37 protein-coding genes, 4 pseudogenes and 1 riboswitch are annotated in these 40,497 nt (G+C 38.4%); of the genes and pseudogenes, 10 read left to right on the top strand and 31 right to left on the bottom strand.

The window, feature by feature from the left end; translation table 11 throughout:
• From WYK_RS20670 to WYK_RS20660, 3 genes are all read right to left on the bottom strand, one after another.
• A partial coding sequence (locus WYK_RS20670) for an AI-2E family transporter (RefSeq protein WP_040376325.1) occupies positions 1-921 on the bottom strand: 921 nt, incomplete at its 3' end.
• Positions 922-1,037: 116 nt separating this feature from the next.
• Positions 1,038-1,643 carry an exonuclease domain-containing protein gene (locus WYK_RS20665; RefSeq protein ID WP_040376324.1) on the bottom strand — a complete coding sequence of 202 codons (606 nt, stop codon included), beginning with the start codon at positions 1,641-1,643 and terminating at the stop codon, positions 1,038-1,040.
• A 25-nt stretch (positions 1,644-1,668) separates the two neighbouring features.
• Positions 1,669-1,899, bottom strand: coding sequence for an excisionase family DNA-binding protein (locus WYK_RS20660; RefSeq protein ID WP_040376323.1), 231 nt, complete (start codon positions 1,897-1,899; stop codon positions 1,669-1,671).
• 348 nt (positions 1,900-2,247) lie between these two features.
• Here WYK_RS20660 and WYK_RS25875 point away from each other — a divergent pair.
• A pseudogene (locus WYK_RS25875) lies at positions 2,248-2,361 on the top strand (ATP-binding cassette domain-containing protein); the annotation flags it as partial.
• Positions 2,362-2,417: 56 nt separating this feature from the next.
• On the opposite strand, the gene WYK_RS20655 reads toward WYK_RS25875, so the two are convergent.
• The 6 genes and pseudogenes from WYK_RS20655 to nagE all read right to left on the bottom strand — a co-directional run bounded on the left by WYK_RS20655 (position 2,418) and on the right by nagE (position 8,083).
• Positions 2,418-2,678: a response regulator gene (locus tag WYK_RS20655; RefSeq protein ID WP_051387804.1), complete on the bottom strand. Its 261-nt coding sequence runs from the start codon at positions 2,676-2,678 to the stop codon at positions 2,418-2,420.
• Between the two features lie 152 nt (positions 2,679-2,830).
• Positions 2,831-3,598, bottom strand: a complete 768-nt coding sequence (locus WYK_RS20650; RefSeq protein WP_051387802.1) for a toxic anion resistance protein — start codon at positions 3,596-3,598, stop codon at positions 2,831-2,833.
• 108 nt (positions 3,599-3,706) lie between these two features.
• Positions 3,707-4,759, bottom strand: a complete 1,053-nt coding sequence (locus WYK_RS20645; protein WP_040376322.1) for a C45 family autoproteolytic acyltransferase/hydolase — start codon at positions 4,757-4,759, stop codon at positions 3,707-3,709.
• Positions 4,760-5,145: 386 nt separating this feature from the next.
• A pseudogene (locus tag WYK_RS20640) lies at positions 5,146-5,367 on the bottom strand (sulfurtransferase TusA family protein); the annotation flags it as partial.
• Positions 5,368-5,379: 12 nt separating this feature from the next.
• Positions 5,380-6,450: a YeeE/YedE family protein gene (locus tag WYK_RS20635; protein ID WP_174391534.1), complete on the bottom strand. Its 1,071-nt coding sequence runs from the start codon at positions 6,448-6,450 to the stop codon at positions 5,380-5,382.
• Between the two features lie 181 nt (positions 6,451-6,631).
• Positions 6,632-8,083, bottom strand: coding sequence for an N-acetylglucosamine-specific PTS transporter subunit IIBC (gene nagE / locus WYK_RS20630; RefSeq protein ID WP_040376321.1), 1,452 nt, complete (start codon positions 8,081-8,083; stop codon positions 6,632-6,634).
• Positions 8,084-8,457: 374 nt separating this feature from the next.
• Between nagE and WYK_RS20625 the strand changes: the two genes are divergently transcribed.
• Complete coding sequence (locus WYK_RS20625) at positions 8,458-8,658, top strand: cold-shock protein (RefSeq protein WP_029714163.1); 201 nt, start codon at positions 8,458-8,460, stop codon at positions 8,656-8,658.
• Between the two features lie 213 nt (positions 8,659-8,871).
• Here WYK_RS20625 and WYK_RS20620 read toward each other — a convergent pair whose 3' ends face one another.
• From WYK_RS20620 to WYK_RS25040, 15 genes are all read right to left on the bottom strand, one after another.
• Positions 8,872-10,215 (bottom strand): GH1 family beta-glucosidase, encoded by a 1,344-nt coding sequence (locus WYK_RS20620; RefSeq protein ID WP_040376320.1) that lies wholly within the window; start codon positions 10,213-10,215, stop codon positions 8,872-8,874.
• A 21-nt stretch (positions 10,216-10,236) separates the two neighbouring features.
• Positions 10,237-11,253, bottom strand: coding sequence for a LacI family DNA-binding transcriptional regulator (locus WYK_RS20615; protein WP_040376319.1), 1,017 nt, complete (start codon positions 11,251-11,253; stop codon positions 10,237-10,239).
• A gap of 57 nt (positions 11,254-11,310) precedes the next feature.
• Positions 11,311-12,153 carry a carbohydrate ABC transporter permease gene (locus WYK_RS20610; protein ID WP_040376318.1) on the bottom strand — a complete coding sequence of 281 codons (843 nt, stop codon included), beginning with the start codon at positions 12,151-12,153 and terminating at the stop codon, positions 11,311-11,313.
• A complete protein-coding gene (locus WYK_RS20605) occupies positions 12,150-13,097 on the bottom strand; it encodes a carbohydrate ABC transporter permease (protein ID WP_040376317.1) in 948 nt (315 codons plus the stop codon). Before WYK_RS20605 ends, WYK_RS20610 begins: the two co-directional genes overlap by 4 nt.
• A gap of 77 nt (positions 13,098-13,174) precedes the next feature.
• Complete coding sequence (locus tag WYK_RS20600; protein ID WP_040376316.1) at positions 13,175-14,458, bottom strand: ABC transporter substrate-binding protein; 1,284 nt, start codon at positions 14,456-14,458, stop codon at positions 13,175-13,177.
• A gap of 269 nt (positions 14,459-14,727) precedes the next feature.
• Positions 14,728-15,096: a PqqD family protein gene (locus WYK_RS20595; protein ID WP_040376315.1), complete on the bottom strand. Its 369-nt coding sequence runs from the start codon at positions 15,094-15,096 to the stop codon at positions 14,728-14,730.
• Positions 15,089-16,978 carry an OPT family oligopeptide transporter gene (locus tag WYK_RS20590; protein WP_040376314.1) on the bottom strand — a complete coding sequence of 630 codons (1,890 nt, stop codon included), beginning with the start codon at positions 16,976-16,978 and terminating at the stop codon, positions 15,089-15,091. Before WYK_RS20590 ends, WYK_RS20595 begins: the two co-directional genes overlap by 8 nt.
• Positions 16,979-17,287: 309 nt before the next feature.
• On the bottom strand, positions 17,288-18,457 hold the full coding sequence (locus WYK_RS20585) for a tetracycline resistance MFS efflux pump (RefSeq protein ID WP_040376313.1): 1,170 nt from the start codon (positions 18,455-18,457) through the stop codon (positions 17,288-17,290).
• A gap of 32 nt (positions 18,458-18,489) precedes the next feature.
• Positions 18,490-18,675, bottom strand: a complete 186-nt coding sequence (locus WYK_RS20580) for a hypothetical protein (protein ID WP_040376312.1) — start codon at positions 18,673-18,675, stop codon at positions 18,490-18,492.
• A 117-nt stretch (positions 18,676-18,792) separates the two neighbouring features.
• A complete protein-coding gene (locus WYK_RS20575) occupies positions 18,793-19,404 on the bottom strand; it encodes a methyltransferase (RefSeq protein WP_040376311.1) in 612 nt (203 codons plus the stop codon).
• 144 nt (positions 19,405-19,548) lie between these two features.
• A complete protein-coding gene (locus WYK_RS20570) occupies positions 19,549-20,043 on the bottom strand; it encodes a hypothetical protein (protein WP_040376310.1) in 495 nt (164 codons plus the stop codon).
• Between the two features lie 157 nt (positions 20,044-20,200).
• Positions 20,201-21,226, bottom strand: a complete 1,026-nt coding sequence (gene adhP / locus WYK_RS20565; RefSeq protein ID WP_040376309.1) for an alcohol dehydrogenase AdhP — start codon at positions 21,224-21,226, stop codon at positions 20,201-20,203.
• Positions 21,227-21,534: 308 nt separating this feature from the next.
• Complete coding sequence (locus WYK_RS20560; RefSeq protein ID WP_040376308.1) at positions 21,535-22,308, bottom strand: hypothetical protein; 774 nt, start codon at positions 22,306-22,308, stop codon at positions 21,535-21,537.
• 17 nt (positions 22,309-22,325) lie between these two features.
• Positions 22,326-22,526 carry a hypothetical protein gene (locus tag WYK_RS20555; protein WP_040376307.1) on the bottom strand — a complete coding sequence of 67 codons (201 nt, stop codon included), beginning with the start codon at positions 22,524-22,526 and terminating at the stop codon, positions 22,326-22,328.
• Positions 22,527-22,651: 125 nt separating this feature from the next.
• A complete protein-coding gene (locus WYK_RS25040; RefSeq protein ID WP_161629162.1) occupies positions 22,652-22,804 on the bottom strand; it encodes a hypothetical protein in 153 nt (50 codons plus the stop codon).
• Positions 22,805-22,927: 123 nt separating this feature from the next.
• On the opposite strand from WYK_RS25040, the gene WYK_RS20550 reads away from it, so the two are divergent.
• The 5 genes and pseudogenes from WYK_RS20550 (at position 22,928) to WYK_RS20535 (ending at position 27,219) form a co-directional block, all read left to right on the top strand.
• Positions 22,928-23,305 (top strand): SLAP domain-containing protein, encoded by a 378-nt coding sequence (locus tag WYK_RS20550; RefSeq protein ID WP_040376306.1) that lies wholly within the window; start codon positions 22,928-22,930, stop codon positions 23,303-23,305.
• 143 nt (positions 23,306-23,448) lie between these two features.
• Positions 23,449-23,527: riboswitch (glycine riboswitch) on the top strand.
• Positions 23,528-23,633: 106 nt separating this feature from the next.
• A complete protein-coding gene (locus WYK_RS20545; RefSeq protein ID WP_040376305.1) occupies positions 23,634-24,974 on the top strand; it encodes an amino acid permease in 1,341 nt (446 codons plus the stop codon).
• A 225-nt stretch (positions 24,975-25,199) separates the two neighbouring features.
• A pseudogene (locus tag WYK_RS25870) lies at positions 25,200-25,354 on the top strand (IS5/IS1182 family transposase); the annotation flags it as partial.
• A 225-nt stretch (positions 25,355-25,579) separates the two neighbouring features.
• Positions 25,580-25,780, top strand: coding sequence for a DUF3311 domain-containing protein (locus tag WYK_RS20540; RefSeq protein ID WP_040376304.1), 201 nt, complete (start codon positions 25,580-25,582; stop codon positions 25,778-25,780).
• The gene (locus tag WYK_RS20535) at positions 25,777-27,219 is read left to right on the top strand and encodes a sodium:solute symporter family protein (RefSeq protein WP_040376303.1); all 1,443 of its coding nucleotides are present in this window, start codon (positions 25,777-25,779) and stop codon (positions 27,217-27,219) included. Before WYK_RS20540 ends, WYK_RS20535 begins: the two co-directional genes overlap by 4 nt.
• Positions 27,220-27,269: 50 nt before the next feature.
• On the opposite strand, the gene WYK_RS20530 is transcribed toward WYK_RS20535, so the two are convergent.
• Positions 27,270-28,643 (bottom strand): amino acid permease, encoded by a 1,374-nt coding sequence (locus WYK_RS20530; protein ID WP_040376302.1) that lies wholly within the window; start codon positions 28,641-28,643, stop codon positions 27,270-27,272.
• A gap of 348 nt (positions 28,644-28,991) precedes the next feature.
• Complete coding sequence (locus WYK_RS20525) at positions 28,992-29,972, bottom strand: NAD-dependent epimerase/dehydratase family protein (protein WP_040376301.1); 981 nt, start codon at positions 29,970-29,972, stop codon at positions 28,992-28,994.
• 325 nt (positions 29,973-30,297) lie between these two features.
• Here WYK_RS20525 and exaC point away from each other — a divergent pair.
• Positions 30,298-31,814: pseudogene (exaC, locus tag WYK_RS20520) on the top strand (acetaldehyde dehydrogenase ExaC).
• Between the two features lie 21 nt (positions 31,815-31,835).
• Positions 31,836-32,198 carry a DUF779 domain-containing protein gene (locus tag WYK_RS20515; RefSeq protein WP_040376300.1) on the top strand — a complete coding sequence of 121 codons (363 nt, stop codon included), beginning with the start codon at positions 31,836-31,838 and terminating at the stop codon, positions 32,196-32,198.
• 71 nt (positions 32,199-32,269) lie between these two features.
• On the opposite strand, the gene WYK_RS20510 is transcribed toward WYK_RS20515, so the two are convergent.
• Entirely contained in the window at positions 32,270-32,590 is a 321-nt protein-coding gene (locus tag WYK_RS20510; protein WP_051387799.1) for a rhodanese-like domain-containing protein, read from the bottom strand.
• Between the two features lie 124 nt (positions 32,591-32,714).
• A complete protein-coding gene (locus tag WYK_RS20505) occupies positions 32,715-34,178 on the bottom strand; it encodes a protein adenylyltransferase SelO (RefSeq protein ID WP_040376298.1) in 1,464 nt (487 codons plus the stop codon).
• Between the two features lie 263 nt (positions 34,179-34,441).
• Here WYK_RS20505 and WYK_RS20500 point away from each other — a divergent pair, with 263 nt between their 5' ends.
• Complete coding sequence (locus WYK_RS20500; RefSeq protein ID WP_040376297.1) at positions 34,442-35,863, top strand: LysM peptidoglycan-binding domain-containing protein; 1,422 nt, start codon at positions 34,442-34,444, stop codon at positions 35,861-35,863.
• Positions 35,864-35,978: 115 nt separating this feature from the next.
• Here the strand turns inward: WYK_RS20500 and WYK_RS20495 are convergent, their stop codons facing one another.
• From WYK_RS20495 to WYK_RS20485, 3 genes are all read right to left on the bottom strand, one after another.
• Entirely contained in the window at positions 35,979-37,628 is a 1,650-nt protein-coding gene (locus tag WYK_RS20495) for a catalase (RefSeq protein ID WP_040376296.1), read from the bottom strand.
• 270 nt (positions 37,629-37,898) lie between these two features.
• The gene (locus WYK_RS20490; protein ID WP_040376295.1) at positions 37,899-39,131 is read right to left on the bottom strand and encodes a cytochrome P450; all 1,233 of its coding nucleotides are present in this window, start codon (positions 39,129-39,131) and stop codon (positions 37,899-37,901) included.
• A gap of 358 nt (positions 39,132-39,489) precedes the next feature.
• The gene (locus WYK_RS20485; RefSeq protein WP_040376294.1) at positions 39,490-40,275 is read right to left on the bottom strand and encodes an SDR family oxidoreductase; all 786 of its coding nucleotides are present in this window, start codon (positions 40,273-40,275) and stop codon (positions 39,490-39,492) included.
• Between the last annotated feature and the right edge of the window lie 222 nt (positions 40,276-40,497).

Here is a 40,497-nt window from a genome sequence, read left to right as displayed (position 1 = left end):
GAGAACAACAGAACATAAAGTAAAGAATGTTGGTAAATTTGTTTTAGCTGACATGAACTTAGGATTCAAGATATAACTTTCAAGGGCATGAATGACTACAATCATGATAAAAACAGCAAGGACCTTCGTAATTCCGCCAATGCTGAAGGCTATCATTGACAACGGTATTAATGAAATAATCACACCAGCAACCGGTATTAAACCTAGGAAAAAAATCATAATTCCTAGTCCAATTAATTGTGGGAATCCCATTAACGCTAAGAAAATTATGGATAGTATCGCATTTGTCAAAGCAATTAAAAATTGAACTTCAATAACCTTACCGAATGAGTTAATGAATTTACTGCCAAAATGCTCGATGTTAATAAAGAAATCACTAAATTTCCCATATTTAAATTTAGCAGTAAAACGAGCAATCTTATCCTTCTCCAGTAAGAAGAATAAACTAAGCAAAAGAGATAAGAATATTTGTAGTCCCAGTTTACCGATGTCAGTTAAGTAATTATATATATTCCCAAACTGTTTTGGTATATCTAACGGAGAATTCAGTTTATTAAGCGTATCAATAATAAAGTGAATTACCGGTATATCTGGGGGATTCATATAGAAATGAGCTATTTGGGTAACTAACTCGGTAAGTTGAAGTGTAATAACCGGCAAGTATTTATATAAAACAATCCCAAGAGCTGAAACAAGGATTATATATATGATACTAATTACTACCTTTTGATTGACTTTAATATATTTATTTAACTGAAGGTAAATAAATTTTTGGAGCCTTCCCATTAGGAAGGTAAAAATAAAGGTAAACAAAAGCAAATGAATCATATTGCCAATACTATATAAAAATACAATTAAAATCAGCAGCGTAATTAGTCTTGAAAAACCTTTACTATGTAAGTAATTCCAGATTTCAGTCATATCCCTTCTTTATCTCCTATCCCAAATCTTACATCATCATTATTTCCTATATGATCTATCTTACACACTTTGTAAGAAACGAACTAGAAATTAATTTCCTTGCACTTTCACATTCCTTAAATGAACGACTTATTTTTTTCTTTTAAGACTGGTTGATACTTCCTCATTGGTCCCTTTGTCAAAACCTGCTGTAAATATGTTTTTCCATTAGGCGCATGCTGTTTCATTAACTCTAGCAAGTTGGTGATATCATCCATTGCTCGATGCGACTGATAGTCCGTAATATAGTGAGCTTGTAATAAGGTTAATAGTTTACTATTGCTGAAACCATATTCCTTCCATGGCACGCCTCTCATTGTACAGTGCCATGATAGATCATTCACCTCAGGATACATCTGATAAATAAAACTGCGGTCAAAAGATGCGTTATGAGCAAATATGACATCCGCCCGATGAAAGTAAGTTTTTAGCTTAACATCATAAAAACTTTTCCCTTCTACTTCTTCAAATGGTATTCCATGAACACGGTATGCCTGTTCATAGTTTCTTCGTGCTGAAGCAGAGAGCGGCTCTCTTAGATAAGCATCCTCATCTATGATATCCAACACTTGGCCATCTTGGTCAAAGGTAAATAATTTTACCGCAATTTCAACCATTTCATCAGTTTTTGGACTTAGACCTGTGGTTTCTACATCAACAACCAAACCAACCTTTTTTATCATTCTAAAATACTCACCCTTTACTTTGTTAATCCTCGTCCTTAATATCCAGATCCTCTGGAATTGGCTCATTCGCCCATTCTTCAGCCAAAATCTTATACTTTTCAAGCTGTTCTAAATGTGTTTTAAATTGATCTTTATAAATCAACAACTGTTCTCCATCATGAACAGTACGTATTTTCTTTTGCATAATAAGACTTTCAATATACTCTTTTGGGAGTGATAAATAGTCTGCAGTTTCTTGAATTGTGAGATACATTTTCTTCACTCCTTTAATTCCTTTTACTACTATTTACTATACAGTAATTACACGTGAATCTCTATTGGAGTTCACTAAAAATTTGACAAATCTTTTCTTCTTAAAACGGCCAGACTATCCACACACAAGGATCCTTTAAAACTACTATTCTTTGAACCATCTGATTATGACAAAAATGTAAGATTCACTCAGAAAATGCAAGGAAAACTTATGATAGATTTAACCATAATTACTTATTGTTAAAAGAAAATCAAAGTTGTCTCGTGCAGCCGTTAAAGGAGTATGGAAACCGGGGATTGTTTACAGAAGGGGTTAGAAAGATATATGGGACAAAAATAATTAATTGGAGGTAATTTTAATGGAATAATGGGGCCATCGGGATCGGGGAAGTCTACATTGTTATATCTATTATCAACGATTGATATAGGCGGTAAAGGTATTTTAACGATTATGGAAAAGAACTGATCGTTTTTAATGGATCGGTTGCTGCGCCGCAAAACAGCCAGAATCTTTGCAACTCAAAATTCAAGGGAAAAGGGCTCTTGAATTAAATCATCCCTCGGACATCCATCACGAGATGATATAAAGATGATTAGGACATCGGAAAACTTTCTTATTCTTTCACACCAATAAAAACTATCGAAACTCGGTAAGTTACTATCCACTAACTTGTCTACCTGATCGAATGCTTCACCAATCATTAATTCAAAGTTCCACTTCTTTAAAACACGCCTATAATCGTTCGTAACATTATCTTCAACAATCATCACTTTATACATACGTCACATCTCATTTTCTTCTAGCATGAACGATGATAGCTCTTTTTCAGCTTGAGTGCGTTTTGTATGACTATCTTGTTGAATATCTATCACTTCTCGCATCCCTTTAAGCAACTGTTTCTGCGTTTCTAGTACCTTTTTATTTTGCTGTTCTATATTATTTTTTCAGCAGCGCTGATAATTTCCTGATTTTGAAGATTAGCCATGGTTAGGGCTACTTGATTCCGCCATAGCGGTATGGATGTTAAGATGGAGGATTGGATTTTCTCGATAAGCCGTTCATTTGTACCTTGAATCAGCTTAATTAAAACTGAATTCTGTTTTGTAATTTCAATGCTGACTCTAAGGTCATATAAACGCTTATCAAGAACTTCAACTATATGATGCCGCTGTTCTGCTTCTTGACGTTTTACAAATTCGTCCTCGATATGTTCTTGTTCGGGCAGAGGACGAATTAACTCCTGCCGTTTAAGCTCTCCTGCTGTCAAATAAACATTCAGTTCATGGTACAACTCATTATTCTGAGTAAAAAGTCGGTTTAATAGTAGTGTATCTGCCAATAGAAAGTTTTTATTCCGATCCAACTTTACTCGGGCTTGTTCAACAGCTGCACTCGCTTTTTGATAAGAAACCAACTGTCGGGTCAGAGAATCATTCTTTTTAAACACTCTTCTGAGAAAAGATTGATTTTTCATCCCCTCATCTTGTCCCAGCTCACTAATCAGCCGCATCAAACCCTTAATGACTTCACCCGTTTGATTGACCTTCTTAGACTGAATTTGTTCAAGCATCTGACGTGTAAACGGCAGCATTTTCGCCTGAATGTTCACTCCATATGACAAGACAATTCTTGGTTTAGTCAAATCAAGTTGACCAGCAAGCAGCTCGACCTGTCTGTAGTATTCATCCTCGTTTTTCATTTCTATCACAACCTTTACCCGCGAAGGGCGGCATTATATCTATATAGGTATTCTCTGTTTAGCTTATATTCCCTTCTTAAATATCTAGTTACTCCCAGCGCGCTCTTCTCATTGAAACCAATCTGCTTTTTCCATATGTAAAAATGGCTGGTCTGTATCGACTTCACCGGTCACTTTTTCCCTTTTTAAATCGTTGCCTTTAAGCCAATGTGCAAAATCAAATTCCACGGGGTGCTGATCACCACCTAAGGCAAACCAGGCCTTCCTTTCCTTAGGAAGATAGCCCGAAGTATGTATCGTTCCTGCCCAACTGCTGTATAAATCAGAAAAAATCCCTTTGTCCGTATCATTTAATAGCCGAAAGGCCACATGGGCTTCAGTAATAGTTTCTTGCTGTAAAATTTCAAGTCTTCGTTTTGAATCAATAAGGTGCCGGCGGTTTTCATGTTCCATGATTTCAAAATGATTCGTACATGCTTGTGATTGACGGACCTCCACCCCACGTGGTGATGTTTCGATTACATGACTTGTTCCAATTTGATCGTGAACTACATAGCTGAAAGAGTGTCGATGCGGGATTTCCTTTAGCATGGCGACCGCTTCATGAGCACTTGCACACGATTCTAAAATCAATCTGCCAATCATACAGCAAATAAAGCCATCTCCAGGATTTTTTCGATTCATAAAATTGTAGCCCATCGCAAGTCCCTTTTCGTTCATCCCATCCATTCGTCCCGTTACCCTCTGGCTTGGACCAATCATGGCATATCCCCCATCGCTTGGTTGAAATAAAGTATAACGGCCTTCATACGTTTTCGGATGATAATCATAATTACGAATTAAATAATCAGATCCCGTTAAAATCGAACAGCCAGAATGAACATAGTTCAGTCGATACCCGCCAAATTCCTGTAAAACTCTATCAATAGGCCACTCAAGAGCCTCCTGCAAACCGAGCAGTTCCTCCCAAACTCCAGGTGCAAAAGCGATAAGTGCTTGTTTAACTTCGTCTGGTTTTATCGTAAATCTTGGTAACCGCACCTTCCATTGATTTTCACGATTTTTCACTGAAAATGAATTCTTCAGCCTTTTCCCCTGCCTATATCCAAAGTCATAATGTGTACCCCTGAATTGAAAGATTTCACTATATATGGATTTCATCGTTATTTGTCCCCTTTTTAATATTATCAGTAATTTAGTTTTACCAGGGGGCATCCGGACAAAAAGTCGACTCTTGAACGGCTTATTCCCGTCTGATGTCCTCCACGAGACGAAAATCCCCCAACGGGTATACAATTCTTAGATTGTTTGTTTAAAATGACACTCTTTTCTTTTTGGCGTGGACCCAGGAAGGGTATTTTGTTGATTTTTTTCGATCACAACTAGCTATTCCCGTCTGCGATGGGCTTATTCCCGTCTGGAGGTCTCTTATTCCTGTCTGAAGCCTATTTTCAGGCTTATAATACCCCCTATGGTACATATACCACCATTTTACAATTAAAAAAATGGCTCCAGTAAGAAGACTGGAGCCAACGTGTTAAAATTATTTTTTTTGTTACAGTGATCGTCCAAGACGCTTCATCTAGTTGTTCATAATTAGTTACTGTATGTCCTGCTTCCGCAGCCCAGCGCGGCAGAGTTTCTGTCGCTTGCGTACAGTCAAAATTAATGACTAATTCATCACCTGAACTAAGAAATTCCATTTCATTTTTTGCTTCTACTAAAGGAAACGGACAAACCATTCCCATTACTTCTAGTGTTTTTTGCATATTTTCTTCCTCCTAAGCTGTAGTAACAGCTGATTGTGCAGCTGCCGTTTTCCTTTTCACATTTGGTCGTATAAAGACAAAATACGATGCAGTCCATGTTCCTAAAATCATGAAGACTAGGGATACCCATCCCTGCCAAGTCATCATCGCTGTCATAACTAAACCATTACCAATTGAACAACCGCCTGCTAGGCTAGCGCCGAAGCCCATTAGGATTCCGCCGATAAAGCTCGTAATTCCAGTTTTAGCATCAGGCATTCTAAAGCGGAACTCTCGGCTTCCTTTTGCTGCAATGAATGAACCAAGGAAAATCCCTAGAACAAGGAACACTCCCCAGTTAATAATAGATACATCACCCGTTACTAAGTATTGAAGTATATTGGCAGAAGGCGTAGTAATCCCTAATCCTGACATTCTGCCTGTAGCTTCACTAAGCGGCCAAGCTAGGATCGCAATTAATCCCACCAACATAGCCGTGAAGAATGGATGCCAGCGTTTTTCGAATAACAAATGCGCTATCCCGGTCCGCTTCGGCTTCATTGAAGGGATTACAATCTTCGGCTTTCTTAATTCTCTACTAATAATCCAGACAACAATAGCTGTAAAAATAGCGATGAAGACCCAGACAGAAATTCCTGTTGTATCAGCAATTGAATTCTTTGGAAGAACAACTGATGAAATCGATTCGTTTACAGGTGTTAATGGTCCTGATTTCATAATCGTACTCATCAGCATATACCCAGCAAGCGCCATCCAGCTGCCCAGCAGACCTTCACCAGCACGGTACCATGTCCCAGTGGCACAGCCGCCGGCAAGGATGATGCCAATACCGAATACAAAAGAACCAATAATTACTGCAACCCAAGGAAAGGCACCTGTAGAAAATTGAATAACATCCATTTGGATTAAGGTATAAACACCAATACTTTGAACTGCTATCGCAATTAACAATGCATAAAACATGCGATTATCTTTCGCTATATACATATCCCGGAATCCACCTGTGAGACAGAAACGGCCTCGTTGCATAACGAAACCAAGTAAAGCTCCACAAAGTAAACCAGTAAGGATCATTTGTATCATTTAGTTTTCTCTCCTTCTTTAAAACCAAGTAAGTCTATGTGTTATGTAAATATAATATGGATAATAGAAGTTTAAGTCAAGAGTTTAAGTTGTAATCTAGTAATATCAAAATAGACATGAATGATTTATAACAAAGAAAAAGTCGTCCCTGTATAAGGAACGACTTTTTTTGATTCTTTCTCTATTTATGAAGCTTTTCCATCTCATCTGCTACAAATTGAACTTGCGTACCAACGATTACTTGTATACTTTGAGGACCGACAATATTAATACCTGGTACACCAGTTGCTTTGATTTTTCTTTGGTCAACTACATCCATGTCCTTCACTTCAATTCTCAAACGAGTAACACAATTATCTATGGCAGTAATATTATCGCGACCCCCTAAGCCTACATAGATTTCAGCTGCCATATCAGCATATTTATTACTTGAAGAAACAGCATTGTTAGTTAGAACAACCTCTTCTTCATCCATATCATCTGATCTTCCTGGTGTCATTAAATTGAACTTCACGATTAAGAAGCGGAATAAGAAATAATAGATTACTGCGAACACTAAACCTTGAACAAGGAGCATATACGGCTGATTGGCAAGTGGCAGATTAAAGCTTAAGAAATAATCAATAAAACCAGCACTAAAAGCAAAGCCTGCTGTCCAATGGAAGAAAGCTGCAATCATTAAGGACAAGCCTGTCAAAATTGCATGAACTAAATAGAGCAGTGGAGCTAGGAACATGAAGGCAAATTCAAGCGGCTCCGTTACACCTGTAAAGAATGAAGCAAAGCCTGCTGCAAGCATTAAGGAAGCAGTTTGCTTTTTCTTTGCTGTTTTTGCTGTATGATACATAGCTAATCCGGCAGCCGGAAGGCCAAACATCATTATAGGGAAGAAACCTGCTTGATACATACCTGTAACACCTTTTGTGCCTTCTCCCTTCCAGAAGTTCCCGATATCATTAATCCCAATTAAATCAAACCAGAACACAGCATTCAACGCATGATGCAAACCTGTTGGAATTAACAGCCTGTTAAAGAATCCGTACAGACCCGCTCCTAGTACACCCAATTTACTAATTAATTCTCCAAAATTAACAAGTCCTGTATAAACTACCGGCCATATGAAGAATAACAATAAGGCGACAACAAGCATCGATAATGCGGTCATGATTGGGACAAGTCGTTTTCCGCTAAAAAAGGCGAGTGCATCTGGCAATTTCACGTGACTAAAGCGATTAAACATGAAGGCTGCAACCAACCCTGAAATAATTCCTACAAACGCATTGTCAATTTTCCCAAACGCGGCATTTACATTTTCTACTTCAATTCCCTTTAACATAGCTACCGAATCCGGTGCCAAAAGTGTTGTTGCAACTAAAAAGGCAACAAGTCCGCTTAAGGCTGCAGAGCCATCTTTTGTCTTAGACATACCAAGTGCGACACCGACGGCAAAAAGGATAGGGATATGGTCTAAAATAGAAGATCCTGCTTTAATAAGGAAAGCCGCCAATGCATTCCCTGACCCCCAGCCATTCGGATCAATCCAATAACCAATACCCATCAAAATCGCAGCAACCGGCAGAACAGCAACCGGCAACATTAAAGAACGGCCGATTTTTTGTAGAAATTTCATCATGGTCATTTCCCCCTAATATTTAGTCATCTCTTTCTACTCGTAAATATAAAAGAACGAATGATATCAATTAACCGTACCTTTTCCATTCACCTCCTAGATTGCTGCCTGCTCTACGAAGAATGATAATCTTTCTAATTGACTTCCATGTTAAGCCATATAAATCCTCTATTTTCGACAGAAATAACTTAAGCCTGTATACCTATCTATCTTATTAATAATTGATTGATTTGCTTTTTAGAACAATCCATGTTATTCTTAAGAAGAATTATTTTTGTCCGGTAGAAATGAAAACAAAAAGTTTAACTTTTCGTCTCGTTGTTCACTGAGAGCAAGGATAGTAATACAATGTGTGAAAGCACTAGGAGGCAACAAAAATGGAACAAGGTAAAGTAAAATGGTTTAACGCAGAAAAAGGATTCGGCTTCATCGAACGCGAAAACGGAGACGATGTATTCGTACATTTCTCAGCTATCCAAAGTGAAGGCTTCAAGTCTTTAGATGAAGGCCAAGAAGTTACTTTTGAAGTAGAACAAGGTCAACGTGGACCCCAAGCTACTAACGTTCAAAAAGCATAATCTTAGCTGATTATATAGACAGATCCTGCTTGCAGGGTCTGTCTTTTTGTGTGCATAAAAATAAACAATAAAAAAACTTTGCTCACGAATGAGCAAAGTGATTGGTCCAAGTAAAGTAAAACACAGTAAAAGGGTTTGTCTAATTATAACATACATTTACGATGAAAAGTAAATTTATTCAAATTACTTTTCACCGTTTATATGTAATCTCACTTATACTTCAAACCGCCCTTTTTCAATGGTATCTTTAAGCCAGTAATAACTGTCCTTTTTGGTTCTCTCTAATGTTTCATAATCGACGTGAACGATCCCGAATCTCATACTGTAGCCATATGCCCATTCAAAATTATCAAGCAGGGACCATGTCAAGTATCCTTTAATATTCACACCTGATTCAATGGATCTATGTAGCGCTGTTAAGTGAAGCTTTAAATAGTCTATTCTTTTCTTATCCTGAACCTGCCCATTTACTGGTTCTTCATTATAACAAGAACCATTTTCAGTAATATAAATGGGAACGTCACCATATAATTCTTTAATTTTGACTAGTACATGATAAAATCCATCTGGATAGATAAACCAGCCTATGTCCGTTTGATCGTATCCCATATCAATATTCTCGCAGTTAAATAATCCCTCGTTTTCTTTATACCTAGCGACATTTCCCGTGTAATAATTAATCCCCAGGAAATCAATTTTTTCAGAAATAGCTTCCATATCTCCAGTATTAACATGCGGTACTGCACCTTTTTCTGCAAACCATTCTAGCAGAAATATTGGATAAGCCCCATTGAAAACAGGGTCAAAAAACCACTCTAAATTCCAGCCATTTGCCCGATTGCACGCCTCTATGTCTTCTTGTTTGCTGCTGTAAGGCTCATACCAAGTAACATTTGGAGCGTAACCTATTTCTCCCTCTGTCCCGGATTTTCGAAAGCTTTGGACAGCTTTCCCATGAGCAACCATTAAATGATGAGCTATATCTGTCGCAAGCTGAAGATCCTGATTACCTGGTGCATGAACACCTATGTAATTCGATAAAAAAGAAGCACACCATGGCTCATTCAAGGTTATCCATTTCTTAATTTTCCCATTAAATTCATTGAACATAAATTCAGCATAAGCAGTGAATGCCGAAATAGTCTCACGGTTTTCCCAGCCTCCCTTGTCCTGAAGGGCTTGAGGCAAATCCCAATGGTAGAGCGTACACATAGGTTCAATTCCTTTTTCGATCAGTGAATCAACTAATCTATGATAATACTCGACTCCTTTTTGATTCACCTCTCCCGTTCCATTTGGAAAAATCCGCGGCCACGATACGGAAAAACGATATATATCTGCTCCTAATTCATCGAGAAGTTGAATATCTTCTTCATATCGATGATAACTATCACAGGCACGATCACCGTTTTCTTCGTTATATACCTTCCCTGGTGTTTTAGAGAAAGTATCCCATATTGACAGTCCTCTGCCATCTTCATTTGCTGCACCTTCAATTTGATACGCTGCCGTAGCACTTCCCCATTTAAACTGTTTTGGAAATTGAATAGTGGACATATATACCCTCCTATTTCATAATCACATACTGTTCATAGATGAATGTCGAATCACAAGTTCCGGTTTAACAATTGATGGCTCACTACACTCTTCTTTGGTAATTAGATCATTTAATTTTTTAGCTGCTATCCTTCCTAACTCTTGTTTATCTTGTTTGACTGTACTTAATGTAGGCTCACTATACCGGCATGCCTCAACATCATCACAGCCAACTACTTTAATATCCTTTGGAATTCTTCTGCCAGTTTCTTTAATCGCTCTCATTGCACCAAGTGCCATCATATCTGACGCCGCAATGACTGCTTTAGGAACCTCCCGATTTTGAAGAATGTGCTTCATACTTTCATAGCCGCTGTTTTCAAAAAAGTCTCCATGTGCAATCCATTCTGGTCGAATGGGTTGTTTATATTGCTTCATCGCACTAAGAAAACCTTCTAAACGAAGATTCGATATTTCCGACGTTTTCTTTCCTGCTATAAAAGCGATTTCTCCGCTTGCCACTTCATATACATGCTCAACTGCTAATTGCGAGACCATTAAATTATCTGTCATCACAAAAGCGGAGTTCTTTCCAGAGAGTTTGATATCTATTCCCACACAAGGAATTTCACTTTGATCTAGTTCCATAACCGCCTGCTCGATCTCTTCACCAGCAACAATAAGACAACCATCTAGACGAAAATGTCTGCATCGTGCTAGATAATCTACATCTTTCCGAATAGATGGTTCATTTGAAAAGATAATAATATCATAACCCAGTCCAACGATGTTTTTTTGGAAAGTGGAAATAACTTCACTAAAAAAAGGATGATTAAACTTTACATTGGTCTCCCCAGCATAAATCAAGCCAATTAGACCAGATTTATTCGTTGCCAGCGATTTGGCTGAAAACGTAGGTTGATAGCCAGTCTTTTCAATTATACGCATTACCTTACGCTTCGTTTGCTCGTTGACTCCCTCATAATGATTAATCACCTTTGATACTGTTGCTTTTGAAACCCCCGCCATTTCTGCAATATCACGGATTGTTAACGTCATCTCGATTCCCTCAAATCTAGCTGCTTATCTATAGGCTTCTTCTGATTTATCTGCATCCTACTTAACTGAACCTTCAGCAATACTCGAGATAAACAATTTGTTAAATATTAAAAAGACGATTAGTAGCGGAACAGTCGCCCAGAACACCCCTGACAGGAGCATACCAAAATCAACTTTATTCGTATTATTTAATGAGGCAAGTGCCACCTGAATTGTATAGGATTCCGGATCACGAAGGACCGTAAACTGCCATAAGAACTCTCCCCATACTGACGTAAAAACAATAATTCCAAGTGTTGCAAAAGCCGGAAGAATAATTGGCAAGACCACACTTCGATAAATCCTAAAGTTAGAGCACCCATCGAGCTTCGCGGCTTCAATTAATTCATCAGGTACAGATTGATTTACATATTGCCTCATCAAAAAGATTCCTAATGGGTTTAAAAAGAACAAAATCATGGCTGCAAATAAGTGATCAAGTAATCCGGCCTTGGCCACTAATAAATATTGAGGGATGAGCCCCAGCTGAGGAGGGATTACGATCGTAAATAAAATGGAAAAAAACAAAATGTTCTTACCCGGAAACTTGAATTTCGCAAATGCAAATCCTGCCAACGAGCTAATAAACAGCACAACAATTGTCACGGTTAGACAGACAATCAACGTATTAACCATCGATTGAAAAAACGGAATCATTTCTAAGACCTTTTTAAAGTTTGCTACTAACTGATCTCCTGGAATAATCGTAGGCGGAATCGAATTATAAGCCGAACTTGGGCTTGTAGCCATGACAAACATCCAATAAAAAGGGAATATTGAAAAGAAGGAGATAACAGTTAAGAATAAATAGATGGCCAGACGTCCGATTCCCCACTTTTTAGTTCCGACCTCTCGACTCATCCTTTTCTCCCCCTTTTTCTACCGTATCCTTGAGTAATCATCATATTTAATGCTGAAACTCCTACGATAAAGATTAACAGTATAATGGCCGACGCCGACGCCGTACCAAAAGATGAAATTCTAAATGCATCACGGTATAAGTACATCACCACTGTTAGTGCCTCATCCCGTGAAAACGCCGCGTTACCAAGGAATACAGCCGGCTCCGTAAATAGCTGCATCGCACCCACCGTCGAAAAAAAGACAGTCAATAAGATAAACGGCTTTAACATTGGAATCGTTATATACCTTAACTGTTGTAGTTTATTTGCTCCATCAATCTTAGCCGCTTCATACAAATCATTGGAGATACTTTGCATGCCAGCAAAGAAAATAATCGTATTATACCCAAGCCATCTCCAAAACACCATCGTTGATATCGCAATTTTAGCTCCCCACTCTGATGTTTTCCAATTGACTGGATCCATCCCGATTAAGCCAATTAAGTAATTGACTAAGGCTGTATCATTGTTACTGAAAAAAACACTGAATACTAAAGCAACCGCAACCATGGAAGTGATATACGGCATAAAGATCGTAATACGAAAAAAGTTCTTGAATCTTAGGTACGTTAAATTTAAAAAGAAAGCAAGTACTAATCCTACTACCAACTGAGGTGCAGTTCCCATAATTCCAAGCACAATCGTATTATAGACAGACTTCCAGAATAAAGGGTCTGTTAAAATAACTTTGAAGTTAGCAAGCCCCACAAACTCCATTTCGCCCATCCCATTCCATTTTTGAAACGCCAGGAAAAGACTAAATAGCGCTGGATACAGTCCGATAATGGCAAAGATAACAAAAAATGGCGAAACATATAAATAGCCTGATATCATATCTTTCGTTTTTTCAGATAATGAACGTTTCCTATACACCGTATCCTTTTTAACTTCTAAAGGAATCATTTCACTTCCTCCTCAGAGACTATAAAAATACAAATCTGACGGCATAGTAACCGCCAGATTTTATTCAATCTGCCCTATCAGCGATCTAGTGCTTTTTTAATACGTTTGATAGCAGCTGTCCATTCCTTCTCAGGATCTTTTCCACTTTGTACGTTAGTCAATGCGGCATTGATTTCATCATTAACCGTGATATAATTTTTACCTTTATAGACGTAGCCGATCTTTTGTGCCGATTCAGCAAATACATTTTGAGTCGATTGACCGCTGAAATACTCATCCGTAGAAGCTTTAAAGTCATCCATCTCATACACTACTGGCGAAGATGGGAACAGCCCGTTAGATTTAAACGATTTTAATTGATTATCTGGTGAAACCAACCATTTTACAAAATCGTAAGCTTCCTGAGGATGTTTCGTTTCTTTAGGAATGGTAATATATGAGCCGCCCCAGTTACCACTGTATTCTGTTGGCAATGTGGCTACTTTATACTTACCAGCAGCATCAGGTGCATTTCCTTCCATCCAGCCCTTAAACCAAGCAGCTCCTAATTCAACAGCAAAATCGCCTTTTTGAACCCCAGTTGCCCATTCTGGCGACCACATTGCTAGGTTGCCTACTAACCCTAACTTATTCATCTCGATTGCTTGATCATAAGCACCTTTTACACCATTTCCTGCTTCTTCAATTAATAGATTTCCTTCTGGATCAAAATAACTTTCTTCCAATGTATCTAGCTTTGCACGGTACATCATTTCCATACTGGCAACCATAGGCTTTCCTGTTTTTTCTTTGATGGTTAACGCAGCTTCTTTAAAACTTTCTGGTGAAGAAATAAGAGCCGATACTTCTTCAGGCTCTGTAGGCAGCCCTGCAGCTTCAAATAGCTCAGTACGATAGTATAGACCTTTAGGACCTATATCTGTCGGAAGCCCCATTAAGAATTTCCCGTTATCATTTTCAGCGATTTTCCATTTCCAATCTAAGTATTGATCTTTTATTTCATCAGCCTTCATATCATATAAATTAAGCAGTCGGTCTTGGGCATCCCGAAAACGGTCAACCTGATCTACTTCAAGCATAGCAACATCTGGTGCACCGGTTCCAGCAGATAGTGCAGTAAACAAATTACTATGATGTGCATCCGTTTCTGACTTTTTAATTTTAATTTTTACATTTTTATTTTCTTTCTCATACTCCTTAGCGAGTTCTTCATAACCAGTCGCACCGAACACCCAGAAATCGATTGATACTTCTTTGTCCTTACTGCCGCCGTCACTTGAAGTCTTATCTGATGAACATGCTGCAACTCCAAATACTAATAAAGTTGAAAAACCGACTAATAGCCATTTTTTAAATTTCATGATATTTCCCCCCGAAAATAGATTAGATTTTATTGAGATCGCCTTCTGTTAAGCGTTTTATTTACCTCCTTTCTAATTAACGAAACCGGTTTCTACAAAGAGTAAAAAAATATAAATATTACAAAATTAACCAGTAAAGCGCTTTCAATAATGATTATAGTGAATGATAATTATAAAATCAATATGTTTCTAGAAAACTAAATTACATCCAATACATGTTTCCCAAGCACAAAAAAAACACCCCCATATTATGAAATATGGGGGGAAACTTATTTTAAAACTGAATCATCGGTATCCCAGATAATCCAGTCATATACTTCAAGTACTTGTAAAAACTTCACAAGCCGCGGTAGGGCAGGCTCTGCTTCTTCACCAAAATGTTCACTCATCTCATCAGCTATTTGTTGTACATTCTTATGGGAATCAAGCTGTTCAACAACAAATAATCCAAATTTATCAAGTTTAATTCGACGAACGGCAGGCTGTTTGAAGAAACGAATCGTAAATCTTTCTACTATGTTAGTCCTCTGGATGATCAAAAAAGCTCCATCGGACTCCTTTTTCAACGTGACTCGTTTCTCCAAAAGAGGAACCATAATTAGTAGGTTCTTCTCCTCTTTGCGTCTTTTTTTAAACATTTTTCTTAACCTTCTTACTAGCCATGTACCAAAGGAATCCAGCTAGTGCCAAGAATAATAAGAGCGGGATGAGATTGCTTGCCATTGCCGCAGTCTCTGGAACTTTCACTCCAACTGCAATTAAAACAGCAATCAATACACCAAGTAAAGATTCACCTGCAATTAAACCTGAAGCTAGTAATACACCTCTGTCTACACGTTCTTTAAGAGCTTCTTTTGTTTTTGCAAAGAATTCTACGAAGTAACGAACAAATCCACCAATCATAATTGGCGCACTAGTATGAACAGGCAAGTAAATTCCCACTGCAACTGTTAATGAATTTAAACCAAAGAATTCAAGCGTGATTGAAATGGCTGCGCCGATAAAGATCAACGTCCAAGGTAAATCTCCGCCTAGAACACCTTCAGCAAGTATCTTCATTAGTGCTGCTTTAGGTGCAGGCAAGTCAGAAGAGCCAATAGTATAAGCATTATTCATAAGAATAAGGATAAAACCAATTACAGATGCGGATGCAACGACACCAATCATCATAGCAACTTGCTGTTTCCATGGTGTTCCGCCAACAATGTAACCAGTTTTTAAATCTTGAGAAACGTCTCCAGCAACTGCAAGAGCCGTACACACAATTGCTGAGACAGTTAATGCAGCAATCATACCTTTCATTCCTGTATATCCAACTGACGAATAGACAAGAGCAACAATAAGTAGTGTAGCAATAGTCATTCCAGAAACCGGCGATGAAGAACTACCGACGATCCCTACAATTCTAGAAGCAACAGTAACAAATAAGAAACCAAAGATTCCTATTGCAAGAGCACCAATGAAACCAACTTCTGTAACAGGTATAAAAGCAATAATTAAAATGATAGCCAAGATACCGATCCAAACATATTTCGCAGGCATATCTCTTTCCGTACGAATAGGCTGTGGTTTAAGCTGGCCTTTATTGGATTGTAGGCCTTTAATTGTATCCATACCAGATTTAAATAGCATTGGTAAAGTTTTAACTAAGGTAATTAATCCCCCTGTAGCAACCGCACCTGCACCAATATAACGAATATAATTATCCCAAATTCCCCATGCATCTAATTCACCAATTGGAACTTCAGATGGGAAGATAGCTACAGTAGCATTACCACCAAAGAAGCTGATGGCTGGAATAAGTACAACCCAAGCTAGAAGTCCGCCGCCAAGCATTTGCCCAGCAACACGCGGCCCGATAATATACCCTACACCTAATAAGGCAGGAAAAACATCAAGTCCAACTACAGCATTTTTAAATCCTACAATGCTTGTTTCAACTTCTGTTTTGAAAAGTTTAAAGCCATCACCAAGTACTTTAATTGCACCACCGATGACTAATCCTATACCAATTAATTTGGCGTTTGATCCGCCCTCTTCACCTGATTTCAGAACTTCTGCACAAGCAGTTCCTTCTGGGAATGGTAAAGTTTCGTGCTCATTTACAATTAGTAGCTGTCGTAGGGGTACCATCATAAATACACCTAGAAATCCTCCTGTAAGAGCTACGAAAATAATAAATAGCTGACTCACATCTAGATCCCACATGAATAAGGCAGGAAGTGTAAATACAGCTCCGGCTCCAATAGCTTCACCGGCAGTAGTCATTGTTTGAACAATATTATTTTCTAATATTGAATCACGACGTAAAACTCCTCTTAAGATCGCCATTGAAATAACTGCTGCAGGAATAGATGCAGAAACAGTTAGTCCAATAAGAAGTCCTAAGTATGCGTTAGCGGCACCAAATACTATAGCAAGAATAATACCTAAAATAATGGCAGTAGCTGTAAGCTCTGGTAAAGACTTTGACGCTGAGACGTAAGGAACAAATTTACTTTCTTTTGAATTGTTAGACAATTTAGTCACTTCCTGTATTGGACTTTAAATCATAGGAGACATTATATCACTCTAATTTTAGTTTCGGCAATGGTAATTCTTATAATAGAATTAAATCAGACGAATGTGAAAATTCCGTCAAAAGTACTACCCGTCTAATCTCTGCTTTTAGAGCCTTTATACACATGGTTTTGTTCTTAATTTCTCCATTATATTTGTGACTTAGAACATGTACTTAATTAATTTCTACTTTATTTAACAATATTATTCCAACAAAAGTCACAACAAAAAACCTGTAAGCTTGTTTCCAAGTTTACAGGTTAAAAATACTCAAACCACCATATTTATTTTACGGTTCTTAACATGATAAATTTGATAGAGAACTAACGCAAATATTGAAAGGATGGCTCCAGAAATATACGGTAAACCAATTGATACGGAATATAACGCTCCGCCTATAGGAGGTCCCGCTATTCGGCCAAATGAATCAAAAGAGGAAAGCAATCCTGTAGCACTACCATGTCCAGATGTTGAATTTTTCGTCAAAAGAGACGAAATTGCAGGACGGATGACTCCGTTTCCTAAACCAAAAATGGTTAAAAACGCCGCAGATGTCCAGAAGCTATGCGAGAACAATATTAGGATAAATCCTATTGCTGACACGATAACTCCCACTCGTATAACTGCACCTTCCCCATATTTTTTGGTCATTGGTCCAACTAAACCACCCTGAACAATTGCACTGCCGAATCCCATAATCATAAATATGTATCCTAATTGAACCGTACCAATACCTGCTCTTTGTGCAGCAAAGTAAGCGAAAGTCGTTTCAAGACCTGCCATTGAGAGCGTGATAATTAATTGCAGAATAAAGATGATTGATACAGGTCCCTGAAAGGCTTTCCACATGGACGCTTTTTTATCGGATCGTTTTACCCTCTTTTCTACCGACAATGATTCTTTAACTAATACGATTACTAAAAAGAATGTAATAATCGAGAAGATTCCAGCGATATAAAAAGGCATATTCAAACTTACCTTAGAAAAAATACCGCCAATTGCTGGACCAAAAACGAAGCCTAATCCTGTAGCAGCTCCAATAATCCCCATTCCTTTTCCTCGTTCTTCAGGTGTCGTGATATCTGCTACATAAGCCATAGTCGTTGGCATATTTGCTGAAGAAAGAATCCCGCCTACAATTCTAGCCACAAATAATACCCATAAAGAATCTGCCATTGCCATAATAAAAAAGGAAAGAGCAAGCCCTGCAATTCCTATCAACATCACCGGCTTCCTTCCGATACGGTCAGAAATACGTCCCCACATTGGGGCGAAAAATAATTGCATTAACGAATATACAGCCATTAAAATTCCAAGTTCAGTAGGACTCCCGCCAACTTTTTCTGCTAAAAATGGTAAAACAGGAATGATAATACCAAAACCAACCATTACTAAAAACATTACTAAAAAAAGAACAGGTAACACTTTTTTAGTTTCCATAGATTTCTCCTTCTAAAGATCCGTAAAACCAATTAGTAACATTCATAAGAATCTTGAATCGCAGTAAATTTAATCCATACTTTTTCGTCTAAAAGTATAGTATTCCATATATTGAAAGTCAACGCAGGTGTTTTCCAAGAACATAACAGGCTGAGGACATTTATCTTCTCACCAGTTTTTATTTTCTGCTTTTCATACTCGGAAAATGCAGCCTTCAACGATAATCCACCTCACTATGTAACTATAATAGTAATATTATACCATTATATCACTAATCGTTGGCCAGCTGTAAGGTGCGTCAACCGATTCGACTTCCTGTAAATCCTGTAGCTTCTCTAAACAAAGGATAACGAATAAATTAGAAACCGTTCATTACTATTATGTTCATATAAACCCGGCAAAATAACTTCTTTCTTTAATTCAAAGAAGGTTTGATTTTCCAAGAAATAGATATAATCTTCTGATGGATAATATAAGAGTAACTCTACCTCACGAGATGTTGTTTCCAATGAAACTAAAATGTTATTTACGATCGTATTAAACACTTGGATTGAAAACGGATTGAAAAAGTAAAATCGGTTATCCTCAGGCTTGATTTCATACTCTTGTGCATAACAGCAGTGAAACTCAATTTTATCTGTATTCGTCTTGCTCTTTTTTAAATAGTTTGTTCGGTTATTCATCGCCTCATCATAAAGTACTTCATTCATCTCAACCCCTACTACAGTTGCATCGTACAGATAATTTATGAAGAAATTTAATCGTCCTTTTCCACACCCAAAATCAACAATCCGATCTGAGCTTTTGATTTCATACTGATCAATTAAAATTTCTAGAGCACTAAAAGGCGTTGGTTCGTATCGATGGTAATGAAAAGATTTATTGAATCCCTGCTGAATACCTCCAGTTTTAATATTCAGCAATTTATCATAATAATGATCTCTCATGAATTCACTCCTTTAATTCCTCCTAAGACATACTCTCTATCTAAAGTATACACGTTAAGCTGCCATTCCTTCTCATCAATGAATAAAAACTCCTTCTATATAAGGAAGGAGTTCTTAACATATTGATTTGGCAGGATAATCACCTTAAAGATTGATTCCTATCCAAAGAATGTCATCCTTAATTTCACATAATGTAAACGTTCCAAAAGGAAACTGCCGCACAGGCTCAAATGCATTTAAATCCATGATTACCTTGCCTTGGTTATAAGTTAGAAAAGTAGATTTCTTAAAGATAGCTTTTTTAATCCAGTCTTGATTCACTGGTGTCATATTAATCACTTTAAAAATTACTTTTCGGTCCGTGACCTCTATGGGTTTGACTTCAAAAGTAAAATTAATGGTCATTAATAACTTATTCGCTGTACCGCTGATAATTGCGGTGTCATCAGTAAAGGCAACCTCGACATTATTTATACCATCAAAGTCTTGGTCTTTAAAAAAATAGAGAAAGATCTCTGGTCTCACTGGAATTTTAATACTATTGGCAGCTGCTTTCTTTTTTGTTTTTGAACGGACTCGGGCCCCGTTTTCACCCCGTTTACTTACTGGTTGGTTTTGCTTGTTATCTGGGTTCCTCATATCATTACCCCGCTTCTAAATTTTAAGTATAGGTAATGCATATTCGAGCCGTTTATCATTGTTGCTAAAAAGTGTAGATTCTCTAAAAATTTTTATAAAAAAACTCATCACTCCGGCCAGCCGGAAGTGATGAGCGTTTTTTCACGATTTATAGCTTTCATTCATGCTTATGCATATCAATAACCATACGGCCATTGATTTTACCTGCTTCCATTTCTTCAAAAATATCATTTACTTCATGAAGACATCTTGTTTCAACAATTGGAACCACTTTGCCCTCTGCACCGAATTGAAATGCTTCTTCTAAATCTTTACGCGTTCCTACCAAAGATCCGACAATTTGAATTCCATCAAGGACTGTTTTCACAATTTCTAAATCCATCGTTTCTGGAGGAAGACCAACAGCCACTACTTTAGATGCCGCACGAACGCTGTTTACAGCTTGATTGAAGGCTACCTTAGAAACAGCTGTGACAACTGCTGCATGGGCTCCTCCGACTTTATCCTGAATCCACGCTCCAGCATCACCATCTGTAAGTGGATTGCATACCAGATCCGCCCCTACTTCTTTTGAAAGTTCTAACTTATCATCATTTATATCTATAGCAATAACTTTTGCATTGAATACATGTTTAGCATATTGAATGGCGAGATTACCCAAACCGCCACAGCCATATATCGCTATCCATTGACCCGGTTTTATGTCCGCCACCTTAATTGCTTTATAGCAGGTTACACCAGCACACGTAATACTACTAGCTTGAGCAGGATCTAACCCCTCAGGTACCTTTACAGCATAATCCGCTTGTACGATACACTGCTGTGCCATTGCTCCATCAACGCTAAAACCAGCGTTTTTTACGCTTCGACAAAACGTTTCTCTTCCAGTCAAGCAATATTCACATGTTCCGCATCCTTGATAAAACCAAGCAATACTCACACGGTCTCCAACTTTTAAACTCGTTACATCATTAGCAATCTCTTTCACAATTCCAATACCTTCATGACCGGGCACACGTCCAGGAACTTCACCGAAATCTCCCTTAACAACGTGCAAATCAGTATGACAAACTCCGCAATATTCAACATCTACTAAAGCTTGTCCAGGACCAATTGCTGGTATCTCTCTATCTACTATCTCAACTTTCCCAGGATTAATTGAACTAACTACAGCTGCTTTCATCTAAATTGTCCCCCTCAGTAAAGTATATTGTGAATTATTTCACAAACTTATTATATACTTCTAAAATAGGAATAACAATACATATAATTTTATTTTTAGCTATACTACCATTTTAAAACATTGCTTTACAGAAAAGAGATGCTGCTTCCCTCTTTTCAGTGAAAAATGAGTAAAAAGTCTATAAAACGGTAGGCTTTTCCCGTATTAAGGTTGAGAGGAGTGGGTAAGGCAGTACCACCATCATCATTTAAGTTAATATAAAAAAAGGATAGCCTGACCATTTTTGCTGTCAGCTCTATCCTTCTCTATTATTTTAATTTGGTTAACTCATCGATAAATGCGGGTCGATTGATATGAATCTGTTTCAAATGCTCAATTAATACTTTTGCTCGATCAGCTCCGCACACATTATTATACGTTTTGATAATTTTACAGACTTTACGGTACTTCTTCCTATCGGATGCTTTAACCGCTTCTGATTCGATAAATTGTCTGTATAAATCATCAACTTCGTTTGGAAATTCACTTTTAAGATATGGATAGAATTGTTCAATATAATATCGTTCTCTCTTACAATAGGCTAAAAGCTTTTCTGTCAACATCTCTTCTATTAAAATTTTCGCATATATAGAGGGAGGGTATGTCTGTTTTTCAAAGACAGTTACTATGCCCTCTCGTACTAAAGGCCATTCGTCAGGCTCGTACATACTTTTCAGCTTAATGAAGTATTCATAATCGTTACCGTACATCAACTCAAGCGCTAATTCCCGCTGCTTATCCATGTCTCCAAGACCTTCATAGGCTTCGATCTGATACTGCTTCCATTTCGTCACCAGACCAGAGTGTTCCTGATCAATTAGTTGACCTTCCACACATAACTTGAGTACTTCATTGTATTCCTTTTTATTCAGGTAATATACAATAGCTTTTTCTCTAAAAGCACTAAGTTCAGTATGATTAAGAATAAATTCAAATGATGGTATCTCTCCGTCAAATCGATCAATTAGCTGCCATTGCAGGAGCTTGATTCGTGTGGTTTCATATCTAGTATCCCACTTATCTCCCTTTACCGCCTTCAGCATTGTATCCAGGCGTTTTTCTATTTTTTTCTTCTAGCAGGCGTATCACTTACATAAATACCCATTACCAATAGTTCGGCCTGCCAATCGCTCCATCCCTCGTAACGCTTAAGAGCAGCTTCTTTTAGCAGTTTCGTAAATAGATTATTTTTGGTACTGTCATCTAACGCACCGGACACCATAGCCTCCGTCATAATGGCGAAGCATTCATTTATAGCCATGCCCGGATCTCCACCGGAATCGTCGCAATATTGCAGCATGTCAACGACTACTGCTAGAGCAGTAATGCTGAGCAAAACCGCATGTTCAGGATCATTTATTACTTTTCCCCGCGCTTTTTCTAATACTATTTGTTATATGATGCTGTGCCTGTAACATTAATAACATAATGGTTTTTCTTAACTTCCTTCACTGTTGTAATTCGTCCCTTATCGAGGTAGTCCTTGCCTCGTCCAACAATTACCGGATCAACCGTCTGTTCAAAATCAGAAAGCTTCATTAAATCGCCCCCCTCGTCATACCACCTAGCTTACCATATGAAGCTTAGACATTGCATACAGTCTTGGTAGAGTATGTGATATTATAGTAAATAAACGAAGTCACAGAAAAGAGGGTTCAGTATATGCAACAGCTTAAGTTTGAACCATCATGGGACAAAGCTCTGTCTTCTAAGGATCGAAGCATGTTCCAAGAAGTATTTGCAAAAACGTGTGTATCGGATACTAATCGTACGCAGCTAGTACCTGTTTGGCATGCATCAAATTACAAAGGCGAATTATTAATTACTGTTCTGATTCATAATTTCACTAACCAGACACTTACCTTCCATAACACTACACTCCGTTATATTGAAGAAGATAACGTGGCAGCTGAGCATATATTCACCCATCCTTCATTGATCATTGAACCAGAAATAAGTATGCCTTGGACGTTTATTTTTCCTGTTGAATGTTTGAATAATCCCGTACACCGAAATGGCATGTTAGAGATAATAACCTAAATCGTATTTGACCTGAACCAAAATCAATGATACTATTTATTAATATTTTATCGATATAATTGATTGCTCAGAGAGAAAAATCTCTGCTAATCATTTACAACTTCATACTATAAGCGTTGAATGTTATGGATCACACTATAACAGGAGCAGCTTCTGGAGAGACTGTACAAAGTACAGCGCCGAAGGATTCATAATCTCAGGCAAAAGGACAGAAGAGTAACGAATATTTGTTATTCTGAAACCTTTGAGATTGGTAGATTCCAGTCTCTTTTTTTATTGTTTTTTTTGAGTTTACAACTAAGAATTTTTTACAACGGAGGCGTACAGATTGGCTAAAGAAGAATTAAAAAGAGATTTAAAAAACCGGCATGTACAACTCATTGCAATAGGCGGTACCATTGGTACTGGCCTGTTCTTAGGATCTGGAAGGGCCATACAATTAGCAGGTCCCTCCATTATCTTTTCCTACTTGATTATTGGGATTTCCTTATTTTTCGTAATGCGGGCATTAGGAGAATTGCTTTTGTCCAATGCAGGGTACACGTCCTTTACCGAATTCGCATCTGAATATATTGGGCCATGGGCGGGATTCGTAACAGGGTGGACATATTGGTTTTGTTGGATTATGACCGCAATGGCTGATATCATCGCTGTTGGTGTCTATATGCAATACTGGTTCGATATTCCTCAGTGGATACCAGCTCTTGCATGCTTGGTTATCTTATTATGCTTGAACCTGTTGACAGTTAAGTTATTTGGAGAATTGGAATTCTGGTTCTCACTTATTAAAGTTGTCACAATTATTGCCTTGATTGTTATAGGCGTTGTCCTTTTAGTAATTGGGTTCAAAACAAATACAGGAACCGTTTCTGTTACCAATCTTTGGAGTCATGGTGGTATGTTCCCTAACGGTGTTTCTGGGTTCCTGCTTTCCTTGCAGTTAGTCGTTTTTTCCTTTGTGGGTGTTGAGTTAGTTGGAGTAACGGCGGCTGAAACAGCTAACCCCAAAAAGAATATTCCTTCGGCCATCAATAAAATTCCTGTTCGGATCTTATTGTTCTATATCGGTGCAATATTCGTCATTCTCTGTGTAAATCCATGGACACAACTTAATGCGGCGAGCAGTCCGTTCGTTGAGGTGTTTGCTCTAATTGGTATCCCTGTTGCTGCAGGTATTATTAATTTTGTTGTTTTAACCTCAGCGGCTTCTGCTGGCAACAGTGGATTATTCTCTACCAGCCGGATGCTCTTTACGCTGAGTAACAATAATGAGGCGCCTGCTAAATTTGCTAAATTAAATAAACATGCGGTTCCAAGTAATGCCTTGATTACCTCAACGGTTGTTGTCTCCATTGGCGCTTTGCTCAGTAAAGTAATTCCGGAACAAGCTTTTACAGTGGTGACGACCATCTCTGCCATTTGTTTCATTTGGGTATGGAGTATCATTTTAATTTCTCATATTAGATATACGAAAACACGACCAGACCTAAGAGCTGTCTCAACCTTCAAAGCTCCCTTTACGCCCTTTATCAATTACATTGTTTTAGGATTATTCTTGTTTATTCTAATTGTGATGTTGTTTGCAGAAGCTACACGTTTATCCCTATTGATGACCCCATTCTGGTTTATTCTATTAGTGATTCTATATAATTATCAGAAAAACAAGTGATAATACGGGTACCCTCAGACTGTAGACAAGCTCGATTTCCACCCGAGTTTGTCTACAGTCTTCTATTTTTAGTTATTAAATTGGGGCTGTTGATTTCCGTTCCAGGCGCTGCGCTTTCCGCAGGAGTCTTCACCGCCTTCCACTCCAATCAACGGTCTTTCTAAATTAATCTGCAAGTAAAATCCGACCCACGAATGGAAACACGTGCTATTTGAGAAACAGATTCAAGAGGAGATTAATCAAGATCGGGAAAATTACGAAAAAAATCCTTTCCGACAGATTCGTTTGAAAAGGAAGATCAAAGATCATTAAGAAGAGCACAAGTCATCCTGAAAGTGGATACTATGTTAAAGATGAACCGAACAAAACAGTACTTCTATTTAGAGGCTGAGCTGCCATGATAAACAAATATTCTTTGAAATGTGTTTGAAATGCAAAAGAGGTTCGGAATCAAACCATCCCGCACCCCTTTTGTCTACAACTGCGGGTGCCCTATTTTTTTGAAATATAAATTTTTCCTATACAAATCCCGAAAGCTACTATATATTATCGGTACATTACTTTACTAGAAACTGTGTATATTTAAGACAAAGGGGTTTTTAAAAATGAAGGTTTTATATGTTCTTACTTTAGTTCCTTTTATCGGAATATTGGGGTTTCTTCCTTTTATTAATCGTATTGAACCCTATGTATTAGGAATGCCTTTTTATATGTTCTGGATGGCAATGTGGGTCGTCCTTACATCAGCCGTCTTAGCTGTCATGTACAAGCTTGATCCAAGGAATAGAGAAGGTGAAGAAGAATGAATATCGCTCTGATCATCATTCTAGGATTTTTAATTTTATCCATTTTTCTAGGAATTCGTTCTACAAAAGGCAAAGATATGAATTTGGAACAATGGACAGTCGGGGGTCGGGGATTTGGTACAATCTTCGTCTTTTTATTGATGGCTGGAGAGATTTACACCACCTTTTCATTTCTTGGAGGCAGCGGCTGGGCTTACAGTAAAGGTGCACCTGCTTTATACGTCCTAATATATATTACATTATCTTATGTGCTATCTTATTGGTTACTCCCAGAGATTTGGAAATATGCAAAAGAAAATCGATTAATGTCACAATCAGATTTCTTTGTAAGTAAGTATAAAAGTTCATCCTTAGGAATATTAGCCGCACTTGTCGGTGTTGTATCTATGATTCCTGTCATTGTCGTGCAGCTAAAAGGTTTAGGAATTATTGTTTCAGAGGCTTCTTATGGTGCTATTTCAATGAGTACTGCTGTTTGGCTTGGAGCAATCAGCTTGACTATTTACGTAATGATATCTGGAATTCACGGCTCCGCATGGATAGCTGTCATAAAAGATATCATGATGATTGTCATTATTGCCTTTTTGGGCATTTATCTTCCAATTCATTATTTTGGCGGTCTTCAACCTATGTTCGAAGCTATTGATTCAGCTAAACCCGGTTTTTTAAAGCTTCCCGATCAAGGGCTTAGTGTTTCGTGGTTCATCTCTACTGTCATCTTACTGGTATTTGGCTTTTACATGTGGCCGCAAGTTTTCAGCGCGGTTTATACCGCACGGAGCGGAAAAACATTTCGTAAAAATGCTATCATTAGTCCTTTATATACACTCATGCTGTTATTTGTCTTTTTCGTAGGATTTGCAGCCATTCTAAAGGTACCTGGATTACAAGGGGCCGATGCAGACCTTTCCTTATTACGTCTAACCATACAAACCTTTGATCCATGGTTTATAGGAATAATTGGTGCCGCTGGAATGCTGACCGCTTTAGTACCAGGCTCTATGCTGTTAATGAGTGTTTCTACCCTGCTCGCGAAAAATGTATATAAGGAGCTGCTTCCTGGAGTCTCAGATAAGAACGTGATGCGGTTAGCTAAATGCCTCGTACCAGTTGTTGCTCTGGTATCTGTATACTTTACCTTAAACGGCGGCGAAACCATGTCTGCATTAATTCTTATGGGATATAGCTTTATCACACAACTTTTCCCATCTCTTCTTTTTAGTTTAAAACAAAAAAACATCGTTACTAAATATGGTGCTATTACCGGCATCATCTCTGGATTATCGATTGTAACCTATATAACGATCAGTCAATCCACAATCGCCACGCTGCTTCCATTTTTACCTCAGGCAGCAAAAGACTTGAATGTTGGGATTATTGCCTTGTTAGTTAATTTCATTGTGATGATTACTGTAAGTCTTATGGTTAAGAAGAAATAGATTAAAAAAGAGGCTGTCCTAAATAGGACAACCTCTTTTTTTTATCTAAATTATCCCTCATCAGAGTCCAGCGGTACCCTTTTTCCCATTTTCAAGAAGTAAAAGCTTGCTGTTACCAGAACTAAGAATATAATTCCGACAATAAGCGAAATACGTGTACTAGGATTAAACCACATGCCAACCAAAACCAATAGTAGGAAAACAATCGTTGCATAGTTTGTATAGGGTGCAAATGGCATTTTGAAAGGATGATCTTTCATGTCTGCTACTCGTTCTTTCCTAAATCTCAGCGAGCTGATCAAAATCGCAAACCATGGAATCATTCCAGGTAAGACGCTGGCACTGTATACATATACAAATATTTTTGGCGGTGCAAGATAGTTTAAGACCACACCAAGAGCTAATCCTATAAGGACAGCAATTGTACAATAAGCTGGTACGCCATTTTTAGAAACTTTGGCAAATATTTTTGGAGCTTGTCCGTTACGTGCCAATGTATATAACATCCGTCCAGAACTGAAAATCCCACTGTTACATCCAGACATCGCTGCAGTAATCACAACAAAGTTAATAATACCAGCTGCTGCTGTGATGCCGACTTTAGCAAACGTCGAGACAAATGGGCTGCCTACTTGATCCAGCTGATCCCAAGGAAAGACGGTAACGATGACAAAAATAGCGCCAATATAAAAGATTAGTATCCGCCAAATGATAGTTTTTATCGCTTTTGTAATAGTCTTCTGAGGATCTTTCGCTTCTCCAGCAGTGATACCGATCAGTTCAACGCCTTGATAAGCTGCTACAACAAGAGAAAGGGCAAAGAAGAAACCTTTCCATCCTCCTGTAAAGAAACCACCATTTGTCCAAAGATTAGATAAGCCGATTGCATGCCCGCCATTTCCTAAACCGAAGAAAATGAGTCCGAGACCGGCAACAATCATCAAAATAATCGTGATAATTTTAATAAGGGCAAACCAAAACTCAAATTCGCCAAAAGATTTTACAGAAATTAGATTTGCAGCCCCTAGTATGACCATAGCAATGACACCTGGAATCCATGCAGGTAAGTCTGGGAACCAATACTGCATATACAAACCAACCGCAATAATTTCTGACATGCCGACAATTACCCATTGGAACCAATTACTCCAGGCAGTCAGATACCCTGCTAATGGATGAATATAGTTACTCGCAAACGAAGCATATGAACCAGTAGTAGGTTCTAAATACAACATTTCTCCCATCGAACGCATAATGAAAAAGATAAAAATCCCTGCAATTGCATAAGCTAGCATAACAGATGGCCCTGTCCATGCAATCGTACTGGCTGAGCCCATAAATAACCCAACACCGATTGTTCCACCCAATGCTATCATTTGAATATGACGCGCCTCTAGGCCTCTCTTTAGTTCCTTATTTGACATGATGAACTCCTCCAGATGAATGGTAACTAGCAGCGAAGAAACGCTATACTAATAGATTTTCTTTTTTCGTATAAACCCCATATACCCTTATAATTAGGAATTTGTCCCTTAATCGTGGTTCTTTTTTATTTTCTTATCTTATAATAATAAATATTCTAAAAAAACACAAATGTATTTTTAGGAAAAACACCAATTAAAAAATACAGCTATCTACACTCTCTATCATCTGACACATTAATTTAATAGTAAGGAATGCGGTAAGAGGCACGAAAAAAGGGAAAAGGTTATGATACGGATTCATCACCTTTTCCCTCTTTTATTGAAATGCTGCCTGTCCCAACTGCTTTTTTACTTCCCTGCCGCCTCTATACAAAGTTCGATGGTTTCTTTTATAGCCGCCCTAACATCATCTTTTTTATATTTTAAGATAGGCATCGTATCATTTGGATCGATGAAGGCATCGCGATTTTGGATTTCTGCTGTCATAGCTAAATGAATTCCATGTTCTTTCCCAGCAGCAGCAACCTCTTTATCATGTTCAGCTAAAGCTTTCTTCATTTGTTCTAATGGAGCAACTTGAATAATCGTGTCTTTTTGACCAAGTAAATCCGCAATGATTTGGAAGAATTCTTGGTGTTTCATATTCGTATCTGCAATAGCATATTTCTCTCCATGCTTCCCAAACTCTAAAGCACCAATGGTTGCTTCTGCCACTTGCTGAACTGTGACCATTGCCGTACCGCCTGCTAATACCGGGACAAATTCTTTTCCCTGGATTTGCGGCAGAAACATCGTCCATAACGGGAGCCTTCCAGGCATCGTACCAAATATATATGGCAGTCGAATGGACATGACATCCATTTCTCCATTTCCTTCTAATATAGCCACTTCTTCTTGTAAAAGTCTTGTTCGAGGATAAGCTTGATCTTTAAGCTCGAGTTCCGTCCACTTTTCAGCGAAATGTGCAAAGTAAGAACCATAGATTACAAATCTTTTTACACCAGCTTCTCTAGCTAGGCGGGCCATTCTTTGCGTAGGCAGAACATTAGCTTGATAGAAAAAGGTAACAGCTGGTTCATTTGGAACGGAACGCTCATCCTCACCAGCGGCATAGATAAACATATCTTTACCTTCCAAAAGCTTTAATACTTCATCATCAGACATCTCATGTATATTCCCTAACTGACAATCTACACCTGTTGGTAATAAATCTGGATGAGGCATTGGAGGTAAAGAAACCGTAGAAACTTTATATTCCCTTTTTACTAGTTCTCTTATTGTATGATAACCAAGGAGACCGGTTCCGCCTAGAATAAATACATTTTTCATGCTAAATTCCTCCGTTCTATTTTGTAAAATATTATATAATATACATTTTAATGGTAAAGTAATTTTCTCTATTTGTATATGTATTCCATTAAAATAAACGGAATCTTGTGTACGGTATGTTACAAATTTAGAATTCCATTTACTTATTCGATACCATAATATAGAACACATAACTAATTATACTAGCATAATAGTTCTTGAATTTTTCCATGGTAGAGGGCATTATAGAGATAGAGACAAACCTAATTAATAGATTGTTATTAGTTTATGAGAACGCATACATTTAAGTTTGTTTCTAAAAAGAATATTGGGGGATACGACAACTATGATTTACGCTAATCCGAACACAGAGGGATCGGTTATACAATTTAAAGAGAAGTATGACAACTTTATTGGTGGGAAATGGGTTGCACCAGTAAATGGTCAATACTTTGAAAATAAATCTCCAGTTACTGGAGAAGTTTTCACTAAAGCTGCTCGTTCTTCAGCAGAAGATATTGAATTAGCATTAGATGCAGCACATGCAGCAAAAGAAGCTTGGGGAAAAACTACTACTGCTGAACGTGCTCGTTTGTTAAATAAAATCGCTGATCGTTTAGAAGAAAACTTAGAAAAAATCGCTGTAGCTGAAACATGGGACAATGGGAAAGCAATACGCGAAACGTTGAATGCTGATATTCCATTAGCAATCGATCACTTCCGATATTTTGCAAGTGCTATTCGTTCTCAAGAAGGCCGTACAACTCAAGTAGATAATGATACAGTAGCATACCACTTCCAAGAACCATTGGGTGTTGTTGGACAAATTATTCCTTGGAACTTCCCAATTCTAATGGCAGTTTGGAAAATCGCTCCAGCATTAGCAGCAGGTAACTGTATCGTTATGAAACCAGCTGAACAAACGCCTGCCTCTATTATGGTATTAATAGAAGTTATTGAAGATATCCTTCCTGCAGGTGTTCTTAATATTGTAAATGGTTTCGGTGTTGAAGTTGGTAAACCACTTGCAACGAATCCACGTATTGCTAAAATTGCATTCACTGGTTCAACTGCAGTTGGACGTCAAATCATGCAATATGCAACAGAAAATATCATTCCTGTAACACTTGAACTTGGTGGTAAATCACCTAACGTGTTCTTTGAAGATGTTATGGATAAAGACGATGCTTATTTAGATAAAGCAATCGAAGGTATGGTTATGTTCGCATTGAACTCTGGCGAAATCTGTACATGCCCTTCTCGTGCATTAATCCAAGAATCCATCTACGATAAATTCATGGAACGCGCACTAGAGCGTGTTAAAGCGATTAAAGTTGGTAACCCGCTTGATACTGAAGTAATGATGGGCGCTCAAGCTTCTAGCCAACAAAAAGAAAAATCCTTTCTTACATCCAACTTGGTCAAGAAGAAGGCGCTGAATTACTAATCGGCGGAGCAGAAAACAAAATTGATGGCCTTGAAAATGGTAACTACATCAAACCAACTGTATTCAAAGGAAACAATAAAATGCGCATCTTCCAAGAAGAAATCTTTGGACCGGTACTTGCTGTTACTACATTCAAAGACTTCGATGAAGCGATGGAAATTGCAAACGATACTCTTTACGGCTTAGGAGCTGGCGTATGGTCACGCAGCGGAGATATCGCTTACCGTGCAGGACGTGGTATCGAAGCTGGCCGCGTTTGGACTAACACTTATCACCAATACCCTGCAGGCGCAGCGTTCGGTGGTTACAAATTGTCAGGTATCGGCCGTGAGAACCACGCTATGATGCTGGATCACTATCAACAAACAAAATGTCTATTAGTAAGCTACGCTAAAGACGCTCAAGGATTCTTCTAAATCGAAAGGAGACGATTAAACATGATAGAACGTGTTATTGCAACAGACGACGCACTTAGATTAATTGATACTATTAAAAAAGTACATGGCTCTATCATGTTTTATCAATCCGGCGGCTGTTGTGACGGGTCTTCTCCAATGTGCTATAAAGAAGGAGACTTTAAACTAGGAGATTCAGATATCTATCTAGGAACAATTGGTGCAATCCCCTTCTACATGCATAAAAGCCAATACGATTATTGGAAGCACACGCAGCTAATCATCGATGCACTAGAAGGACGAGGCCCGGATTTCTCACTTGATAGTGTTGAAGACCAGCATTTCATCACGCGGTCGCGGGTTTTTACAGATGAAGAATACGATGAAGTGAAGCAAGTTTTATAACAAAAAAAAGCTGTCCTCAAAGTCCAATTGACTATGAGGGTAGCTCTTTTTGTTGAATAAAGAAGATAGCTTTAACAACCACATTCATTTTCAGCTTTAAGCAAGGTAGTCTGAAAGTTCATCGTCTTCCAGGCAGCAATTCCACCACTTAACTCCTTAACTGAAAATCCATTTTCTAAAAGAACCAGGGCCGCTTTGGATGCTGTATTACACCAAACATCCCAACAATAAATGATTAACTCTTTATCTCTTGGTAATTCAGATAACCGATTCACTAATTCTGCTTCTGGAATCATTAATGCATCAGTTATCTTTTCTTCCGGCATACCATTTCTAACGTCAATTAACATATAATGATCAGGATTCTCTTTTTTAGCTTTTAGATAATCCATCGGACTGAAAGTTGCTTCGACTAAAGTAAATATAGTAATAATTTAGTTAATAGTATCTCCTCTTGATTACACATTAAAAAATGCTGCCACAATCATGTGGCAGCATACTTTTTCTCTAATTCATTTAGGTACCGCAGTAAGTCTGGTAGGGACCGCACTCTTCAGGCACTGTAGCATATTCAGCCTGATTCTCGGTATGTGCATACGGATGTAAGAGTACTTCTAGAAGTCGTTCCATTACGCTGTAGTCGCCTTGTTCAACTGCGGCTTTCAGTGCTTCTTCCACCCGATGATTCCTTGGAATTACCGCTGGATTACTGTCACGCATCAGTTTCACGATTGAGTCTTTCGATTCCTTCTGTTTGTCTCGTCTTTTCTCCCAAAGATTATGCCATTGTTCGAATTCTGAAGAACCAAACATGACCGAATTCTCTTTAGTTCCGAAAGTTAAGGCTCGGAATGTATTCGTGTAATCTGCATGATGCTTCTTCATTAGTTCGAGAAGTTCTTCTATTAGAATTTCATCCTCTGCCCCTTTGTTAAAGAGTCCCAATTTCGCTCTCATACCCTTGAGCCAATGAGAATTATAGATTTTATGGAATTCCGAAATTTCAGCTTGCGCCAGTTCAACCGCCTTTTTTGGATCATCATCTAGCAATGGCAATAGACTTTCCGCCAATCGTGCCAAATTCCACGCAGCAATATATGGCTGATTGCCATAGGCATAACGGCCATGAACATCTATGGAACTGAATACAGTTTCCAAGTTATAAGTATCCATGAAAGCACAAGGACCGTAATCAATGCTTTCTCCACTGATGGTCATGTTATCCGTATTCATCACACCATGTATAAAGCCAACCAATTGCCATTTTGAAATAAGTTCAGCCTGTCGGCTAATTACTTGCTTGAGCAATGAAAGGGATCGATTCTCATCATCCTCAATATATGGAAAATGACGCCTTATTGTATAATCAACCAGTGCTTGTAGTTCCTCGACTGTCCCCCACTTTGCTATATATTGAAAGGTTCCAACACGAAGATGGCTGGCAGCCACACGAGTTAATACCGCACCAGGCAAGACATTTTCACGATATACCGGCTCGCCAGTTTTCACCACGGCAAGGCTGCGGGAAGTGGGAATACCAAGGCCATGCATAGCTTCACTGATGATATACTCACGTAACATCGGACCCAAAGCTGCCCGACCATCACCTCCACGAGAGTATGGCGTTCTGCCTGGGCCTTTTAATTGAACATCCACCCTCTTACCTTCTGGGGTAATTTGCTCTCCTAATAGGACGGCCCGCCCATCTCCTAACATGGTAAAGTTACCGAATTGATGACCCGCGTAGGCTTGAGAAAGAGGCATAGCATCTTCTGGAATCTCGTTTCCAGCAAGCATCGCCACGCCGGTTTCGCTTTCTAAAAACTCAGCGTTCAAACCTAAGGATGCCGCTAACTGTTCATTGAGAACAATCAATTCCGGTGCACTTACCGGAGTTGGGGTTGTACGAGTGAAAAAATGTGCCGGCAGACCCGCATAGCTATTTTCTAAGTTCCATCCTGTTTTCATAATCTTTGTCATAGGATCCCCCTTTTCTTTATGGTTTTTGTAATTGTTTTCCCTCTTATATGCATTAAAAACATATGTATGTATGTAACTGCAAGTACGTTTATAATGTCTGCTTATCCCTATATATTATACCGTTTTCAAAGAAGATTGCCTCTTTTTAAACACGGGGCATTAGGCTAGTTAATGAATCAAATCCAATAGTCCTTTAGGTAAAGACACATTTAATTAACTATTACATAGGATGGCATTATTGAAATTACTTAGGGGGAGTTGTAATGATTATCTATGTAGTAAAAGGCGGAGATACGCTTTGGAAGATTGCGAACCGTTATGATGTACCAATGGAAACAATTTCTCAATTAAATGCATTAACCGCCCCAAGCCAATTAACAATTGGTCAGTCAATCATTATTCCTCACCCAGGGACATCTCATATCGTCGAATCCGGGGAAACACTGGGAACGATTGCGAAGCAATACGGAATTTCAACAGAGACTCTTATGGAGGCCAATCAACTTACCGACCCAAATGTACTATATCAAGGCAGTGTTCTCTACATTCCGCCCGTTAAACATGTTGTACAGCCTGGAGAAACTTTATGGGATATTTCTATATGGTATGGCACGACCGTCCAAGCCATTATGAGTGCCAATCAACTTGAAAGTCCAACCAATATTTATTCGGGAATGAGCCTGATTATTCCTAGATCAAAACGAACAATTGAAGTAAATGCTTACACCTATCAACCAAGTGAAACGGCAGTCCAATCACTAAAAGACATCGGTCAGCTGCTTACCTATTTCAGTCCTTTTGCTTATAAAATCAAGGAAGACGGCTCTTTAGAAGGACTAAATGATGAAGAAATGATTGATACAGCCCTGTCAAAAAATATTACTCCAATGATGTCCATTACAAATTTCACTTCAACAGAAGCTGGATCTAATTTAGCACATGTGATACTTTCAAGTTCTTCATTACGAGAAAAAGTTATCAAGAATGTCCTCGAAGTGATGGATGATAAAGGCTATACAGCATTAAATATCGACTTCGAAAATGTATTACCTGAAGACCGTGAGAATTACAACAAACTTCTCCAATCGGCTGTTGACCTCCTTCATACTAGAGGTTATATAGTTTCCACTGCTCTTGCGCCAAAAACAAGCACAGAGCAATCTGGTGTTTTATATGAAGCACATGATTATGAAGCACACGGGCGGATTACTGATTTTGTCGTGCTCATGACTTATGAATGGGGATATCGAATGGGACCGCCGCAGGCCATCTCTCCTCTGGACCAAATGAGGAAAGTAGTAGAGTACGCCCTGTCCGTGATACCTGCTGAAAAAATATTTTTGGGCTTTCAAATTTATGCTAGGGATTGGCTTCTTCCACACGTGCACGGCCAAGAAGCTGAGACATTCAGCCCCCAAGAAGCGATGAGAAGAGCTATAAAATATGGAGCATCCATTCAATATGACCCAACAGCTCAATCCCCTTTTTACCGATATACTGATGAAAAAGGTAAAGCACATGAAGTATGGTTTGAAGATGCAAGGAGCGCCCAAGCTAAATTTGAACTGGCTAAGGATTACAAGCTCCGTGGAATTAGTTACTGGGCACTCGGTTTTCCATATCCCCAAAACTGGGCATTATTAAATGATAATTTTACGATAAAAAAATTATCGAAATATAGTTGAACCACTATAGATTTCTCGGGGATTCATTCTTGAAAGTCACATTAAGATTGGTCAAAATAAAAAAGCTGTCCGTCAATCAGTTTTCACTGACTGTCGGACAGCACTTGCTGTTTTATTAGTAAGGATCTGCTTCGTGGCTTTTCTTCACCGCATCTTTTGTGGCTTTATTCGCTGCTAAAGATCCTTGGCCATATCTTGATTTACCTGATTCACGACCAGGAATTTTTTCTTCGGTCTTCATAGATTGTATTTCTTTCATTTTCATTTCGATACCTTCCTTCACACGACGGCCATAATCTACATCCGCTTGTGTAAAGTGCTCAACCATGGCATCTTGAATTCGTTTATCGCATATTGCTAGTGCGTTGGATAGGTTCTTAATTAATTCATCACGTTCCCAGTCCTCAAAACTGCGATAAGTTTCACCTGCTTGACCATAATTATTAGGACGGTCTATCGGTGCACTCATAGCAGCCGCATTAAAGGTTGGACGATGCTGAGGGCGCTCTTCTTTGTTTGCTTCCTTAAACCCGCCAATCATCGATGGTTCATAATTAATTGATGGATTATCCCCATTCTCTTTCGGATCACGAATGTCCATTTGTCCACGATGCTGATTCGTACGCACAGGGGCTTTTGGTGCATTTACAGGCAATTTCAGATAGTTTGAACCTACGCGATAGCGTTGCGTATCAGAATATGAGAAAGTACGTCCTTGTAACATTTTATCATCGGAGAAGTCCATTCCGTCTACAAGAACGCCAGTACCAAATGCCGCCTGCTCGATTTCCGCATGGTAGTCAACCGGATTACGGTCAAGAACCATACGTCCAACCGGCAGCCATGGGAACTTATCTTCTGGCCAAAGTTTCGTATCATCCAGCGGATCGAAATCGAGTTCCTCATGGTAATCGTCCTCCATGATTTGCACATAGAGTTCCCACTCTGGATATTCTCCACTCTCGATTGCCTCATATAAATCTTGTGTTGCATGTGCAACGGTTTTTCCTTGAATAGAATCAGCTTCTTCTTGTGTTAAGTTGCGGATACCTTGTTTAGGTTCCCAATGGTACTTGACTAGGACAGCTTCCCCTTTGTCATTTACCCACTTATACGTATTGACACCTGATCCCTGCATATGGCGATATGTAGCTGGAATGCCCCATGGAGAGAATAAGAATGTAATCATATGAGTAGCTTCAGGTGAACGGGAAACGAAATCGAACATCTGCTCAGGATTTGGCACGTTAGATGCCGGATCTACTTTAAATGCATGAATCATATCCGGAAACTTCATCGCATCACGGATAAAGAAAATTTTCAGGTTGTTCCCAACCAGATCCCAGTTCCCATCTTCCGTATACATTTTCACTGCAAAGCCGCGTGGATCTCGTGCAGTTTCGGGCGAATCCTTCGATCCTGCCACTGTAGAGAAACGAACCATGAGCGGTGTTTTCTTCCCAGCGCCTGAGAATACTTTCGCGCGCGTATATTTCTCTGCTGGCTCATCGCCAACTTTTCCGTATGTCTCAAAATATCCAAATGCACCAGCACCACGTGCATGAACGACACGTTCCGGCACCTCTTCGCGATCAAAGTGAGAAATTTTTTCAATGAAATGATAGTTTTCAAGTGTTGCTGGACCACGATTACCTATTGTCCGGATATTTTGGTTATCCGTCACAGGATGGCCCTGACGCGTTGTCAATGACTCGCGTTTCGCATCTTGACCGTTCGAAAAATTTTTATCTTTGTTCTCTGCCAAAATGAAAACCTCCTAAAAATAGATCTTCTATTATTTACCCCAAATGAAGAAAGTTAATGTAGTTCTAAGGTCCTATTTAGAATAATTATCTGCAAAAGTAAACAAAAACTGTAAAAATACTTTTCGAAACGGTTTCTCATTATGATTCATTCCAAAAGAAAGGATTAAGCAACCTCTTATACTCCCGCATTTCCTACCATAAAATTAAAAGATGGGACACCAGTAGTTATCTGATGTCCCCTCTTTCATTGCTCTATCTAAATTAATCCTTTATTTAAAAACCTTAATCGGTAAATTAGTCAAGGATTGTCCTGTAGCGGAGTCCGTTAGGTTTTTTTCTAACTCATATCCTTCCACTGATTCGATACGAGAAAATTTCTTTATGAACGTTTCTAATCCAAGCTTCATTTCTAATCGTGCAAGAGGTGCGCCTAAACAGAAATGCGGACCGCTTCCGAAGGCCAAATGTTTTTTATTGTTTGAGCGGTGAATATCAACTTCGAAAGAATTCTCAAATATATCTCCGTCCATATTGCAGGCACTCATCCATGCGATAACGGTATCACCCTTTTTCAACGGAATGCCTAATAAATCATTATCTTGTTTCACCGTACGCTCTCTTCTAGAGCTTTGGAAACGATAACGAAGCATTTCCTCAACTGTATTTGGAACCAATTCTATATTATTTCTTAATTCTCCATAAACTGACGTATCATCGTATAGCATGGAATAAAAGGTATTGGCGATTGCATGACTAGTTGTTTCAACGCCTGCTCCTAATAATAACATGGTCGCCTGTACAATCTCTTCATCTGTAAATCTCTCTCCATCAACTTCTGCTCGGATTAAGTCACAGATAATATCATCAGAAAGATTCGAACGTTTATGAATAACGATTGGATAAAGATATTCGAAATATTCCTTTTGAGCTTGTTGTTTTAGTTGCATAATATCTTCTATCCGTGTTTTATCATATGGTTGGAAAAGAATATCTACCCATGCTTTGAACTGTTGCTGATCTTTGATCGGAACCCCAAATAGATCTGCAATAACCATCCCAGGTAAAGGAGCAGCAAAAGCTTCTACAATATTAACCGTAGTATCTGCTTGTATGTCTTCTACAAGGTCCGTTATAATCTGTTGAATACGCGGTTCCCAGTTCTTTAAACTTCGGGGAGTAAAAGCGGCAGATAACAAAGAGCGGCTCTTCCGATGGTCAGGAGGATCAGCCATTACAATATTGGATAAAGACGTGGGTTTTTCAGGTTTCTTGTTAGCTCCAACAAAAAGAGCGGTCCTAGGTCCATTACTTGAAAAGAATTCATAATTACTTAATACCTGTTTAACATCTTTATATTTAAAGACATTCCAAGTATTTGTCCCCTCATGAAAATAAACTGGATGATTATGCAGCATCTCTTTATACCAATCGATAGGGAAAAACTCTTCAGCACGTGATTTGAAATTTGGAATTTCATTAATTGGAATGATTTCTTTATTCAAAGTTACTCCTCCTCCTTAGAATGGATAGACACAACTCCTTTAACTGGCAGTCTAGATATGTACAGCCGAAAATATATACACAACTCATAATGTCTTCTCGGTATTTTTTCCTAAAAAGGTAACATATGTGTGTCTACTGTCCATTCAGATTTTACTCTAAATAGAGTAATATGGAAAAAGCAATAAGTAATAGTTCATGGAGCCTATAAATAAACAACATATGGAATATTATAGGTAATATTACTTCACAAGACTAAACAGCATCCGTTTACAAAAAAAGAACTCATTTTGATTAACCTTAATCAAAATGAGTTCTTTGGTCAGAGCCTCCCCTGAAAAAATGAAATTTATATAAACATTAGACCTCCATATCCCAACGCTCTTGTTCTGTTTTCTTCATTTGTTTTTCTGTTTTCTCTGGATAAGCTGTACGGAACTTATGGTGATCTGCAGGGATGATTTCGATCATTTTCTCAATCATGTCTTCCGGATCAAGTTGATTCTTAAGTCCTGCATCTTGTTTTTCCATATCTTCTTTACGTGTAAAGTTACTTGCCTCATCAAACCACTTCCATTTTTCTTCTGCTGCTCTGTCATTAAAGCCGGTATTATAAGCACCCGGATTTATAGTAGCAACTTGCACCCCAAATGTCTCTAACTCATCCTTCAGTGTTAAAGCTATTCCCTCGATAGCATGCTTGGTTGCCGCATAGGGACCTCCGAATGGAGTAGTGATAATCCCAGCCATCGAACTCAAGAATACTATTTTACCATTACCTATTTTAACTAGTTTTCTCGCAGCATGTTGAACAGATTCAAGTGTAGCGAAAACATTCACTTCAAAAATTGCCCTGAATCGTTCCATCGGTACTTCTCCTAGCGCCCCGCCTTCATTAATCGCGGCGTTAGACACAAATACATCAAAATCATATTCGTCAATCAGATTACGGTCCCGTTCTTGCGTTATGTCCAATTTGAAAACTTCCATATTTAAACCCAGTTCCTTCGCTTCCCGCATAAGGTCTGTTTTTTGAGAAGTGATTTCAGTGGTAGCAATTACATGATGTCCACGCTTTGCTAGTCCTAATGCAGTGCCTCGTCCAAGGCCGCTGCCTGCTCCAGTAATGAAAATTGTTTTTTCCATATAAAATTCCTCCTATTAACGTTCTTTACTATTTTTCTTCCCCACAATGGATAACCTAAACTTTCCCCACTCTTTTCTATAGATATGCATAAATATATTTGGAATAAATTAGTTGATGTATTTATAGGACAAAGGATGTATTATTATTTTTGGATAATTAGTGCATTTAGACCAATAAATATCTTTAAAGGAGATGTTTTGTTTAAAATAAGGATATAGAAA

The organism is Peribacillus psychrosaccharolyticus ATCC 23296, from assembly GCF_000305495.1.
In the GTDB taxonomy this organism is placed as follows: domain Bacteria; phylum Bacillota; class Bacilli; order Bacillales; family DSM-1321; genus Peribacillus; species Peribacillus psychrosaccharolyticus.
This window is presented reverse-complemented; position numbering and strand designations above follow the sequence as displayed.

What these genes read in the sequence shown, in the direction of transcription:
- WYK_RS20560 (WP_040376308.1), bottom strand. Translation starts at nt 22,308, where the DNA reads ATGCTGAAGGCGGTAAAGGGAGATAAGTGGGATACTAGATATGAAACC.
- WYK_RS20570 (WP_040376310.1), bottom strand. Translation starts at nt 20,043, where the DNA reads ATGAGGAACCCAGATAACAAGCAAAACCAACCAGTAAGTAAACGGGGT.
- WYK_RS20505 (WP_040376298.1), bottom strand. Translation starts at nt 34,178, where the DNA reads ATGACAAAGATTATGAAAACAGGATGGAACTTAGAAAATAGCTATGCG.
- WYK_RS20600 (WP_040376316.1), bottom strand. Translation starts at nt 14,458, where the DNA reads ATGAAATTTAAAAAATGGCTATTAGTCGGTTTTTCAACTTTATTAGTA.
- WYK_RS20660 (WP_040376323.1), bottom strand. Translation starts at nt 1,899, where the DNA reads ATGTATCTCACAATTCAAGAAACTGCAGACTATTTATCACTCCCAAAA.
- adhP (WP_040376309.1), bottom strand. Translation starts at nt 21,226, where the DNA reads ATGAAAGCAGCTGTAGTTAGTTCAATTAATCCTGGGAAAGTTGAGATA.
- WYK_RS20625 (WP_029714163.1), top strand. Translation starts at nt 8,458, where the DNA reads ATGGAACAAGGTAAAGTAAAATGGTTTAACGCAGAAAAAGGATTCGGC.
- WYK_RS20620 (WP_040376320.1), bottom strand. Translation starts at nt 10,215, where the DNA reads ATGTCCACTATTCAATTTCCAAAACAGTTTAAATGGGGAAGTGCTACG.
- WYK_RS20555 (WP_040376307.1), bottom strand. Translation starts at nt 22,526, where the DNA reads ATGGCTATAAATGAATGCTTCGCCATTATGACGGAGGCTATGGTGTCC.
- WYK_RS20575 (WP_040376311.1), bottom strand. Translation starts at nt 19,404, where the DNA reads ATGAGAGATCATTATTATGATAAATTGCTGAATATTAAAACTGGAGGT.
- WYK_RS20650 (WP_051387802.1), bottom strand. Translation starts at nt 3,598, where the DNA reads ATGAAAAACGAGGATGAATACTACAGACAGGTCGAGCTGCTTGCTGGT.
- WYK_RS20550 (WP_040376306.1), top strand. Translation starts at nt 22,928, where the DNA reads ATGCAACAGCTTAAGTTTGAACCATCATGGGACAAAGCTCTGTCTTCT.
- WYK_RS20665 (WP_040376324.1), bottom strand. Translation starts at nt 1,643, where the DNA reads ATGATAAAAAAGGTTGGTTTGGTTGTTGATGTAGAAACCACAGGTCTA.
- WYK_RS20595 (WP_040376315.1), bottom strand. Translation starts at nt 15,096, where the DNA reads ATGTTTAAAAAAAGACGCAAAGAGGAGAAGAACCTACTAATTATGGTT.
- WYK_RS20510 (WP_051387799.1), bottom strand. Translation starts at nt 32,590, where the DNA reads ATGGATTATCTAAAAGCTAAAAAAGAGAATCCTGATCATTATATGTTA.
- WYK_RS20655 (WP_051387804.1), bottom strand. Translation starts at nt 2,678, where the DNA reads ATGTATAAAGTGATGATTGTTGAAGATAATGTTACGAACGATTATAGG.
- WYK_RS20540 (WP_040376304.1), top strand. Translation starts at nt 25,580, where the DNA reads ATGAAGGTTTTATATGTTCTTACTTTAGTTCCTTTTATCGGAATATTG.
- WYK_RS20610 (WP_040376318.1), bottom strand. Translation starts at nt 12,153, where the DNA reads ATGAGTCGAGAGGTCGGAACTAAAAAGTGGGGAATCGGACGTCTGGCC.
- WYK_RS20485 (WP_040376294.1), bottom strand. Translation starts at nt 40,275, where the DNA reads ATGGAAAAAACAATTTTCATTACTGGAGCAGGCAGCGGCCTTGGACGA.
- WYK_RS20605 (WP_040376317.1), bottom strand. Translation starts at nt 13,097, where the DNA reads ATGATTCCTTTAGAAGTTAAAAAGGATACGGTGTATAGGAAACGTTCA.
- WYK_RS20535 (WP_040376303.1), top strand. Translation starts at nt 25,777, where the DNA reads ATGAATATCGCTCTGATCATCATTCTAGGATTTTTAATTTTATCCATT.
- nagE (WP_040376321.1), bottom strand. Translation starts at nt 8,083, where the DNA reads ATGATGAAATTTCTACAAAAAATCGGCCGTTCTTTAATGTTGCCGGTT.
- WYK_RS20525 (WP_040376301.1), bottom strand. Translation starts at nt 29,972, where the DNA reads ATGAAAAATGTATTTATTCTAGGCGGAACCGGTCTCCTTGGTTATCAT.
- WYK_RS20515 (WP_040376300.1), top strand. Translation starts at nt 31,836, where the DNA reads ATGATAGAACGTGTTATTGCAACAGACGACGCACTTAGATTAATTGAT.
- WYK_RS25040 (WP_161629162.1), bottom strand. Translation starts at nt 22,804, where the DNA reads ATGAAGCTTTCTGATTTTGAACAGACGGTTGATCCGGTAATTGTTGGA.
- WYK_RS20645 (WP_040376322.1), bottom strand. Translation starts at nt 4,759, where the DNA reads ATGAAATCCATATATAGTGAAATCTTTCAATTCAGGGGTACACATTAT.
- WYK_RS20530 (WP_040376302.1), bottom strand. Translation starts at nt 28,643, where the DNA reads ATGTCAAATAAGGAACTAAAGAGAGGCCTAGAGGCGCGTCATATTCAA.
- WYK_RS20500 (WP_040376297.1), top strand. Translation starts at nt 34,442, where the DNA reads ATGATTATCTATGTAGTAAAAGGCGGAGATACGCTTTGGAAGATTGCG.
- WYK_RS20615 (WP_040376319.1), bottom strand. Translation starts at nt 11,253, where the DNA reads ATGACGTTAACAATCCGTGATATTGCAGAAATGGCGGGGGTTTCAAAA.
- WYK_RS20585 (WP_040376313.1), bottom strand. Translation starts at nt 18,457, where the DNA reads ATGGAAACTAAAAAAGTGTTACCTGTTCTTTTTTTAGTAATGTTTTTA.
- WYK_RS20635 (WP_174391534.1), bottom strand. Translation starts at nt 6,450, where the DNA reads ATGATACAAATGATCCTTACTGGTTTACTTTGTGGAGCTTTACTTGGT.